Below are 57671 nucleotides of genomic sequence, written 5' to 3'. Positions count from 1 at the left end.
TGAAACTAATGCTCTCACTAAGCGAAGAAGAATCTGATTCACTAATTGCGACAGACAATGATTCTGATGCTGAAATACTTTCTGATACTGAATCACTCTCTGACAATGATAGTGAAGTGGATTCACTGAGTGATTGCGAGAGTGAAACTGATACTGACTCAGATAAAGATAAGCTTTCAGAATCACTTGTACTGTTGCTCAATGATCCAGAAACAGAGGCACTAAAGCTAGAACTATCACTTTCTGAATCTGACTCAGAAACACTAGCTGATATGGATAACGATTCTGATGCAGAAAGGCTTTCTGACATTGAATCACTATCCGACAGTGAAATAGATGTTGAAATACTTTCAGATAGGGATTCTGATAAAGATTCTGAATCACTAATCGAAATTGAAAGAGACATTGATTCACTTTCTGAGATAGAGGTCGATGACGAGCCACTCTCTGAGTCCGACACTGAAATAGATTCACTTATTGAAAGAGACGCTGATTCTGAGTCACTCAATGAAATCGAAACCGATTCTGAATCACTTAAAGAAGATGAAGTAGAGACTGATGTTGATAATGATTCAGATGTCGAATCATTCATATCAGATTCACTTTCTGAAATCGACGATGACAATGAATCACTCTCTGATTCTGATACTGAAACAGATTCACTCGTTGATGTAGACATAGATTCTGAATCACTGACAGAGATCGATTCTGATAAAGAGTCACTTTCTGAAATCGATTGAGAAAGAGAAACACTTTCTGATTCTGAAGTAGAAGTAATAATGGATTCAGATAATGATTCACTTCCCGAAACAGACTCTGAGGTAGACAATGATACTGGATCTTGCTCATAATTGACCGTGAACATCTGAGGTGAAGAATCCATTTGAGATGCTCCATTGCTAGTAGTGTCAAAAGTTTGATTGGCAGCCAAAGCTTCCGCTAATGTATTGTAGACTACTCCATCTGGTCCAGTAACCGTATAAATATATCCATTTCTCTCTAAATCTGCATCTGTTACACCAAGAGTAATACTTTCGTTTGAAACGCCAGAAGTACCATATTTTCCAACAGTGACTGTTCCCGGGATTTGCTCAAATGCTTCCCCTGTAGCCGGATCTGAGGCCGGTTGGTTATTCCCAACGACACCGACTTCTTGATAAGATGGATAGAGAGTGATCGTAATAAACTGTTGATCACTATCTGTCGTACTACCATTATTGCTAGTATTATCAAAAACAAATGTCCCTGTTTGATCTGCATAATAGCCGGTTTGAGTGAGGTAATCCGCAATTAAATCCGTATAACTTATTTCTTGTCCGGTCGTCCCATTGATGGCAACTGTGCCAGTTTGGTTCTGTAATGGACGACCATCTGAATTAACAAATGTTACGTTGACTGTTTGTGTATCTGCTACAACATAAATAGTGGTTAGACTCGCACCTGTTCCTACTGTTGTAGATCCAGGCTGGACGTTGCCATTTAATACTGCACCTGTTGCATAATAGTAACCAGGAGGTAAATTCGTCGAAGTATAGTAACTATTGGTCCAATCGATAACATTTCCATAGTTTGCAGGAATTCTATCTGTTCCTGAAGCTTCGGTACCAGCATTCATGTACTCAGAAGAGATCACTTGACCTGTCTTAACGTCAACATATTGGTACTGAACCGAATTATTGGCAACACCGTATACATAAATATTATAGGTATAATTGGTGTTTTCCATCGGAACGATCGCAACTGTCGCTTGTCCATAACTATCCCCATTATCAGCATCAGTCGTACTATCTCCACCACTTTGGCCATCATTTTTCGCAGAACTAGCGACTTGGGTACCAATCGCCCACATGTAATTATCAGGCATTAACTCATTTGCATACTCCAACGTTTGCAAATCAAGATACTCACCAATGTAATTAACGTCTGGATCAATTGGCATATCAACAGTTTTGATAATATTGCCATACTGATCAACATAGTTTACAGTTACAGTTCCTGGTGCAATAGCAACAGTCGCTAATTCACGGGTAGAGGTATCTACAATATTAGATGTAGTAACATTTCCAGCCGTATCTTTAATGGTGGTTGTCGTACCTGAAATAGTCATTTCTACGAATTTTAAATTACGGTTTCCTTCTGGAGCATCGGTTTGGCTACTGCTGCCTTGCCATGTACTAATCTGAGAATTATTCATGACGAATGTTCCTGAACCTGTAATCAATCGGCCGGCTGAAACAGCTCCTGAAGAAGTTAGACGTGCTAAGTGCAATGCTCGCGGTGAAATAAAGCGAACAGTTGCGCCTGAGTCAACGTTTACAACAGTATTAGCATTCCATTGTTGCAAATCAAGTACTGTTCCAGCGTTAAATGTAACAACTGCTCTGTTCGTAACATTTAGCGAATTGGAACCTACTGTGCGGGTAGCGGTCATTTGCAGGTTTTGTCCAAAAGTTGCAGTTCGGTCATTTGATTGACTTCCTGAATAACGAGAAAAATCAAGGAGCATTTGGAAGCCGTCTTGTTTCCAGGTTACGTCATCTCCAACAGTGATTGAGTTAAATCCATAATAGACAAGGGGATAGTTGTTACTATTATAGGTACTAAGTTCGTTACCAATAATTGTCGCACCATCACCTACTTTAAAGGTATGGTTGAATCCTGTATCACTCGCATTGTTCCCTCGGATCGCCATATAGTAAAACATTGAATAACCAGTGGTACCAGCTGTTCGGTTCAACTCTACATGGGACCCATTAGCGATAGCTACTTCCCCAATTTGCATCAATTCTTGTTTTACATTGGCAACAATTTTGCCAGATAAAGTCACTTGACTATCCTCAGCATCCAGTAGTCGTCGTGGTTGATAAGCAGTATCTGTTCCGCTAACACCATCTCGTCCTTCGAGAGTGACATTATCGATATTGAAGTACCAGTATCCATAACCACCTGTTGCCGACCTTGAATCAATCACTGCGTCCGCTGTACCTGTCCCACTGTCTCCTGAGTTGGTGCCTGACTGCCAATGAATCAAGTTAATATTTGTGATCGTAAAAATAGAACCGCGAACCGTAGAACTTGCCCCTACATTAAACGCTGCTCCTGCCATATTGACTGTAAAACCATTCCCGTCAATAATCACACTCGTTTCGCGCCAACCTAAATCACGAGTAGCCACATTGGTAGCTGCTGTAATATTGGCGGTGACCTCGATATAGGTAATCGAAGAATTTCCATACGCTGCTTTTAAGGTAGCCCAGTCATTAACTGCCGCATACGTGCCATTAGCAATAGCGGTTTGTTTGTATAAATCTTTATTCTTCACTTGATCAGGCACATCAACTGTTACTCCAGAAGGTGAATTGGTTTTATTTCCATCATTGATTGCCTGTTCAAATTCTTCTCGACCCATATCCGGATCTGCAGAAACGTTGATTTTAATGATCTGCCCTGATTGAGTGGTGATTGCAAAACTTGCAATCAAGTTATTGGCACTAGCATATTGCTGCGCTGCCCGTATCAAAGATGTACTTGGTGAATTGCCATCTTTGACTACTATTTCTAATGAATTCGTTGTAGTGTCAACCGAAGCTTGTACTTTCTTAGGCACTAATTGATCAAAGAGCTCTTGTGCTTTTTGTGATTCTACTTTATTTTTTTCGGTGACTGTTTGTTTTGGTGGGTTCTTTTGACTTACTGACGTTGAATGAGAAACACTTGTAGATCGTGACATTGATAAACTGGTCGATTCTGATGCACTTGACGACAACGAACCACTTTCTGAAATCGAAGTACTTTCTGAGATACTCAAACTTTCTGATTCGGACACACTCTCCTCCTCAGAAAGACTCATTGATTCAGAAACACTTTGGGATTCTTCAATACTGGTAACATTGTTTTCAATTTCTGAATCACTCACACTCTGTGATTCTGTTAAACTAGTTGACTCTGTCGCACTTTGTGACTGCGTATTACTTTCGGATTCAGAAAAACTTTCCGATGGCTGCGTACTTTCAGAGAGTGAAGTAGCTTCACTTTCTTGTGTCGATGAAGCCGGTATTTTGGTAGTCGTTTTATTTGCCAAGACATTCTCGGCATTTGCTTCTTTACTTGCATCTAATGGCGGTGTGATTTCTGAAGCATGCGCCACGATTGGCGTGATACTCAATCCAGCAATGCCAGTAAAAGAAGTGATCGTTGCATACACCCAATGTTTTCCGCTTTTATACATCTTGTAGCGTTCACTTTTATTGGATCGTAACAACTTTCGATAATTATTCTTTTTACTCATTACGTTTATTTTTCTCCCCTTTCGTAAAAATATTTTTACAAGCTTCCCCAAGTCCTATTTCTTTATGAGATAGGACAACTAATTATTTCATAGCTAGTAAAAAAGTTACGTTTTGTCCCAGAATCGGGACAAAAAAAAGCAACCTCTCCAATAAAAGAGGTTACTCTGCTGGAAATTCATATTGAACAAGCTTCAAAGCAGCTGCGATCGTATCGTCCATATCATAATAGCGATAGTTGGCTAGGCGCCCACCAAATAAACATTTTTTTTGCTGTTGCGCCAATTTCTCATACTTGCGATACAGTGCATTATTGCTTTGATCGTTGATTGGGTAGTAAGGAATATCTCCTTTCTTCCACTCTTTCGGGTATTCTTTAGTGATAACTGTTTTTTTTGTCACCACTGGACAAAAATGTTTATGCTCAATGATTCGCGTATAGGGCGTTTGACTGTCTGTAAAGTTCATGACTGCTGTTCCTTGGTAATTATCCGTGTCATAGACTTTAGTCTCAAAATGTAAAGACCGATAGGCCAACTCACCATAACAATAATCGAAATATTGGTCAATCATTCCAGTATAAACAATGTTCTTAGAAGAGGCTTCATGACGTGTGCGATCTGCAAAAAAATCAGTCTCCAAAGAAATATCAATCAGTGGATGAGTAAGCATTTTTTGAATCATTTGTGTATAGCCCAATTTGGGTATTCCTTGAAAAATATCCGTAAAATAATTGTTATTAAAGGTATACCGAATTGGCAGCCTTTTGATAATAAAAGAAGGAAGAAGATCACATTCTCGTCCCCACTGTTTTTCAGTGTAGCCTTTGATCAGTTTGTGATAGATGTCTGTCCCGACTAAAGAAAGAGCTTGTTCTTCTAAATTTCGTGGTCTTTTTATTCCTGTCTTTTCAATTTGGGTCGATATTTTGATTCGAGCTTCAGCAGGATTTTTGGTTCCCCACAGTTGGTAAAATGTGTTCATATTAAAAGGAAGATTATATAACTCACCTTGATAGTTTGCAATTGGTGCATGAATATAGGGATAGAATTCAGTAAACTGATTGATATAATCCCAAATTTTTTTACTCGATGTATGAAAAATGTGCGCACCATATTTATGTACGTCGATTCCTGCTTGTTTTTCTGTATAGCAATTGCCGCCAATATGTGTCCGTTTTTCTAACATTTTCACTGTATGTCCCCGTTTCGCTGCTTCATGAGCAAAAACTGAGCCAAAAAGACCTGTACCAACGATCAAATAATCATAAGCCATTTTTTTCTCCTAACCTTTTTTCTTTTATTTTAGAATTTTGATAAGCCAGAACTATAATTTCTTTTTTCTGAAAAAGAAAATAAAGAAGAAATGAGTACTTTCAGTTATCTTAGATGAATGGTCATTGTCTTCAATGAATGAATCGAGACAACAAAAAAGCTCTGAAATCGCAGCGGCTGACTGTTAAATCAACCGCTACTCTTTCAGAGCAAAGCAATAATCGAGAGATTATTTATTTTTTAAGTTGTAGAAAGCTTGCAAGCCTTTGTATTCAGCAACTTCACCAAGTTGGTCTTCGATACGTAGTAATTGGTTGTATTTTGCAATACGGTCAGTACGTGAAAGAGAACCAGTTTTGATTTGGCCAGCGTTTGTTGCAACTGCGATATCAGAGATTGTTGAATCTTCTGTTTCACCTGAACGGTGAGAAACTACTGCAGTGTAACCAGCTTCTTTCGCCATTTCGATTGCATTGAAAGTTTCAGTCAATGTACCGATTTGGTTAACTTTGATAAGGATTGAGTTACCGATACCGTTTTTGATCCCTTTTTCAAGGATTTCAGTATTTGTAACGAACAAGTCATCCCCTACTAATTGAACTTTGTCGCCTAAGCGTTCAGTTAATAGTTTCCAACCATCCCAGTCATTTTCATCCATACCGTCTTCGATAGTGATGATTGGGTATTTGTTAACTAATTCTTCTAAGTAGTCAACTTGTTCAGCAGCAGTACGTTTTACGCCGTTTTCGCCTTCAAATTTAGAGTAGTCGTAAACACCGTTTTCGTAGAATTCTGATGATGCACAGTCAAATCCTAGGTATACATCTTTACCTGGTTCTAAACCAGCAGCTTTGATTGCTTCTAAGATTGTTTCAACACCGTCTTCAGTTCCTTCAAAACGAGGAGCGAAACCACCTTCGTCACCTACTGAAGTTTCTAAACCACGTTTAGACAAGATTGATTTCAAAGCGTGGAATACTTCAGTACCCCAACGTAAGCCTTCTTTGAATGTAGGTGCGCCTACAGGCAAGATCATGAATTCTTGGAAAGCGATTGGTGCGTCAGAGTGAGAACCACCGTTGACGATGTTCATCATAGGAGTTGGCAATACTTTTGTATTGAATCCGCCTAAGTAGTGGTATAAAGGTACTTCTAGGTAATCAGCAGCTGCACGAGCAACAGCGATAGAAACACCAAGAATCGCGTTTGCGCCTAATTTGCCTTTGTTAGGAGTTCCGTCTAAAGCGATCATTGCTTTATCGATAGCCATTTGGTCACGGACATCGTAGCCGATGATAGCTTCTGCAATGATGTTATTTACATTGTCAACTGCTTTCGTTACACCTTTACCGCCATAACGAGCTTTGTCGCCATCACGTAATTCAACTGCTTCGTGTTCACCTGTTGAAGCTCCTGAAGGAACCATTCCGCGGCCGAAAGCACCTGATTCTGTGTAGACTTCTACTTCGATAGTTGGGTTACCACGTGAGTCTAAGACCTCGCGTGCGTAAACATCAGTAATAATTGACATGTTTTGTCTCTCCTTTGAGTTTGTTTTATCTTAAGGGGAAAGCCCCTTGCGAACAACTTAATTGTAGTGAAAAAATCACGATTCTGCAAATGTTATTTTCATGAAAATGAAATTATTTTACAGCATCTAATAATGCTAGGAATGAATCAGCTTGCAAGCTTGCGCCGCCAACTAATGCTCCGTCAACATTTTCTTTTGCCATGTATTCAGCAATGTTTTCAGGTTTTACAGAACCGCCGTATTGGATACGCACGCTATCTGAAACTTCTTTGCCGTATAATTTTTCAACGGTTTTGCGGACAACGCCACAAATTTCGTCTGCGATGTTTGCATCCGCTGATTTACCAGTACCGATTGCCCAGATTGGTTCGTAAGCAATCACAAGATTACTTACTTGACCGTCTGTTAAACCGTCTAAGCCAGCAGTGATTTGTCCTTCGATCCACTCAGCTGTTTTGCCAGCTTCATAGGTTTCTAAAGATTCACCACAGCATAGGATTGGAATCATGCCGTTTGCAAAGATTGCTTTGGCTTTTTTGTTGATGTCTTCATCTGTCTCATGGAAGTATTCACGACGTTCTGAATGGCCGATGATGACATAGTCAACACCTAGATCTGCTAAAGCTGCTGGTGAAGTTTCGCCAGTAAAGGCACCTTCATTTTCCCAGTAGCTGTTTTGAGCAGCAATTTTTAATTCTGTTCCTTCAGCAGCATTCACTAATGTTTCTAAGAATAAAGCTGGCGAACCGATCACAGAGTCAACTGTCTCGTTGCTAGGAATTTTTGTTTTGACTGCTTCAGCAAATTCTTTTGCTTCTTTCGCAGTTTTGTTCATTTTCCAGTTTCCGGCAATAATTGGTTTGCGCATGTTCTGGCACTCCTTTTCGTTATCAAGCGTGCAAAGAAAGTTCTTTGCACGGCTTGTCATTGATTATTTATCGTTGATCGCAGCTAGGCCAGGAAGTGTTTTTCCTTCTAGCAATTCAAGGCTGGCACCGCCACCTGTTGAGATGTGGGTAAACTTGTCAGCAAACCCTAATTGTTCTGCTGCAGCTGCAGAGTCACCGCCACCGATGATCGTTGTTGCATCTTCAAGGTTAGCAATTGCTTCACAAACACCGATCGTACCGTTTGCGAAGTTAGACATTTCAAACACACCCATAGGTCCGTTCCAAACGACTGTTTTTGCGCCTTTTAATGTTTCAGCAAACAAAGCGATGGTTTCAGGTCCGATATCTAAGCCCATTTGTCCTTCAGGAACATCACCAGTATGTTCTTCTGTTGGGACATCATTTGAAAATTCAGCAGCAGTGATTGAATCAACTGGTAATACTAATTTATCGCCAGCTTTTTCGATCAATTCTTTTGCTAATTCTACTTTATCTGCTTCCACAAGAGAATTACCGATTTCCATGCCTTTTGCTTTGTAGAACGTATACGTCATTCCGCCGCCGATCAAGATTTTGTCTGCTTTAGGAATCAAGTTTTCGATTACGCCGATTTTGTCAGATACTTTTGCTCCACCAAGAATCGCGATCATTGGACGTTTTGGTTCTTCGACTGCTTCCCCGATGAATTTGATTTCTTTTTCCATTAAGAAACCAGCAACTGTTGGGATACCTGTTGAAGCGATCCCTACGTTTGAAGCGTGTGCGCGGTGTGCGGTACCAAAGGCATCATTTACAAAAACATCGCCTAAAGAAGCCCAGTATTTGCCTAGTTCAGGATCGTTTTTGCTTTCTTTTTTGCCATCGATGTCTTCGAAACGAGTGTTTTCAAAAACAACGACATCGCCATCTTGCATGTTGTTGATCGCTGTTTCTAATTTTTCGCCGCGGGTTTCATCCACGAAAGTTACTTCTTTGCCTAATAATTCGCCAAGACGTTTCGCAACTGGCGCTAAAGATTTTCCAGCTTTATCTGCTTCTTCTTTCACACGACCTAAGTGTGAGAAAAGAATTGCTTTTCCGCCGTTTTCGATCACATAATTGATTGTTGGTAATGCTGCTTTGATCCGTGTATCGTCTCCGATCACTCCATCTTTCAATGGAACGTTGAAGTCCACACGTACAAGAACTTTTTTATCTTTTAAATCGATATCTTGAACTGTCATTTTAGCCATGAACAGATTCCTCCTAGCATAATTGTTAAAAAAAGCGGAGAAGCGCGATGCTTCCCCGCTTTCTCTTGCGATGGTTTAAATTAAAGTCGTTCGCAACTCTTATAGGTTAGCGAAGTATTCTAAAGTACGTACTAATTGTGCAGTGTATGACATTTCATTGTCGTACCAAGCAACAGTTTTAACTAATTGTTTGTCGCCAACAGTCATAACTTTTGTTTGAGTTGCATCAAATAATGAACCGTAAGTCATACCAACGATATCAGAAGAAACGATTTCGTCTGTGTTGTAACCGTAAGATTCGTTTGAAGCTTCTTTCATTGCTGCATTGATTTCATCAACAGTTACTTCTTTGTCAAGAACAGTAACTAATTCAGTTAATGAACCAGTTGCAACAGGAACACGTTGAGCAGCACCATCTAATTTGCCGTTCAATTCTGGGATTACTAAGCCGATCGCTTTAGCAGCACCAGTTGAGTTAGGCACGATGTTTGCAGCAGCAGCACGGGCACGGCGGAAGTCACCTTTAGGGTGTGGTCCGTCTAGAGTCATTTGGTCACCTGTGTAAGCGTGGATTGTAGTCATTAATCCTTCAATCACACCAAATTTGTCGTTCAATGTTTTCGCCATAGGAGCTAAACAGTTTGTTGTACATGAAGCGCCAGAGATAACTGTTTCTTCACCTGTTAAAGTTTCATGGTTTGTGTTGTAAACGATTGTTGGAACATCGTTTCCACCAGGAGCTGAGATAACTACACGTTTTGCACCAGCTGTTAAATGTTTTTCAGCAGCTGCTTTAGAAGTGAAGAATCCAGTACATTCTAACACGATTTCAACACCTAGTTCGCCCCAAGGCAATTCTTCAGGGTTGCGGTTAGCTAAAACTTTGATTTCGTTTCCGTTCACATTGAATGAACCTTCGTGAACTTCCACTGTACCGTTGAAACGTCCTTGTGTTGTATCATATTTTAACAAGTGAGCTAACATTTTAGCGTCTGTTAAATCATTGATAGCCACAACTTCGATTCCTTCTACTTCTTGGATACGACGAAATGCTAAGCGTCCGATACGTCCAAATCCATTAATACCTACTTTAACTGTCATTTAAGATTTCCTCCTTATGAAAATCATAAAAATATTTATTTTAAAGGGTTGCCCCTTTTAAAATCTCATTTGCGCAAGCTTCATCAGTGATGAGCCAGGTTTGTTTTGGTGCATTTTTCATGTATGCATTGACCGCTTTGGCTTTTGACTGTCCACCAGCGACCGCAAAAATGATTGGGACTTTTTGCAAATCTTTTAATTGAAGGCCAATTCGAGGAACTTTGTAAACGACCTCGCCTGCTTCATTAAAGAAATACCCAAAGGATTCTGCAACTGCATTTTTTTGTTTCAACATCAGAATTTCTTGTTCTGACATTTTTCGTCGAGCCGCCATATGCAACGCCCGTCCAATACTATGAATAACACAATTTGCTTGACTTATCAAGTTTAAGACATCAACGATGGCGGGTTCTTTCAAGAGAAACTCGTAGGTGTTCATGCTTAATTGTTCTGGTACAAACAAGGAGCGATAATCGCCATTTGTCTGCATCGCCATCACTGAGCTGACTGAGTTTGCTTGGACGTTGACTGATTCTCCAATACCGCCACGGGCTGGTACAAACAAGTTATGACGTTTGGCGGTTTCTAAATTGCCTAATTCCTCAGCAACTTTCGCCATTGTCGTCCCTCCCATCACTGCGATGGTGTTTTTGCCTTCTGGCAATAAGAGATCCAACGATTCATTCAGCAACTGGCCAAATTCAGCAATAACTTTCGGTTGTCGATCACCATCGCCGCTCGCAATCAAACAACGTTCGATGCCAAAGGTCTCTGATAATCGTTTCTCGATTTGGTGCATTCCGAACAGCTGATCCATCAGTGCACCGATCTTCGTGTACACTTCTTCTCCGTAGGCGGTCAATTGCATGCCGCTTTTTGAAGAGTCGATCAGTTTCAGCTTTTTAAGGATATCTGTTTCCGTCCTCAACACGCGTTCCGTCATTGATAAACTTTCCGAAAGTGTCCGGCGGCCAACGGGCTGCATCCAATAAATATTTCTTAAGATACGGTAACGTTCCTGAAGTACAGCGAGAATATCCGGGGTGATTGCCTCAATCAATTTTAATTCATCGAGCATTTTATATCCTCCCGTTGGACAATTTTCGTCCTACAATGACTTAAAATGACCCATCGATTGCAAAAAAAATTTAAATCTGTTTCCTACACCAATAATAGTAGCACTTATCGCCTTGATACGCAACTATTTCAGTCACAAAATCTTGCTTTTCATAAAATCGTCATAAATTAAAAAATTGGAAGTGATCGATAAAAAAAGGAAAGGCTTTGCTGCCTTCCCTACTCGTCGTTAGTAGTAAGCTTTTGCTTTACTCGAATCGTTTCCGCTTGGAGGAACCAGGGATATTCATGGCTTCGCGATACTTTGCCACCGTTCGTCTGGAAATATCGATGCCTTGGGCTTTGAGGGCATCTGTCAACTTTTGATCTGACAATGGTTTATTTTTATTTTCTTCATCGATCAGTGCTTTTAGCTGCTGTTTGATCGATGCAGTCGTCAGGTCATCACCGCTTTCTTGCGTCGAAACTTTCTGTCCAAAAAATTGTTTCAATTCAAACACCCCAAAGGAGGTTTCCAAATATTTCCCGTTGACTGCCCGGCTGACCGTTGATTCATGAATGCCTAACTCTTCGGCAACTTCTCTTAAAACCAATGGCTTTAATGGTCGATCCGGTTGGGTGAAAAACTCCTTTTGCCGAGAAACGATCTGCACGCCGACACGATAGATGGTATCCCCTCGTTGTTGCAAGGTCTTCTTTAGCCACTCGAACTCTTGGGCTTTATTGTCTAAATAACTTAGGACCTCCGGATCACCGCTTTGCTTTAATTGGTCAAAGTACTGTTGCTGAAAGCGAACTTCTGGTAAGGCGCGTTTGTTTGATTTCACGATTGGTTGTCCTTTTTCAACCGTTACTCGCAAATCAGGTACAATGTAGAGCCCATCCGTTGACCCAAACGCCGCCCCCGGTGTCGGGGTCAACGTTTGAACATAGTCAAAGACCTTTTGGATCTCGTTTAAAGGGATCTGCAACGCTTTACTGATTTTGTCCCACTTGCGCTCTGCCATTTCCGTAAAGAATTCTTCTAAAATGAGATAGGCCATTGGCGGCGCATAGTCATCTCTTTCCGTTTGCAGCATCAAGCACTCTCTTAGATCACGAGCACCGACTCCTGCCGGATCCAGCTGCTGGATCAAGGTTAGAGCATCGAGCATTTGGATTGGGGTCCCACCAACAAGCTTTCCAGCTTCTTCCAAGTCAATCGTCAAAAAGCCGTTTAAATCAATGTACTCGACTAAAAATAAAACGATCGTCCGCAAAAAGGTGTCGCGGTAATTTAAATGGACTTGATCAATGAGGTGTTCAAACAACGATGTATGCTGGTCAGGAATCTGACTTAGATAATCCATTATTTGTTCTGACGAGCCGCTGCTCTTGCTTGGTGTGATAGGCGAATCATATTCCCCCAGATCAATTAACGGATTTTCTAATGCCTGGTTATCTATGAATGACAATAATTCGTCTGCGGAAAATTGCAGCACTTGGATCGATTGCTGCAATTTCTGCGTCATAGCAAGCTTTTGCGTCTGTTTTTGTTGTTGTGAAAATTGCTGTTGAAATTTCATCATTCTACCTCTTGTTTTTTTCACTGAAATTGGTTAAACTAATATTTGTGCTTCGCGCCTTTAGTGTAGTGGATATCACGTAAGATTCCGGTTCTTGAGACGGGGGTTCGATTCCCTCAAGGCGCGTTTTTTCTTTTCGTTACAAGTATACTCGATTCAAATCAATAATTCAAAAGCACTTAGGGACCGCTGACGCGGTTCTTTTTTTTTATTTGTATCTATGTAAGAAGACGAAATCGTCCTTCACCGATTATAAGTTGCTTGCAACCAAAAGGCGAAAAAAAGAAGAGGATTACTCCTCTTCTTCCTCTTCATCCGCAAAATCATCTTCATCATCGTCATCGATAATGGTGAGATCTTCCTCAATGCTGTCAGGTAATTCTTCTTCATCATCGGTGCTGTTGTCGGCGCCGATTTCTTGCAAGTCTGAATTGTATGCCGAGATTTCTTCATCCTCGTCATCATCATCATCAAAGAGATCATCTTCTTCGTCATCTGACAAATCAGTATCCTCAGGATCATCATCGTTATAATCGATTGCGTCTTCATCATCGTTGATAAAGGCATTGACTTTTTTACGTTTGCGACGACGTGGTGTATCTTCATCCTCGTCTTCGATGCCATGGTTGACTTCTTCATCGATCGAATCAATGGCATACCATGAACGTAAGCCCCAACGATTGTCGCCTAAAGAAATAAAACTACCGTCGATATTCAAGTCTGTATAAAACTGCGCCAATGAATCACGAATCTCGCTGTCTGATGTTTCAAGATAATTTTGGATTTGGTTGACCAAATCAGAAAAATCCATCACGTCACCGCGCTGCTCTAAAATCGCATGGGCAACTTCAATCATCGACAATTCGTTTTTATTTACACCTTCAAATACATTAATTTCCAAACAGGACACGTCCTTTCACAGTCTACTCCTAATCATACAAAATTACGGATCAAATTGCAATTTTTTCTTTCAATTTCCCTTTGATCAAGCGGTAAATTCTAAAGATAGTTTGTATTCGCCGACTTTGTCAGCAGCCATGAACAAGTCATAATCGATATCGATCTTTCCCGAGTATGGACGGTCTTTCAAACTAACGTGCAAGTGATTGGTGAAGGTGTGGAACATCATCAAGCCATACGGGGTTTGATAGCTCGTCTCTAAACGTTCCTTATAAGAAAATTTCAAGCGCATGCGCATTTCCCCTGAGCGAATCAATTGAATCAATCCGTCTGGCATGATTTTCATCGTAACAGGAACGTCGGTGCCATCTGGCTGGATCTCTTTGTAACGGATATATAAGGTATCACCGATCTTGACTGCTTGTCCTTGCAGATCAAACAGAAAGTTCTCTGTTTCCCCTGCTTGACGTACATTGGTTGTTAAATGAATCGAGATTGGGATTCCTTTTGATAATTCTTGCATGTACGTGTGCCTCCTTTGAAGATTTCAGTTTCATTCTTGCTTTTTTTTATGCGTTTGTCAATCATTTCAGTTGATTCTCCTTAGTCTATTTCTTCATTGAAAATAAAAAACGAAAACAAAAGCAAGTTTTCATTCTTTTCTCCAAGTAATTTTCCAAGAATCGTATATAATAAGGATAACAGCTATTTTTAAAGGAGTTTAACCGATTTGACTATCTATGTAATGGATCAAACCTTACCACGTATCCACAATCCTTATGAGCCGTTTGCCTTCACCGATGTTGCCACCGAAGCTGCTGGCAAACAGGAACAAGTTTATTGTCATTTTTGGCAGTTGTCCGATACGATGATTTTAGGCATGAAAGATACCCGGTTGCCGTTTTTGACAGACGGTCTGCAGGTTTTAAAAGAAGCTGGCTATGCCTCGATCATCCGCAACTCAGGCGGGCTTGGCGTAATCAATGATGCCGGTATTTTAAATGTCTCCCTCATTTTCCCTAAACACTTGGCTGTCACCACGGATGCAGCCTATGAAATGATGGCAGCATTGTTGCAAACAGCCTTTCCTGAGCAGACAATTTTGGCTTATGAAATTGCTGACTCGTATTGCCCAGGCACCTATGACCTGAGTATTGATGGAAAAAAAATTGCTGGTACAGCACAACGACGGATCAAAGATGGCGTGGCTGTCATGATGTATCTGAGCATCAATGGCGACCAACCAGCCCGCGGTTCTCTCGTTCGTCGTTTTTACCAAGCAGGTTTGAAAGAGCGCTTTGGTACGAATGGCTATCCAGCCGTCAATCCTGCGAGTATGACCACTTTAGAAGCAGCCCTCGGCCGTAAGTTTACCACACGAGAGGTGATTGACCGCTTGCAAAAAGCCCTGCTTTCCTTGATCTCTGACCAATCCCTATATCCGCTTGAATCACTGGATCAATGGCTGACAGAAAATAACCTTAGCGAACAAATGCAGCAACGCTTAGCTGGCATGGAAAAGCGAAACCAACCAATAAAGGAGTTTAGCGATGAGTCTACCTTATAAATATCAAACCTTAGCGATAGAAAAAGTATTTCGTGACCCCGTTCATAACTATGTCCATGTACAGCACCAAGTAATTTTAGATTTGATCAATTCCAAAGAAGTACAGCGTTTACGACGCATCAAACAGCTGGGAACTGCTTCTTTTACCTTTCACGGAGCAGAACACAGCCGCTTTTCCCATTCCTTGGGCGTTTATGAAATCAGCCGCCGCATTTGCGATATTTTCCAACGCAATTATCCCATTGAAAAAGTCGGGCCAAACGGCTGGGATGACAAAGAGCGTTTAGTGACCTTGTGTGCAGCATTGCTTCATGATGTGGGCCACGGACCCTACTCCCACACCTTTGAGCATATTTTTCATACGGATCATGAAGCGATCACAGTGGCGATCATCACTTCTCCTGAGACGGAAGTTCATCAGATATTGAATCGTGTGGAAGCTGGATTTCCTGAGAAGGTGGCAAGTGTTATCACTAAAACCTATCCCAATCCCCAAGTCGTTCAAATGATTTCCAGTCAAATCGATGCTGATCGGATGGACTACTTGCTGCGCGATGCTTATTTTACCGGCACTGAATACGGCACCTTTGATCTGACTCGCATTCTACGAGTGATTCGTCCTTATGAAGGCGGTATTGCTTTTTCTATGAATGGCATGCACGCTGTGGAGGACTACATCGTCAGTCGTTACCAAATGTATGTGCAAGTTTATTTTCATGCTAGTTCTCGAGGGATGGAAGTGATCTTAGCCCATTTGCTGGATCGAGCTGCAGAACTGTATCAAGTGGATTCAGAATTGTTTCAAGGCCATTCGCAGCTGCTTCTCCCATTTTTAAAACAAGAATTCACTTTAGATGAGTATTTGAAACTCGACGATGGCGTATTAAATACCTACTTTACCCAATGGACAGAAGAAAATGATCCGATCCTCAGCGATTTAGCCAAACGGTTCTTAAATCGTAAACCGTTGAAATCCGCCCGCTTTGACGATGAGACGCAGTTGCCGATGATCGAAGAAATGCAGGTACTGGTGGAAAAAGTCGGCTTCAATCCCCGCTATTATACTGCCATCAATTCAAGCTTCGATCTGCCTTATGATTTTTATCGGCCGACTTCAGGCAAACATCGGACACAGATCGAATTACAGGAAAAAGATGGTTCCCTTGTGGAATTATCCCAAGCCAGTCAGCTTGTTGCAGCCTTAGCAGGACAAACCCAAGGTGACCAGCGCTTTTATTTTCCAAAAGAAATGATTGACCCCAACATCCAAAATCACTATGATTTATTTGGAGAGACGTATCAAGAGTTTGCCAAGCACATTCGCAATGGTGCTTTGATCAAACCAAGCCACTAGGAGGAACTTATGAGTATCAAATTGATCGCCATCGATATCGATGGCACCCTGTTGAACAACGACCGCAAGATCACCCCAGCCGTTTACAAGGCATTGAAAGACGCTGAAAAGCAAGGTGTACGCATCGTTTTGTGTACGGGACGCCCTTTAACTGGTGTCCAAGATTTATTAAAGGAACTAGACTTATTTACGGACAATGATTTCGTGATTACTTATAATGGCTCTTTGGTTCAAAAAACCAAAAACCAAGAGATCATCTCTGAATTTGGTTTGTCCCAAGACGACTATCTCTTTGTTGAGATGACTGCGAGAAAATTAGGGGTTCATCTTCATGTAGAAACCGAAGATACTATGTATACCGCTAACCGCGATATCAGTCCTTATACGATTTATGAAGCTTTCTTAGTCAACATGCCATTGAAATATCGGACACCAGAAGAAATAACTGCTGACTTGAATATCATCAAAATGATGATGATCGATGATCCCGAAATACTGGATCAGATCATCCCACAATTGCCGAGCAGTTTGACGGACAACTACAATGTGGTCAAAAGTGCTCCTTACTTCTTGGAAGTCCTAAATAAACAAGCCCATAAAGGAGCTGCTGTCAAAAAATTGGCGGAGCACTTAGGCATCAAACAAGAAGAAGTCATGGCGATCGGCGATAACGAAAATGATTTAACCATGGTGGAATACGCTGGTATCGGAGTGGCGATGGCCAATGCCACTGAAAATGTGAAAAATGCCGCAGATGTCCTAACCGCTTCAAACGAAGAAGACGGTGTGGCAGAAGTAATCAACAAGTATGTTTTAGCAAATAACTAAGTGTAAAAAAAGGCAGGTTTCCTTTTTATCGGAAGCCTGCCTTTTTTATTTTGCCAACCATTGTTCAACTGCCCATTTATGACTGCCGCGTTTCAATCGTTTAATCGCTTCTTCTGGCGTATGCCATGACAACTGATTGGTTTCTTCTGTCGGTTCGCAGACTTTTTTCCATTTGGTCATTAAATAGAAATAGCCGGGGTGATGGTAAAATGTATCGCGATGGCGTGAATAGAAGTATTCAACTGCTTCTCCTAAATAGGCAGCGATCTCCCCTTCAAATCCAAGTTCTTCTATTAATTCTCTCTGGATCGCTTCTTCTTTGGTCTCATTTGGTTCAATTTCACCGCCTGGTAAAAAATAGGCGCCATTGGGTGCTTGTACCAAGATCACTTCATTTTTTTCATTTGGAAGAACGACATACGCGCCATATCTTGATTTGTATGGTTTCCCCGCTTCTTTTTCCCCAAACACAATTTCCTTTTCTGGCATGATTCCCTCCACCAACACTTTCTTTCCATTTTACCCTATGCCAATAGTCTGGACAAGCCGGAAATAACGCCCTGTTGTCTTTTATTCGTTATAAAATGAGAAAATATGTTATCATAAAACTATCAAGATCGAAAGGATGATTTACCCATGAAAATGGCTCACACTTGTGTCCGCGTCAAAGACTTAACGGCTTCTCTAGATTTTTATCAAACTGCCTTTGGTTTTGAAGAATCTCGCCGTCGTGATTTTCCTGAACATCAATTTACTTTGGTTTACTTAACATTGCCTGGTGATAACTACGAGCTAGAGTTGACATATAACTATGACCATCCTGGCTATGAGTTAGGCGACGGCTATGGCCACATCGCCATCAGTACCGATGATCTAGAAGCGCTTCATGAGAAGCACCAAGCTGCCGGATTTGATGTCACTGACCTGAAAGGACTACCAGGAACTTCTCCTTCTTACTATTTTGTGAAAGATCCTGATGGCTACAAAATCGAAGTTATTCGCGAAAAATAAAGCGAAGGTGATCGATAAAAGGACCTCGTGTCCTTTTTTCTTTTTCGATCCATTTCGATTCATTTACTAGTAGAAAGGTTTGATCAAATGAAACCCATTATCGGCATCGCTGCTAATGAACGACCAATGATTGAAGAAGCAGAGCATTGGTTGTCCTATACACCCAAAAATTTTGTCACCCATATCCAACAAGCCCAAGGCATTCCCCTATTATTACCAATGGGTGTCGTGGAAGATGCTGCAACTTATATCAGCAAAATCGATAAACTCTTGTTAGCCGGTGGTCATGATGTCTCCCCTGACCATTATGGCGAAGATCCTCATCCTTTGATTCAAGGCATTCATCCTGATCGTGATGTCTTTGAATTGGCATTGATCAAAGAAGCAGTGGCTCAAAACAAACCGATCCTTGGAATCTGCCGCGGTATGCAGTTACTAAATGTCGCATTTGGTGGGAGTTTGTACCAAGATCTCTCTTTGATCGATCACCCAACGATCAAACACGTGCAATTGCCAACGTTCTTTCAATTCCCTACACATCGGGTGGAAATCAAGGCAGACAGTCGTTTGGCTGCTCTTTTAGGCACAACCTATCACGTCAATTCTTTTCATCACCAAGCAGTCAAAACAGTTGCAGATGATTTCAACGTGACCGCCACCGCTCCTGATGGTGTTGTTGAAGCCATTGAATCCACCGCCTATGGCGCACCGATCTTAGGTATTCAGTGGCATCCTGAGCTAGCCGCTCACAAGTTGCCTTCTGAGCAATCGATCTTCGACTTTTTTGTGCAGGAATTCTAAAAGCTTGCACCTTGTTTTCTAGATTCTAGCCAATAAAAAACGCCCGATTACGAAAAGAATCGGGCGTTTTGCTTATTTCTCATTTTTCATTAACACCAGTGATTGTTTCAACGTTGCCAAGATACCATTGTCGTTATAGATCAAGACATTTGATTTGTACATTTTTGCAGAAATCAGCATCAGAACGATCGTAGTAACAGCAAGGATCCCTACTGAAATCAACGCTCCGCCAATCCCCACTGTATCATTAGCAAGCCGTACTGGCATAATATACGAGGACAAGAATGGGATATAAGAGGTTACTCGTAAAACAACGTTATGCGGATCCATACCGCCTAGTACGATTCCTAGCATATACCCGCCCAATGAAAGATACGTCACTGGAATAATGGCTTTCGCCGTATCTTCTGCTTTATTCACTAACGACCCGCAAAGGGCTGACAAGACAGAATAGATCAAGATTCCTAAGAAGACGAAAACGATCGCAAACACGAGGAAAGGACCAAAAATGCCATCTGACGAAAAACTTGCCAACAAGTCTTTTACCATCGAGTTGTCCTTGATCCAGAAATAACTCCCGCCAAAAATCGCAACATACGCAACTAGCTGGGTTGCTGCAACCATGATTACCCCAGTCAATTTGGCGTAGTAATGGGTTTGTGCTCGCGTACTAGACAAAATGACTTCCATAATGCGTGTGCCTTTTTCAGAAGCAATTTCTTGCGCAATGATTTGTGCGTAAGTGATGATAAAGAAAAAGAGAACGATTGTTGCGATGGTACTAACCGCTGCTTGCATCGCGGTATTATCTTCTCCATAGGTCATTTCGCCATCTTCACTGAAGGAAACTTTTTGCCGGTCAAGCGGTGCAACTTCACTAAGAACTGCCACTTGCTCAGCCGTCAAACCAAGCTCGCTAGCTCTATAGGATGACTGCAGGCCCGTCAATAATTGTTGGATCGTCAGCTCTAAAGCTTGCCCCATCGAAGACTCGCTTAATAATTCCCCTTGCAGCGTATCCCCTGAAGCAGTAATAACTAGCAAGGCATCAGCATCTTTGTCTGCCAATTGTTGTTGTCCTTGTTCTTCGCTGTCAACAACTTCAAATTCATAATCATCGCTACTTTGCTCCACAAAGGTCTGCGCAATGGCTGGTTCATTCGCATAAACCGCAATTTTATCGACACTGCTCATACCATCAGCAAAATAACTAATTAGATAAAACCCGCCCATTGCAATGAATGGAACCAATATCATAATCAAAAACGAAATTGATTTGATATTTTTCTTATAAACATCTAATGCGATTACCCAAAACTTATTCATTTGTTTTTCCTGCCTTCCGCTTAAAGATTTCTTCTAACGTTGGCGGTTGTTGATTGAACATAGGGATATAACCATCCGCCGTCGCTAAATCAAATAAGGTTTTTCCTACTGCAGGATCAGCAATCGTAATATCATAGCTGCCGTCTTCTCTAGCAATGACTTGCTCGACACCTGCCACTGCCAAAAGCTGTTCTTTCGTCAAATTAGACTCTAAATAAACTTTCGTTCGTCCAAAGGATTCACGAATTTCATGGACCTTTCCGTTTAAGACCGTTTGACCATCTCGTAGCATAATCAAGTGATCGCAGATTTTTTCTACATTATCCATATTATGGCTGGAGAAAATGACGCAAGAGCCTTTTTCTTTCAATTCAATGATCCCGTTTTTCAACAGTTCCGCGTTGACTGGGTCTAAGCCACTAAACGGTTCATCTAAAATCACTAATTTTGGTTCATGGATCAATGTTGAGATTAGCTGAACTTTTTGCTGATTTCCTTTTGATAAAGATTTGACTTTATCAGTTTTCTTGCCCTTGACTTTAAATTTGTCCATCCAATAGTCAATTTTAGGTACGATGTCTTCTTTCTTTTTGCCTCGTAAACGCGCGAAGTAGATCAATTGATCTTCAATCGTGACTTTTGGAAACAAGCCGCGTTCTTCTGGCAGATAGCCGATAATATTGTATTCTTTTTCACTAATTTTGTGACCATCCCATAATACTTCTCCTTGATCGGCTTTCAAGAAATCCAAAATCAATCGGAATGTCGTTGTTTTTCCTGCTCCGTTTTGACCAATTAAGCCCATGATCTGTCCATCATTGATGGTAAAGGATAAATGATCAACTGCTGTATAATCCCCAAATGTTTTTACTAATTGTTTTGCTTCTAACACATGCTCACCTTCCCTGTCTAATAAAATACATCACTAAAGAAAAAGCCGATAACGGCACCAATGATTGCTCCGACAAACATCAAAATGACTGTGTCACGAATTACCCGTTGTCGCTTCGCCAGTTTCTCTGGTTCATTGTAATAACTTGCTCGATTTTTATATAAGAATTTCATAATGATCGTGGTTACCCCGATACCAATCGGAATAAACACAAGACCAGTGAGTACTCCTAGTCCGAAAGATTTAAACGGATTTGTACGAATATTGAAATAACTAGCAATAAAATATATTGCTGCTAGTATTGCGAGACTGATTACCGAAAACAGAATCGATTTTTTCATCAAATAACGTGTCTCGTTATCAATCCGTTCTTGATAGCTTTCTTGATCACTGAAAATCGCCGGTGTATCTAGTGACGCTTTAAAATAAAAATACCGATCTTTATAATTGCTAATGTAGGTCCAGCCCCCAGCTTGGTACATCGCTAAGTAGTCAACGATCTCAGATGGTTCCCCTTCGAAAAAGTCCACTGCATATTTGGTCGCTTCTGGTTTTCCTTTGATAAACTTCAAAAAACCTAAACGATTCATCTTCACAAAATGCCAGCCTAGTGACGCTTGTTTTTGCAGACGAACCATTTCCTTTTCTGGATAGTAGGCGACTCCAAGAGAAAGAAGATATTTCTTATTGATGCCCATCTTGATCCCCTCCTAACGCTTCGAAGACTTGTTCTCCGATTTGATAAAATAATTTGCGTCGCTGAATATCTTTTTCCAGAATTTGTCTTCCTTCTAATGTAATTTGATAGATTTTTTTTCGATCAACGCTTTCTTCTAAATCAATCCACCCCTTTTTCGTAAGCTTTTTCAAAATCGTATACATCGTTGCGGGACCAATCTCAAACGTACCTTGGCTTAGGTCATCAATCTGTTTCATGATGAGATACCCATGTTTTGGCTTTAAAAGCGCTAATAAAATCAAATAGGTCGAATCTGTCAATGCCTCATCCATTAGATTCCTCCATCCATCACCTATATCACTTAATGATATATTATCGAATGATATAGCCAGCGTCAATCTTTTTTTTGGAAAATAAAAGCCGTCTCCGTTGACGGAAACGACTTTTAATCATTAATTAGCAATTTTGACAGGTGTATTATAAGGCATGTTATAGTAAAACCATTTGGCATCCGGCACTGCTAAACGAATACAGCCATGAGAAGCACGGGTACCTAGTTTTCGTCCTTCAACAGAACTAAAAGCATTGGTGGACCAAGCGATACTCGTTGGAATCGTATGGAATAAATAGACCCCATGGTCTTTAAAGGAGCGGTAGTAGGCGGCTCCTGAAAAAGCTAAGCCTTTTTCTGCTTGAATGCGGAAATTCCCTAAAGGTGTTGGTGTATTAAAGGCACCGGTCGAGCAAAGCATCGTATAAATCACTTTATTTCCTGATTTGATATAAACCCGCTGTTTGCTGATGGATACTTCAATGTTTAAGTTTTGAACGTTTAATGAAGGATATTTCCCTCCTGTAGTATACATCCAAAAATTGCTATTTACATTTGTGGTTTGATTTTCCTTGACCCAACCGATTCGACCAGCTGGCGAAACGAGATACAAGTAATTGCCATCACTTGTTTTTGCTAGTTTGGTCGCTTGTGCCATATAGCCTTTGTAGGCACTCTTTTTCCCAAGTTTCGTACTATTTGGATCGGCTTTTTCAAAGAAATTGCCATCTCCATTCTTGACGACCACATAGCGGCTAATGTTGCTTTGAGAAGTGATCGTATGGGCATTGGTCACTCCACTTGCATTGATGTAGCCCAGCCATTTGTTGTTGAGATAGAGTGAGTAGTAGGTGGAGCCGTTGAAATGTTGATATTTCCCAGTAACTTGAATATTCTTATTCATGTAATTTGCGCTACTGCCTTTTTTCTTCGTAAAAGCTAAATCTTGCCATAAGGTATAATTCTTGCTTTTAAGGCGGACTGTGCGTTTTTCGCTTTGCCAAGTACCTCCTTGATTGTTGGCGACCGTTGCTGCATCGGCATTTAAGTAGCCAATCCATTTTCCGTTAGCATCATAAAGGGACAAGTAGACACCGCCATTGACGTGGTTATATCTTCCTTTTGCAAGATAGGTTTTTCCCGCTAATTTCGTGGTAGTATTTTTCTTACTCGACCAACGGAAATTTCCCCAAATCGTGTAATTTTTCTTGGTCAATGTCACATATTTTCCGTAGGATTGATAGGCGCCTTGTGCATCCGTCGTTAACTTAACACCCGAGGCATTGATATAGCCCAACCATTTATTGTTATTTGTATAAAGGGAATAGTACGTCGACCCATTCAAGTGACGATATTTCCCAGTAACTTTGACTGTTTTGCCATTTAAAGCGGCTGTCGTTCCTTTCTTCGCTGTCCAATTAAAATTTTGCCATAGCGTATAATTTCCGCTGATGATTGTGGCATATTTTGATTCAGATTGCCATGCACCCCCGGGTGAAGTCGCTAGCTTAACACCGGCGGCTTTTATCCAACCGATGAGAACATTTTTATTTGAATACAATGCGTAATAGGCCACTTTATTATTCGTCGTGAATACTTCTTTGATTTCAAAGGTTTGACCATTAATGCTTGAAGAGGTGCTCGTTTTTTTATCTAAAAACACATCTTGCCAAAGCGGTTCTTTCGCACTTGTGATGGTTGCATATTTCTTCTCGGTTTTTAAGGTTCCGCTGGCAACTTTCACTGCTGCTTCTGCTACGACACCGACAACCTTTTGATCGTCGCGAATTTCAAGATAGGTCTGCTTGTCGGTACCTTGATACTGTTTGACACTACGGTATACCTTGCCAGCTAATTCATCGATCGTTCCTTGTTCGATCAATTGACCATTTTCTAATCGGTAAAGGATTTTTTGTGTTTCTGGATCTGTTGCGGCGATCGGCTTGATTTTTACATATTGGTTTTTATCTGCAACTGGTTCAACATCAATGTTCCCAAGTTCAGGTTCTTCAGAAGATTCTTCCGTCGATTGAGTAGATGAATCTTGCGTGGTCTCGGTCTGACTGCTCTCAGTCGTAGCCGTGCTAGTACTTGACGTTGTTTCTGATGAAGAGGTAGACGTTGATGAGGACTCTGTTGCCGTACTTGACTCTACACTCTCAGTGCTGGCCTCTTGAGATGATGCTGCGCTTTCTTCTGAGAAACTTTCTGACGTCGTCTCTTGCGCAGCGAAAGAAGCTGTTGTCGAATCCCCTTCATTTGCTGCATAAACTTGTGTGATCGTTCCTACAATGGGTGCGACCAGTACCCCAACAATCGCAACGCCTTGAAATAACCCGCGTTTTAACTTTTTCATTTTTATTCCCCCTTTAATCCTATTTTGGTATCACTTTCTTACTATATGAACGAGATATTTTTTAGTGCCACTCCCCACTTTAAGTATACCACTGCCTAAAAGAAAATTTGAAAAAAACGTCCCCAAAATAAAAAAAGCAATAGCCACTTTCGGCTATTGCTTAAAAAACATTTCTTCTATTACATATGTTCTGCAACTAAAGCTTTCAATTGATCTTTTGTATGAACCCCAATTGCTTTATCAACCACTTGTCCGTCTTTTTTCAACAACAAAGTTGGGATAGACATGATTCCGAATGAAGCAGGTGTTTCAGGATTTTCATCCACATCCATTTTCACGATCTTCAATTCGTCTTCCTCATATTCATTCGCTAATTGTTCCAAGATCGGTGCTTGCATACGACAAGGGCCACACCAAGTTGCCCAAAAATCAATAAGGACTAAGCCTTTATCGGTTTCTTCTGAAAAAGTTTTATCGGTAATTTCTTTTGCCATCGTACTTCCCCTCCATTTTTAAAACTAAAAAAAGTATACCACGTATCGGAAGTTTTTTAAAATCGTCTGCTTACAAAAGGTAAGGGTTCTTAACGTTTAGTTAAACTTCACAATGGTCGCTCCATTGCCTCCTTGATTTGCTGGGGCAAATTCAAAACTTTTCACCGAGCGATGGTTTTTTAGGTAGTCAGTGATCCCTTGACGCAATGCGCCGGTTCCTTTACCGTGAACAATCGTCACCTGCGGATAACCTGCCAAAATTGCTGCATCCAAATACTGATCCACTTCATTGAGGGCTTCTTCGTACCGCTTGCCGCGTAAATCCAACTGATTGACCACTGGACTGCTGTCAGCAGAACGAATCGTATTAACGATACGCTGTGTAGGCTCCTTCACTGGCGCTGCTGGTTGGAGATCTGTTTCTGGCAAATTCATTTTCAGAATGCCGATTTGGACTTGCCACTGATTTTTACCGGCTTTTTTCAACAGTACCCCGCGCTGCCCATAAGAAGTTACGAGTACCTCGTCTCCTTCTTTCAGCGTCTTGGCTGCTTTGGCTTTTTGCAGAACCTTGTTTTTTTGCAGATGTTCTTCTTGCTGCAGTCCTGATAGCTTGGTGCGCGCATCGATCAGTTCGTGTTCTTTGACCTTCGTTTGACCGCCAGCTAACTGCATTTTACGAATATCGGCAATGATTTTTTCTGATTCCTCTTTAGCCTCTTCTACGATTTGATTGGCTTTTTGACGGGCTTTTGCCAATTCTTTTTCGCGTTCTTCAAAGAAATAACTGTAAGCTGCTTCCAATTCTTGGTGCAAGCGGGCTGCTTCTTTTACATGATGACGAACTTCCAGATACTCCGTTTCCGTCATTTTGCGTCGATTTTCCAAATCAGCGATCATTTCATTCAGATCTTGACTTTCTCCATCCATGATCTCTTTGGCTTGGTCAATGATGGTATCTGGTAAGCCAAGTCTTTTTGAAATCTCAAACGCATTGCTTCGTCCTGGAACCCCGATCAACAAGCGATAGGTTGGACTTAAGGTATCAACATCAAATTCCATAGAGGCGTTGATCGTATTGGATCGGTTATAGCCATAAACTTTCAATTCTGGATAATGGGTCGTCGCCATGACATAAGCCGACTTAGCCCCAAGTTCGTCCAAAATCGCAATTGCTAGTGCCGCCCCTTCTTGAGGATCGGTCCCAGCACCTAGTTCATCAAAAAGCACCAGACTTGTTTCGTCGACTTTTTTCAATACATCAACGATCGTTGTCATATGTGAAGAAAAGGTCGATAGGCTTTGCTCAATGGATTGTTCATCACCAATGTCCGCAAAAATTTCATTGAAGACCCCCATTTGGCTTTCTTCTTCTGCCAGAATTGGTAAGCCGGCTTGGCCCATGATCTGCAACAGCCCTAATGTTTTTAAGGTGATGGTTTTCCCACCGGTATTCGGCCCAGTAATGACAACAGCTTGATAGTCTTTTCCAATCGTAATATCGTTAGGAACGACTTTTTCTTGATCGATCAATGGGTGACGTGCTTGTTTAAAAAAGACATGGTTGTCTTGATTGATCGCTGGTACGATTGCCTTCATCTCTTTCCCAAAACGAGCCTTGGCATTCATGAAATCCATGATTCCGATCACATATGCATTATGGAGGATCTCTCTTTGGTACGGAGCTAACTCTGCTGATAATTCCGCCAAAATACGAGTGATTTCGTCCCGTTCCGCAATTTGATGCTGACGCAAGCGGTTATTTTGTTCCACTACTTGTTTCGGTTCGATAAACAAGGTTTGACCAGAGGAACTTTGGTCGTGAACCACGCCGCCGAAAACACCTCGGTATTCTTGTTTGACTGGAATCACATAACGCTCATTTCGCATGGTTACGATCGTATCACTTAGATACTTTGCATTGCCACCTCGGACGATGCCATCCAATGTTTCGCGAATCGTCCGTTCTGCTCGTCGGATCGATTGGCGAATTCCCCGTAGTGCTGGAGAGGCATCGTCTGTGACTCGGCCATCCTCATCGATAGCTTCTTTCAAGCGACGATTCAAGGTTGGCAAAGACACCAACTGTTCTTCCCAGTGATACAAGCGGGAAAATTCAATCTCACTTTCAGACAAATCAGCAAAAAAGCGTTTCAATTCCTGCGTGGTTGATAAGACGCGGGCAACTTGTGCCAATTCAACGCCGTTTAAATCTGCGCCGATTTCGATCCGTTTCATTTGGGGACGAATATTCTCAATTTTTGGTACAGGGATTCCGCCTCTTAAACGCTGGATCTTGATCGCGTCTTCTGTTTCTGCTAGCCAAGAGGAAATGACTTGCTCATCACTTGATGGCACAAGCTTTGCTAAGGCTTCTTTTCCTTGGGCTGTTACGATATACTGACCGATTTGACTCTTTACTTGTTCAAATCCTAAAACATCAAGGATCTTAGTATTCATTCTTTTCTCACCTGCTTTGTTTTAACTTTTTGTTCCTAAGAAAAAGGCAGAATGGCTCTGCAACCATCTGCCTGCTTTTTACCCAATCACATCTGTGATCCACAATCGATAGAAGTAATCTGAGAGAATCGGTGACCGATCAACGATGAAATTCGCAGTTCCGCTCGTTTCAAACAGATTTTGAATCGTGGCAAACGGGATCATTGAGAGAATCATGAAAAACATATACAAATTGATATACATCAAGATGACATTCAAAACACCCGCAACTGCCCAGTCATAGCCGCCTAAAAAACGTAGGCGTTTGTAACGCAAACTGTCTGCAAAAATCACTAATAGTTTGGTGATCAGCCAACCAGCAAAGAGCACCATCACAAAAGCGATGGCCGCATAATAGGCTTTGTCTAAATCTAAAGCCAGTTCCATATCGTAGTATTTTAACTTTGAATCCGCCGTTACTGACATATAAGGAACATAGAGCTCAATTTTTTTCGCAATTTCTTGGTAATTCGCAACTGCAAAGAAAAAAGAGATCAAATAGCCCAAAACTGAGACCAATTGTAAACTGGTTCCGCGCCGCGCGCCGCCATAAAAAGCTGCCAACAACAAAACCAAGACAAATAATCCAATCATTTAGGAATCCTTTCTACGCCGCACTACCCATGGGCTGTCTTTTCTTGAATTTTTCGTTTCCTTTGTTCATTTAAGATCTGTTGTGCTTCCACATGATTATGGATCTCCACATCACTGCGACCTGTCTCATCGAGAACTTTCCGTGCTTCGGATTCAATCGCTTCGATCCGCTTGATACGATTCTCAAGCTCCGTTGCTTTAATGGCTTGTCCCCGCAATTCGTCCACTTTTTTTTTGTAGGACCAACAGCTGTTCTTGTTTTTTCAGCTGGTCGGAAACAGCGTTGATCGCTAATAAGATCGACGCTTGTTCTTGATCGGTTTGTGGCGACAATTGCATGATCTCAAGCAGTTGGTCATTGACCAATCTTGTCACCATATCCATGTGTTCTTTGCTTTCGCGTCCAATAATCGTGTAACTTTGATTCGCGATAACTGCTTTATAGCGTTTCTTTTGCTCCGTCATAGGAATATTTCCTCCCATTGCTTACATTCTGCTCTATTCTATCACTTATTGAACATGTGTCGCAAACTCTTAACTATTATACGTGATTTTCTTATGAATTTCCATGCCAATCGTTTGTTTGCTGATCGTCTTAGTAAAAAAGAATAAGAAGTATGGTAAAATCTTAAAGTATCCTTTTGTCTACCTAAAAAAAGACAAAAAATCAGGAGGAATCAAATGAGTACGATCGTTATCAAAGTACCAACTTCAACTATCCAAAAAATGCAGCAATTTTATCAACGAGAATTGCTGGCGAAGAAAGTTCCTTATACAGTGTTTGTCGCCAAAAAAGGACCAACGACGATCACTGCTTATACGTCTGGAAAAGTCATGTTTCAAGGAGCGACTGCTAAAAAAGAAGCTTCCTTATGGGACGATACGGCTAGTGCTGTACCGGATAAGAAAAAAGCGACTGTTTCAACCACTGCGTTGCCAGCAGGATTTAGCGAAAAAAGCGTCGTCGGCAGTGACGAGGTCGGCAACGGCAGTTATTTCGGTCCTTTGGTGGTCTGTGCCGTCTATGCCAAAAAAGAGCAATTACCACAGCTGAAAGCCTTAGGTGTCAAGGACTCAAAAATGCTGACAGATCCAGAGATCCGTAAGATGGCGCCGAAAATCAAAGAATTGGTTCCTTACCAATTGCTCACTGTCACGCCCAGCAAATACAACGAGATCCAACCAAAATACAACACAGTCCGAATGAAAGTTGCTTTACATAATCAAGCCATTCGTTTGCTTTTGCAAAAAATTGCTCCTGAGACACCAGATGCCATTTTGATCGATCAGTTCACAAGCGAAAAAAATTATCGCACCTATTTAAAGTCGGAACAAGCAGCGGTCACCGAAAAGCTCTATTTTGCAACGAAAGGTGAACAATATCATCTAGCAGTAGCGGCAGCCTCTATTTTATGCCGTACAGTCTTTTTGGATGAATTAGAGGCAGCCTCCAAAGAAGTCGGTATGCGTTTGCCTTCTGGCGCCCACGCAGCTGCTGACCAAGTTGCCGCAAAATTACTACAACAAGGTGGCATAGCACTATTGAGCAAATATGCCAAACTGCATTTTGCGAATACCGAAAAAGCACAGAAACTTGCTAAGCTGTGAGTTCTCGTATTTTCAAAAAAACTGCCACTGCTTCTGATAAAGGAAGCGGTGGCAGTTTTTGTCCTAAGTCCCAGGTGAATGCTGCGAATCAAAGCCCTAAGCCAGCTGCTTCGATTCCCATCGTAATCAACCCAGCCAAGTAATTTTCTGAAAACCGATCGGAAAAATGTAGTTTTGGTAAGACGCCATACTGAAACACTGCTGCCAGCTGCTTTTCCAAAAAGGAGCGCGACACGAGCGCCTGCCACTCAGAGGGCAAAAACAAAATGACTTGATGCGGGTCCGTCACTGCCACGATCGCTTGAAGTGTGGCAGTCACTTGTTCTGGGATCGCCTCTGTTGCCAACGGGTAAGAAGCCGTGTAGAGATGCGGCAAATGCTTGATTTCGCCACTTAAATGGTTGGCTCCTTTAAAGAGCTGTTGGTCGATGACCAGTCCCGCACCTGGCGGATAATTTTTCGGAAAATAAATGCCAGCCACGATTTTTTTCTCTTCTTTGAAATGAAATACCGCAGCATTCACGTCATTCTCAATAAGCGCTTTTACAGCGATCTCTTTTTCAATCAATTCCCCTAACGCCATGTCCTTAAATGCCGGAGCATCCATGATCTTCAGTCTTCCAGCAATTTCCACACCCGGAATCCCCACGACTGCCAAGCCGATTTTCGGGTATTCCTGTTTTATCTGACGAATCACTTGCAAGAACTGCGGCAATCGGCCCTCTGCTGACTGCTCATGATGCAAAATGTTCCCCACGAGATCAACAACTGAAAAACGAATCACGATCTGCTGGTCTTCTTCGATAAACTGAATGATCAACAACAGTGTCCGTTGTGCATTGTACTGGTAAGCCGCAGCTTGACGTCCCCCCGTTCGTTGCGGTTGATCCGTCGTCAAAAGTAGTTGCTTTTCAATCAATTCAGGAAGCAACTTGTTGATCGTTACCACGCTTAATTGAGAGGCATCTGCCAGTTGGCGCTTGGTCATAGGCGCTTGCTGCTGTTTTAGCAAATTCAGCAAAACTGCCTGATTATGTAATTTAATGGTCGTTGGCTGATAAGCTTTCATTTTTCTCCCCCTCAACGCTCCTATTTTAACAGATAAAAAGCTGGGAATATACCTTTATTAATTTTGTTAACAAAGGTATAATAGAAGTAACTTATTAAACAAAGTTTACTAAGTTCAAAAAGGAACGAAGAAAGAACGACGCATGTTGCTTATTAAAGGAGTTGTCGATAATGAAAATTGAACACATCGCACTATATGTCAATGATTTGGAAAAAATGAGGACATTTTATGAAACCTACTTTCAGGCGGTCAGCAACCCAAAATACCATAATCCGAAAACAGGCTTTCAGTCCTATTTTTTAACCTTTGATTCTGGAAGTCGGTTAGAATTAACGACCAAGAAATTTTTAAGCCCTCGTGTCAGTGAAAGCTTAGGCTACACTCACCTTGCGATAGCAGTTGGTGATCAAGCTGACGTCGATCGATACGCTCAACGGTTTGTTGAAGATGGCTACCCTCTTTTAAATGGTCCTCGTACAACAGGCGATGGCTATTATGAAGCAGTTGTCCAAGACCCCGAAGGCAATTTGATTGAATTAACCACCGACGATTTACCGTCTTAGAAAGGATTTTGCAATGAAAGAAGACTTTGATTATCAAGCGATGTTGGCTGGTCAATTGTATCAAGCTGCTGGCATTCTCCCTGAGAATGGTTCAGCGGAGGGAAAAAAACGTGCCCAGGAAATCAACCATTTACCAGTCGATAACCGAGAAGGAATCATCGCCAAAGAAAAAGTACTCTTTGGCAAATTTGGGCAGCATTGCTTTGTCCAGCCACCCCTTTTTGTTGATTATGGTCGCCATGTTGAGATTGGTGATCACTTTTATGCCAATATGGATTGCATTTTTTTAGATGTCAATAAGATTCTGATTGGTGATCATGTGATGGTGGGACCACGGGTCAGCTTCTATACAGCCGGCCATCCGATCGATTCTGTGATCCGCAGTCAAGATTTGGAATTTGGCCTACCGATCACCGTCGAAGATTACGTTTGGATCGGGGGTAATAGTACGATTTTACCAGGTGTCACGATCGGCAAACATGCCATCGTCGCTGCTGGATCCGTCGTCACAAAAGATGTGCCGCCGAATACGATCGTCGGCGGCAATCCAGCCCGTGTGATCCGTGAGATTCAGCCGGCTGACAAAGAACATTGGGAGACTGCCGCCCAGCTCTATCATCAAAAACGAGCAGACTGGCAGAAGCAGCAAAAATAACGAAACAAAAGGAGACGCCATGATTTTTACAGACTATCACGTTCATAGTGATTACAGCGATGATTCTTGGTATTTGATGGAAGATGTAGTCAAAGACGCCATTAAACTAGGCTTAGCAGAAATCTGCTTTACCGATCATGTTGATTATGGGGTCAAAGAAGACTGGCAAGCGACGGATACATACCTCGTCGGAGCCAATAAAGTCGTAAAAAATGTCTACTACGACTTGTATTTTAACGAACTGGCACGCTTAAAGGAAACATACAGTGACCAAATCAAGCTAAAAACTGGGCTGGAATTTGGGATGCAAATGCACACGATCCCACAATTTACCCGTCTTTATCGTTCGCATCCCTTTGATTTCATTTTACTTTCCGTTCATCAGGTAGACGATCAAGAATTTTGGACCGGAGAATTTCAAAAAGGACGCAGCCAACAGGAATGCTACGAGCGCTATTATGATGAAATGTATCAACTAGTCACGACATATAAAGAGTATTCCGTCTTAGCCCATATAGATTTGATTCGTCGTTATTTAGATAAAGAGAAGGACGCTTTTAAACAAACGAAAGAACAAATCGCAGAGATCTTGAAAGTCGTGATCAAAGATGGCAAAGGCATTGAACTGAATACCTCTTCCCACCGTTACGGAATCAATGGGTATACGCCATCGATCGAGATCCTCAAGCTTTATCGTGACTTGGGGGGAAGCGTGCTAACCATCGGCAGCGATAGTCATAAACCAGAGCAGCTCGGGTTTCAAATCAAAGAGGGACAAGATCTTTTACGATCATTAGGATTTACTGAACTCTGTACGTTTGAACAGATGCAGCCGATTTTTCATCGTTTTGCTTAACCTAAAAATCACCTGATAAAACGCATACTGAAGCAACCTCGACTCGTTAGAGTTTTGGTCTAACTGTTCGAGGTTGCTCCATGATCAGGTGATTTTTTGTTGCTCAACGAACCGAATGCTTTCGCGCAAACTCCATGACTGGCGCAAAGTTCAGTAATAATAAGATGGCAATCAGCCCTACGCCAAATAATGCCAGATAAATTGGAACCAAGGCTAACAGCAGCCAACTACTAATGATGATCATAAAACTTAACATATATCGGCTGGATTTCAAAATAAATAATTGGAGATTAAGCAAAAGAGCTTCCTTGATTGAAAGAGACGGTGCCGTTGCGACCACTAAAAAATAGTTGATCGCAAACGTCAAGGCGACGATCAGCAGAAACAGATTTAGCCATTTCAATTCAGTGAGTTGGATCGTGACCCTCAGTAACAATAAATTTGCACTACATAACCCAATAACGACTAAAACAGGAAGACACCCTAGCAGACTATGCTTAAATTTCCTGCGATAGGCCAATAAAAATACTTTTGGGGTACCATCTTTCTCCTTTGCTTCTTTCAAATAGATGAGTAACGCTGTAAAAGCTGGGGCTACTGGCAAGAAGGACAGGAGAAACAATGGTAAGGTGCTAAGTTTGATTTCCATTGTTAGCAACAAAAAAAGAAGGGGTAAATTGAACAACCAAAACAGCAGCGTCCCTAGAAAAGTATAGATAATATAATTTAAATAAGATAGATGATGAAACAGTTTGTAGCTATCTTTTTGATTGATCTCCGGTTGTCGAATATTTTTTTCCATCTGTCGCTCCTTGTAACTCTATTTTTCTATATGCGATCGTCAGTTTTTTTCATAAGCTCTTCAACTTATTTTGTCCCGCTATTGCCAATCCCCAAATTGATTTGGAACAAATATTTTTGTCCTAAGAAATAGATTACGATCTGTGGAAGTGTCAGCAGCAATGACATTACCATTAACATCGACATATTGACGGTACCCGCTGGATTGGAGGTGGCGGACATAGATTGTGCGCCTAAAGCTAAGGTCATTTTGCTCGTATCTGATACATAGATCAAAGGACCCATGATGTCGCTCCAAGCAAAGTTAAAGGTAAAAATAGCAATGGCAGCCATCGCTGGTTTGATCAAAGGTAAGACTATTTTGGTAAAGGATCTAAAAGGTCCTAAACCATCCATTTCTGCCGCTTCAAATAAGTTTCCCGGAATCGCCGTAATAAATTGGCGAGTAAAAAAGATATTATAGGCAGAGCCAAAGAATTGCGGGATGATCAGTGGCCAAAGAGTGTTATAAAGACCTAAGTTTCTAAAAATCAAAAACACAGGAATCAAGGTGATTTGACCTGGTAACATCATTGTTCCTAATACCAATAGAAACAATTTATTTTTATGTTTATACTTCATTCGGGCAAAGCCAAAAGCAACCAGTGTCGAAGAAATAATTTGTCCAACAATGCTAAGAACGACGATCAGCATCGTGTTGAAAAACCACAACAAGATTGGTCGCTCTCCTGAAAAGGAATCTATAAACAAATTGGTGAAATTGGAAAAATAGAATTCCATCGGCAGTAAAGTGAACTGTTCTTTGATATTTGACTCCGGCGAAGCTAGTGCAATCGAAATCATATAAACGAATGGAATGATCAAAATTCCCGCAAACAAAATCAAGGTCAGATAGATCAATAATTTAGATACTTTGGATAGATTTTTATCTAACACTTACTTCACTTCCTCTTCATAAAATACCCATAAGCTTGAGCTCTTCAGCACGATCAAGGATAAGACCATCACGATCATAAACAACACCCAAGCCATTGCCGAAGCATAGCCCATCCGATAAAATGAAAAGGCATTTCGATAAAGGTACGGAACAATCATTTCGCTGGCATAATCAGGCCCACCACCGGTCATCATATATACTTGAGCAAAGGTTTGAAGGGAGCCAATGACTCCGGTAATCAGGTTGAAAAATAAAATCGGCGAAATTTGGGGAATGGTTATACTAATAAACATCCTGAATCTGGATGCACCATCAAGAAGTGCCGATTCATACATTTCTTCCCCCACACTATTGATAGCAGACAACATCAAAATCATTGTTCCACCGACACCCCATAGAGAAAGGAATACGAAGCTCCAAAGCACATGGTCCTTACTCAACAGCCAAACTGGTCCGTCGATACCAAATAAGGCTAGTGCCTGGTTGACTAGTCCTTTGGAAGAAAGTAAACGGGTAAACAGCATCGTGCTCGCAACGATTGGTACAATGGAGGGTAAGTAATAGATGGTACGAAAAACACGCATCCCTTTCAAATGAAAGCTCAATAAATAAGCCATACCTAATGAAAGTAACAAATTGATTGGAACACTGATCAAGGTATATTGAAAAGTATTTGCTAAAGCTTTTAAAAAAATATCATCCTTAAAAAGACGCAGATAGTTATCAAATCCGATAAAATTAAATTCCGAAAACATATCCCAATCAGTAAAACTCATGATGATCGAAAAAATCATTGGTCCAATGGTAAAACAAACAAACCCAATGATCCAAGGTGAAACAAAGGCAAAAAACCAGCGGGACTGAGTCCGCTTACGCTTTTTTTGATTTAGTTGAAGTTGTGTCGCTGAACTATCCAATAGGAAACCCTCCTTAACTAAGGTGCTTAAGGAAGAAAATTTTCCTTCCCTAAGCTATCCTTTTTCTGAATTAATATTGTTCCATGATTTTTTCGCCAGATTCTTGCATTTTCTCAAGTGCTTCTTCTGGTGTTAAACGGCCAAGGAGCATTTCTTTTACTTGATTACTGAACTCACCGGTCAGTTCTCCGTAGTAAGGACCTTCGAAAATACCATCGATCACAACACGTTCTGTCGAGATTCCTACGACGTCCAAGCGAAGATCTTTCCCATTTACTTGTCTATTGGTAAATTCTTCAGAGTTCAATACTTTGATATTGGCAGGAGAATCCACTAAACTTTCACCAAGAATTTTTTGTGCTTCTTCGCTCGTCATATATTCAATGAATCGAAAGGCGGCATCTTGTTTGGTCGATTGCTTAGAAATCGCTAAGGCACTTCCGAAAGGCCATGTAACTTTTTCATTGAAGAAAGGCATCGGTGCAATATCAAAATTTAAATCATCCAGTTGTGTGAAGTTGCCAATATTCCAAAATCCTGTCGTCAACATACCAATTCTACCTTGTGAGAACATTGAATCCGCACCAGACTGCGCAACAGATTCATAAAATTCATATGTGCCAACATAACCGTCTTGGTATAGATTATTAAACCAAGTAAGAACTTCTAAGTTTTTGGGAGAATTGATCACAACCTCATTATTTTCCACAAGGGAACCACCATTGGACTTGATAAATACTCCCCAGTTTGGCACCCAATCCATTCCACTAGCACCATACTGAACCGTTTCGCCGTTTTCTATTTTTGTTAATTTTTCGGCAGCAGCTGTGTATTCTTCAATCGTCCAATCATTTGTCGGGTATTCGATCCCTGCTTCATCAAATAAGTCTTTATTGTAGTAAAGAATTTCCGGGCCCCCTCTATCCGGCAAACCAAATGGTTGGCCATCATAGGTATATTGGGTCATTGCATCCCCCCAATTGCTTTCTACGTCAATCGATGATTCCGCAATATATTCTGAAAGATCAATAAATAATCCCTTAGAAGCAAAGTTTTGCCCATTTTCTGCCACTTGGACAACGTCAGGTGCTTCATTTCCGGCATACATTGTTTGCAGTTTGGTGTCATAATCACTTGGCACTTGAACGAAGTCTACTTTTATGTCAGGATTCGCTTCCTCAAAGGCTTTGATGCGTGGCTCATAGATGGGAAGGTCACCTTCACCTCCCCACGTATAAAACTGGATCGTCGTGATTTCTCCATCCGAATCATTATTGTTGTTTTCTTGCCCACAAGCAGCAAATAAGACTACTGAAGACGCCAATAAAGATGTTTTAGCAATTTTCCCAAAGTTCATAGCCATTTCCCCTTTTCTTATTCATTCGTTGTAACGCTCTTCAAGGTAACGATCGATTGCCGAGGGATTGTCAGTTCCTGAGAAGTGATGCTCTGCTCTTCTAAATCAGACTCACTATCTGTCGTATAGCTGATGATTTCACCAAATCCGACTCCTTGAAGATCAATCTCTTTTTCCTGAAAACTGTTATTGATAAGCACTGTAATAAGTTCTTCTTCGTTTGCTTCATTTTTTCCCAAAAAGCTTACGACATTCACCTCTTTGTCGTCGCTGATTGCGGAAACTCTCGTGTACCCTGGTCGAATAAACTTGCTGAAATTCCCCATTCCCCAAAGTCTTTTTGTCGGAATAATTTCTTTTGAACCTAAGTTGACATAGATCAGACCATCTCGATAATCGTAACTACTGACTGCGATCCAATATTGCCAAGCAACCACATCAAGGATCGTTAAATCATCGTGTATCTCGTTGGCTAAATTTAGGGCAGAATCCATAGTGTAGTCGCGACCATTGATCATTTCTGTCCACTCAGACATTTTTAAGGTAACATCGATTTCCTGTTCGTCTAACCACTCTTTAAAATTCATTTTCTCGACGTAAGTTGTCCAATATGAATGGACTTCCCACGTGTCAAAGTAATTCATCAATGTATCACTTTCGATAATTGCTTCGAAATATTCCTTGCTGGTGTTTGCCCATTCTCCTAATTCGGGCATCGATAGCGCTATTTGTTTCAACTCTGGTCTTTTTTGTTTTTCTTCAATAAATACCTCTAAGAGTGCGACTACTTCAGCTGGATCGTAGTAGGTGCCCTCCTGACCACCAGTCCAATCCCATTGCGGTTCATTGATTGGCGATACATGCGTGACGGGAATGTCTTCTTTTAAGAAGTGTTCCGTCACATCATAGACGTAATTGGCAAATGCCTGATAATTCTCAGGGGCTAGGTTACTGCGTTTTTCTTCCAGCTGATCACCATACGCAGAGCCATTTTTCGTTAGCCTCGTCAATGGGCTATTGACGAATAAATAGATATCATCAATTCCATAATTACCCGCTGTTTTCAGCATCCATCGTGCATTTTCATCCTTCGACCAATCATAGACTTCGGGTCCTTCTTCAAAGTTTTCTGCTCGTCGCCAGGGATCTTCAATGCGAGGACTATTTTGTAACGTACTTCCGGCGCCTAAGTTGTAGCGATAAGACGTCAAGCCAATCCCTTCAAGCGGATCAAATAATAATTCTGCGATATATTCTCGCTTCGAAAGTTCTGCTGTTTCTTCTTCGATCCAGCCACCAACATCTTGACTCCACCAAGCACCACTTGCGCCAAAGCTTTCAATTGTCTGGTAGGTTTCTGCCGTATTTAAGGTGATCATCGCCGTATCAATGACTTCATCTGTCTCTGGCTCTTTTTCTTTCTGTGTATTTTCCTCGACCGTTCCACACGCTGTCAGTATACTCAATAAGACCAAAGGAATAAGGAGTGTCCGCTTTTTTATCATGTACTTCCCTCTCTATTCTCTAGAATCAATCGTGTATCTGGTAGTCCGGGTGAGCGCAGCGTCACAACTGTCTCTTTCTTGCGCTCTCCTGCTACAAAGCAAAGCAACTTTCCTTGCATCGTTCTACGGAATGACTCTGTATAAGCGGTAGTATCTGCTAGATCACCATTCTCTAAACCTAGTAATGTCCCATTTTCGACTTCTAAATAGACCATTACTTCTGCTGCTATCGGATTTTCGGCATAATCTAAGACTTGGCATTCGATTTGATGAAGGTTCTTATTTAGTGTTAAATCGGTTGCAGCCAATTTCTCCCGCCATCTTTGAGGAATTTCATAGTTCATAGCTACCAAAGCAGTTGGCGCTGCTTCGGGTCTTATTTCGTCATACAGAATCGTTTCTTCAAATACCGCTTCCACCGACAAGGTTTTTGGCTGATAGTTGATCCGTGCAACATAATAACCAAAGGTATCATCATAACGAACATCGGGTACTTCCAAGTTGCCAACCTTCAATCGAATCTCTTTTGCATTTGTATAACACCTTACTTCAATTTCTTGCTCAGCTGGGTAAGACCATTTTCGATAGGTGGGTTCCCATTCTGCTCTTCGTTTGTTTTTCTCGTAAGGAATCGTTGTCAAATAAACAGTCGGTTCTTGACTCCACCAGCTCTTTCTCTTGTAATAACTAGGCTTTTCAATACCAGCCAATGTCAATAAGCCTGCCCCAGATCCGTGAATAGGCCATCCATGGGCTTCCCCTAAATAATCAATGCCCGTCCATAAAAATTGTCCAGCGATATACGGAAGAGTGTTTGCCGTTTGCCATTCTTTAAACCCGTGACTGTTCTCACTCCCAATAAAAGGTTTATCTGGGAATTTGCGATGATCTTCTTCGTATAGATGTTCTTTGTAGTTATAGCCAACGACATCCAAGTGATCGATCAAGCCAATTTTCGTAGATAATTCTGGAAAAGCTGCTGCCAAGGTAACTGGTCGAGTCGGATCGAGTGTTTTGCTCAAATGGACCAGCTTTTCGGCTATCGTGCGTAACCTTCTCATATCAGGGCGATGTGGATTATAGATGCGCTCAGCTTCTGGTTTGCTATTGTCATTATTCCCTGTCATTTCAGCAAACAATGGACTAGCATATGGATCATTGGGATAATCAATCTCATTGCCAATGCTCCAAGCAATGATCGATGGATGGTTTCGATTGCGTAAAATCATATTTTCCAAATCTTTTTCATACCAAGTTGGAAAATGTTCTGCTGCTCCTTCTAACTTGGGTGGATACACATTATGACCTTGCCACCATTTATTTTTAGGATTTTCCCATTCATCAAATGCTTCATCAAAGACTAAAAATCCCATGGTGTCGCACAAACGATACAAAGCAAACGAATGAGGATTGTGTGCCATTCGTATAGCATTTGCCCCCATCTCTTTTAACTTTATTAAACGCCGTACCCATACCTCGCTCGGAACAGATGTACCGAAAGAGCCCGCATCTTCGTGCAAGCAAACACCTTTGATTTTCAGCTGTTGCCCATTTAAAGAAAAGCCCTCATTGGCGTCAAAATGAAAGGATCTGATCCCGATATACTCGTTGTATACGCTCTCAATTCTATTTAAGGACGCATCTTGAAAACTCACCTTTGTTCGTAGCTGATAAAGATTCGGCGCTTCAGGTGACCATAGCTCTGGCTTTTCAATTTTTGCTTTCAATGTGACCGTGCGGCGTTCCCCTGCGTTAAGTTGGATTTCCTCACTTATGTTCATCACTTTTTCCGTTTGTAAACTTTCCAGCACTTGTTCGATCCTAACAACACGGTCTTGTTTTAAAGTATTTACTAGCCGATGTTCGATCATGATCTCCGCTTGCCCCTCTGTAACACTTGGCGTTGAAAAACTCGTTCCGTATTCGTCGATATAAATAGAATCATGAATTTCAAGAGAAACAGGACGTGTGAGTCCATTTCCGTTATACCATCTTGAATCTGCCAAATCTGTGTGCTCGACACGGACACTAATAAGCAAGCTATCATCCGAATTGTAAGTTAAAATCTCTGTCAAATCATAATAAAATGAAGCATATCCTGAAGGTCTAATCCCCATATGATAGCCATTGATCCAAACCCGTGCATTTTTATAAACACCTTCAAAATGAATTTTTACGACTTTATTCGTAAGGTCACCCAACTCTTGCAGCGGCTGTTTGGTTCGATACCAACCTATTCCTCCGGATAGATACCCTGTTCCGCTTGAAAAATGTTTTTCAAAGGGATAAGAGACACCCCAATCATGAGGAATCGTTACCTTTTCCCAAATAGAATCATCAAAATCTTTTTTCCATGCTTCTTTTTCTTCTTGTTTTGAGAATCGCCATTCATTCAAAAAACGTTTTTCCATTTAACCCCTAACCTCCCTTTTACCAACACTCACATAAAGAAATCGCTTTCTTTCACTTAATTTTACTAAAATATTTAATGAAGAACATAGTCTATCCGATTCATTTTCATGTATTATATGATATGAAGAAAAAAAAGCGCCTACCTTTTCGTAGGTAATAGGAGGGAACTATGTACCACATCCATTCGAATATATTTAATCCTGAAATTATTTATGTCGTTGACTTTTGGAATAAAAAGAAAAATCTTCGGGGCTACCACCATCATGATTTCATTGAGATCAGCATCGTATTAGAAGGAACCGTTGATTACGAATTCAATGAAACCCGCACAAGGCTATATACTGGTGACACGCTCCTTTTTAACCCTGGCCTTCCCCATACCGAAATCCATCCAGCAGGGATGGAATCCCATGAACTTCATATCGGCCTTTCTAATATTCTGATCGAAGGACTTCCTTTTAATACCTTCCCTAATGAAGATCCCCTGCTCAATTTGGGGATTTATCAAGAAGCGTTCTTCAAAAAAGCATGGCAGCTGACCCATGAGTTTAACAGCCATAATATTCATCACGATTTGATGGGTAAAGGAATCATTCTCGAAATGCTAGCTTTGATTTTAAGAAGTTTGACGCCCTCCGATCCAAACAATAGCCTGTCAGTAATTTCTGAAAAAGATAAACAAAAACAAACGCTAGTAAACCATACGATTTATTATTTGGAGAATCATCATCAAGAAGACATCACTTTGGAAATGCTAGCAGACATGCTTTATATTAGTCCTGCCCAACTTTCAAAAGTTTTTCGGAAAATCACTGGTCGTAGTCCGATTAAATATTTGATCGAGATTCGTCTCAAACATGCCTATGAGCTGTTGCTTCATACCAATTTGACCGTCAAAGAAATCGCAGAAAAAGTAGGCTATCATGATCCTTTTTATTTTAGTAAACTATTTAAAAAGCATTATGATCTTGCTCCTTCTAATGTTCGTAAAAGAAACTAACTGAATTTGCAGACAAAAAAGGATGCATCGCTGCACCCTTTTTCTTATACGACTACTTGCTTCATATAGCCTGCTTTGTCAAAATCTAATGGGGAAATGCGAACCTGTCGATGAAATCCGCGGGCTTCTTCTGGATACTTACTAAGTGGAACAGCAAAGCTGTGATAAGCAATATAATATCGATCAGAATGTTCCAAAATGCTGTGATGACCAGTTCCTAAAATGCCTTTCTCAACATTTTTTTGTAAGATAGGATAATGATACTGAATCGGTCCATACAATGAAGATGAGGTACCATAATTCACATGATAGTCTTCACTGCGGGTATCTTCTCCCAACCAGGTAAAATGATACAAATCATCTTTTTTCAAAACAGTAATGGCTTCTCGAAAATCTTCCAGCCCTTGATATTCTGTTAGCGTATCAAGTTTGACAGTCCGCATGTCATCTCCCAACGCTACGATGGCAGCAGTCCCTCCCGCAGAATTGCCAAACAATAGATAATACTTTCCAGCTTCTACGTAAACAGATGGATCAATGACTTGACTCATGTTTAACCCATAGTCATCGATAAGATCAGGACTCAATAGCGGTTTCTCATCTGCAATAAAGGGACCTGTTGGATGATCCGCATAAGCGACACCGATTCCTGAGCGTCCATCCGCCATTTTTCCAGTAAAGTAAAAATAAAACATTCCTTCTTTTTCTGCTATACAGGGTGCCCACGCACCACCGATCGTCCACTTCACCTGAGCGGATGCTAGATCAAGGATCGTTCCTTTATTTGTCCACTGAGTGAGATCTTCTGATTCAAATACCGAAAAGCTTGTCCCAGACCAATCCGTAAAACCATCTGATGTTGGATATAAGTAAAATTTCCCATTAAATGAAACCAAATCAGGGTCAGCATAAAGTCCCTCTAAAACCGGGTTTTTTTGTTGATAATAGGTCAGTAGTCGTTGATACTCCTCATCTGTGATCGTGATCACCCCACCATGGCGCTTGATAGATTGACCGAAGTCGAAGGCAGAAACAGGTTCGAAAACGCCTGTTGTGAGATCATCACTTACTGCGATCCCATATCCTGTGCCTTTTTTAAAGTGATCTACGATCAGCGCCCATTTGCCATCAGGTAATTGGTACACTTGCGGTCCTTCAACCCCTTCTAATTGAGCGAGGTATTCAGAAGTTACTTCCTGATAGTCTCCTGTCAGCTGTTGACTGCGATCTAAAAAAATGCGACTATTTTCTTCGTTTTTTGTAAAACGATAATAATACCCCTGACTAAAAACAATCGTTGTATCGATCACATCCATCGTTTTTTCAATAAATAGCACAGGCTCAGTAAATGTCTGAAAATCCATAGTAGAAACAGAATAAATCTTATGTTTTCCATTAACCTTTGCAGCAAAATAGACAAAAAATGTCTCTTTTTCTGCGTCATAAATTGCCTCTGGCGCCCACAAATTCCCTGCACCTTCTGGAGCAATCGTTGCGGTCCATGGGTTTGTCCAATACACAAGATCCGTTGATGACCAGATAACCATCTGGCGGCTACCATTGGTTTGAGCATGTGCCCAGCCAAGTCCCTTTTCAATACGCAAATCTGTCGCAATGAGATAATACGTGTCCTTCCCCTTAACCAGAAAAGGATCTCTGACTCCTTTTTCCCCAAGATCACTTTTCAAAACGGGATGGCCTTGATTTAAATCTGTAAAAGTCAATCCATCCTTGCTCACACTAAAGTATACTTGTTCACCATTTTTTTGCTCGCCAGTGAAATGACAAAATAAATAAGCTGTCATTCAATCCCTCCTAATTCCTTCTCTATGCACTCGACTTCCTTCTCTCTCATTTTATAGAAGTCCCCGTGAATTTGTATAAGTTGATGAACGAACTTTTATAAGATTTTGAAACACTTGCTTTCCTATTTTCTTACACGAGCGATTCCATTGACTTGCCATTTTTTGCTATCTCTTGTCAAAAATCGTCGGCCATTATTCTTTCATTTTCTTTATACCTGAAGTTTGTGCAGCAAATAAACGATCAAAAAAAGCACACATCCGAAAGTGGATGTGTGCTAACTCAACATTAAAATCGATTGAAGATTTAATACACTTATTTGAAAGAAGTTAGTTCGTCCAAGCAGCAACTTCTTCAGGGTGATTGGCTACCCAATCTTTGGCTGCATCTTCGGCTGATGTTCCGTCATTGATTGCTAACATGACTTCTTCCATATCTTCCTGTGTCCAGTTGAAACGATCAAGTACTTCGTAAACTTCTGGCATGTCATCTGCTAATCCTTGGCGTACAACAGTATTGATGCTTTCTGCTTCACCCATTGTTCCTTCTGGATCATCCAGATATTTCAGATCATATTTCGCAAACATCCAATGTGGAGACCAACCAGTAATAACGATCTCATCTTGGTTCTTGATGGCTTGGCCCAATGCCACTGTCATCGCTCCTGAAGAAGAGGTAGCGACATTCCAATCTGAAAGGTTGTCATACGTCGCAACCGTATTTTCCGCTGCATTTACGACACCAGCGCCTGGTTCGATACCAGTGATGGTTTTGCCAGCTTCGTCAGAAAGGTCTGCGATGGAATCTACATCCATATAGCTTGGTACAACGATCCCCAGTTTTGCCCCTTCTAAGTTAGGACCCAAGTTCTCGACTTGGTCTTGGTACTGTTCATACTGGGATTGATGCGTAGATGGCAGCCAAGCAGCAACCATCCCGTCAACTTCCCCTTTTGCCACAGATTCCCACATGATGGCATTATCCAATGGCGTCGTATTGACTTCGTAGCCCATTTGCGACAAGACTTCTGCCACCACATGGGTAGATGCAACTTCCGTATCCCATTCGACATACGCCAAGTTCACCGTGCCTTTGCTGTCAGAAACATTTCCAAAAGCAAACGATGCGCCAATCAAAGCAACGACTGCCGCTGCAGCAATCCCGCCAAAAAGACGTTTTTGTTTGCGACTCGTCTTGCTCGCTGCTTTTTGATGTGCCGAACGGTTCAAATTCTGGGTAAAGCGATCCATAATGATCGCCAAAATAACTAAGGATACCCCACTGACAAATCCGTTACCGACTTGTGCTCGTTGTAAGGCGGATAAGACGCCGCGCCCTAACCCAGGAGCACCGATCATTGACGCGATCACGACCATTGATAATGCCAGCATCGTCGTTTGGTTGACCCCAGCCAAAATAGTACTTTTGGCTAGTGGCAATTCTAATTTGATCAGTTTTTGCCAGCCAGTCCCACCGAAGGAATCAGAGGCTTCTACCAATTCACGAGAAATTTGGCGAATCCCTAAGTTCGTCATCCGAACGGTTGGTGGTAGAGCAAAGATCACTGAGGCGAAGACCCCAGGAACCATGCCGATCCCAAAGAAAGCAACCGCAGGAATCAAATAAACGAAACCAGGCATCGTTTGCATAAAGTCTAAGATTGGCGTCACGATGCTTTGCGCTTTTTCGCTTTTCGCCATTAAGATCCCTAGTGGAATCCCAATGATGATCGAAACCAAACTTGACAACAAGACCAACGTCACGGTGTTCATCAAGTCTGTCCATAACCCTTGATTATAGATGAACAGCAACCCAACAAAAGTAAAGGCTGGCAAGCCGAATTTTTTGCGTGAAACGAAAAAGGCAGCAGCCGTCAATAAGACGATCATTAACAACGGTGGTACAAACAATAATACATTTGTAATAGCGTCCATGATAAATTGTCCGAAAGACTGTAAGGCTGAAAACAATCCACTGAAAGTTCCTGTTAGCCAATCAGTAAAGTTTTCGACCCAATCAGCTACCGGAATCGTATGTTGTAAGAAATTATCCATTTGTCACTACCCCTTCCTCTGCTTGAGCGGCTGAATCGGTCTCAGCCAACGCTTCAATCACGCTTCCGCGGATCACGACTCCGATCAAACGATCATTTTCTACCACAGCTAAAGGTGTAGGCGAATCATAGATCAAATTGAAGATATCCGTTACCAGCATATCTTTATCAATCTTTTTAACATTTTTATCAATAACTTCCTTCAAGGTCAGATTGTTTTTCCGTGCCTCACGAGCAGACTCGGCTGTCAAACTTCCTTTTAGGTGACGACGTTTGTCAACGGCTAACAACATGCTGACTTCTTCTTTCCGCATCCGGTTCAATGCTACGCTTGGTCCATCGATCTCGATGTTCGTCGTCAATGCTGGAACCATGATGTTTTGCGCAGTCAAGACTTTGGAACGATCGACATCTTCCACGAAATCACGCACGTATTGGTTGGCAGGATTCGTCAAAATATCTTCTCCTGTACCGATCTGCATGATCTGACCATCTTTCATTAAAGCGATCCGGTCACCGATCCGCAAGGCCTCGTTCAAATCATGGGTGATAAAGATGATCGTTTTTTGAACATTGGCTTGTAGTTCTAAAAGTTCATCTTGCATTTCACGGCGAATCAGCGGATCGAGTGCTGAAAAGGCTTCGTCCATCAAGAGGATCTCTGGATCATTGGCTAACGCACGGGCAAGTCCCACACGCTGTTGCATCCCTCCAGACAGCTGGTCAGGATATTGGTCTTTAAATGAAAGCAACCCTGAGTTTTCTAACGCTTTTTCCGCTTTCGCTGTTCGTTCTTCTTTCGAGACCCCACGGACTTCTAGTCCGTATTCTGTGTTCTCTAAAATCGTCCGATGAGGGAAAAGGCCAAAGCTTTGGAAAACCATGTTGATTTTGTGACGGCGAACTTCTCGCAGTTCTTCTTTACTCATTTTAGCAACATCCACGCCATCTATGTAAATATCTCCGCCAGACGGCTCGATCAATCGATTCAAGAGGCGAATCAATGTTGACTTCCCGCTTCCAGAAAGGCCCATGATGACGAAAATCTCGCCTTCGTTGACTTCGAAGTTCACATCATAGACCCCGACGGTGGCACCCGTTTTTTCTAAAATCTCGTTTTTGCTACGTTGTTCTTTGACCATGGCAAGAGCTTGCTGCTTTTTCTTACCGAAGATTTTGGTTAAGTGTTCCACTTTAACTTTACTCAAATGATTAATACTCCTTTTTCTGAAAAATTTCACGAAAGTGACCATACTATCTTAACAAGATGTGGTCACTTTGTCAAAAAAAATTTCCCAATGCTTTTTCTTTTGCAAAAAAAGCATGGGAATCAGGAAAAAGAATTACGCTGAATGGTCCGTTGGATAGAAGAAATTGGTCATGCGCTGCAACGCCAGTTCATTTCCGACAAAATAAATCGTATTGCCTGCACTAAATTTCGCATAAGGTCCTGGTGACAACAACAATTCTTCGGTTGTTTGGATTGCGATGATCGTCGCCCCTGTGGCTTGCCAAATATTCAATTCATTGATACTTTTTTCCAAATGCTGCGCTTGTTCCGTCAACTGAAGTTCAAAGGGCACAAACGGACTCATGTGGTGTACCTTTTTGGTCTGCTGCACTAACGTGTTCAACAAGTCAGAAAAATTATCCAGCTCTTGCTGCTGCCGCTCCACACTGTCTAAAATGTCTTGTCTGATTTCTTGGATCGACTGCACATCTTGGTATTGTTCCACAAAGGCCTGTGCTTTTTCCTTTGAAGCAATATAGGCGCCGCTGCCATGACGGACATCCATGATTTCTAAATCAACTAATACATTGATCGCTTTACGGGCTGTTTCAGGAGAGACATTGAAATTGCTGGCTAACGTTGAGCGTGCATGGATCTTTTGCCCAACTTGGTAGCGATTTTCAACGATTCGTTCCGCGATCGCCACGGCAATCTGCTGATAACGAGGCAAAGCGACCTTCTTTTTATCTTGAAACTTATTCGTCATGATGAACTTCCTTTACTTTTTTTTCATCATAACAAGAAACATTGTTGGTGGCAACTATTCACTGATTCGCGGATTTTTGATCAAACGTACACGAATGATTGCCCCTGCCTGCTGCATCTGTTTTTGCAGATCTTGCAGCAGCGTTTCATTTGTCTCATCAAGATCGATCAAGGTATAGGCGACTCCGGCTTTTCTTTCACTTGTCAAATTATCGATATCTACACCTGCTTCAGAAATGATCCGCAATAATGGGGCAAAAGCACCAGGCTTGTCGTGATAAAACAGCGCCAAGCGATACGGTGCCAAAAAAGGCAACTCTGCATGAGGAAAGTTGACCGATTCTTGAATCGTCCCAGCGCGCAAATAGGCATGCATGCGATCAAAAACTACGTGATCCCCTTTTTCCAAGGCATTGGTAGTACTACCGCCAATATGCGGATAGCACAATACTTTCGGTTGGCCGATCAAGCCCGCACTAGGAAAATCAGTGATGTATTGTTTGAGCTGATTTTTGGCTAATGCTTCTAAGACGGCTGTTTCTTCCACGATCTCCCCACGACCAAAATTCATCAGCACTGCATTTTTTTTCATCTGCTGAATCGTTCGTCGATTCAGCAAGCCGTGGGTCTCTTGACTCAAAGGAAGCAACACCACCACAAAATCTGATTCGGCCAACAGTACGTGCAAGTCACTGACTTGTTCGTAATCGTGGGCCGCTTTTTTCGTACGGGCATAGCCGAGGACTTCCATTCCTAACTGGTGACAGGCTTTTGCCACCCGTTCACCGATCTCTCCTAAGCCTAAAATACCGATGGTTTTTCCAGCTAATTCTTCGCCGATCACTTCTTTTCGCCGTTCTTCAGCTACCTTCAACACATCTTCTGCTTCAATTTGACCTGACGTTAGCTCTTCTTGCAAATCGGCTACCGTCTGGATGGCTTTGAATAAGGGGCGAACGCTGAGAAACAAATTGGAGAGCACCAATTCTTTGACTGCATTGGCATTGACACCGGGACTATTGAAGACTACTGTGCCATTTTGAGTACACCGTGCCAAATCGATCGTATTGGTGCCTGTTCCTGAGCGAGCGATCACCGCTAATTTGGGTGTGATCAATTCGTTAGGAACCGTTGAACTGCGTACAAACAGCGCCTCTGGGGCCGCTTGATTTTTTAACGTGTATCCTTTTTTGATTGCTCGCTTACCTATCGTTTCGGTCATCTTATCTAACTGATAAATCGTCTCCATAACGCAGACCTCCTTTTGTCTTTAGTGCGTATTAGTCAAATAGTACAAAAAAGTGCGGTAAAATGATAGCAATACGCAAGAGAGGATGATTACTATGCACCTATCGATCACAAATTTTCCAGATAAACAGCCGATCGTCGGCAAAGACTCGCAGCTTCAAGACACAACTTTAGGAGACTATGTCGAAATTGGCGAAGCCAATCACATTGATCATTCTTCCATCGGCAATTATACCTATACGGGGCAATATTGCTTTATTCAGAACAGTCAATTAGGACGTTTTATCAGTATCGCAGCGATGGTCCGCATCGGCCCCACCAATCATCCCTATGAACGCCCTAGTCAGCATCTTTTTGCCTATAATGGCGAAGGCTATGGATTTTCGCCAAAGGACGAGTCCTTCTTAGAAAAACGCAAAGCAAAAACGACCGTCATTGGCAATGATGTCTGGATCGGCCACGGTGCCGTGATCCAATCTGGTTTGACCGTCGGTGATGGTGCCGTGATCGCCTCAAACGCAGTCGTAACCAAAGATGTGCCGCCTTATGCGATCGTCGGCGGGGTTCCAGCAAAAGTGATCAAATACCGCTTTGATCCAGAAACGATCACTGCTTTACAAGAAATCGCTTGGTGGAATTGGAGTCGTGCAGAATTAGAAGCACGCTATCTGGATTTCCGGCTCCCAATCGAAGATTTTATAGTAAAATACACCCGTTGATTATGCGCTTTTTCCGCTTAGTACGAGGAATGAATGATAACACATCACAGTCATTCATTCTTCGAAAGTCTTTGAGGGAAGGATTTTTTAGAAATAAATAAAAAACACTGAAAATCTATTGTATCGAGAAATTCCTGTGCTAAAATGGAGAAATCAAATGAAGTTTTTCACGAACTTTTAAAGGAGTGTTCTATTTGACCATTTTAGACTATCGTCCATTAAATCTTTACACCAATTACCGCGAAGCTGCCGAGGCATTTCCTGACACAACCATCATCCACGATGAAGTGCTGCCAGCATTTCCTGAACTTGGCTATCGTAGTACTTACCGTTCGAGCCATGAAATGATTTTAAAACGTGCTTACCAACTTGCTGCACTAGGCGTGCAAGCCGGCGATAAAATCATTCTTTACAAATCTTCAAAATTCGATACCTATTTATTAGCAACGGCTGCTTCTTACCTTGGTGCCGTTCCTGCCATGATCTCCTATCATTTTCCTGCTGAAACCATCGAAGTGTTTGTGGATCGCTTAGAAGATCCATTCATCTTATTTGATGAAGAAACCGAAGGCCGCGTCGCACAAGTGAAAAATAGCAGTACTGACAAACAGATTGCTGTTCGTCATCTGCTGCAACAACCAGCGGAACCAGTGGCCCAAACTGAGTTACCGGTGGATCAAATTTCTTATATGACCCACACTTCTGGAACAACGGGTATTCCAAAATTGATTTGTCATTCGGCAAACTCCATGGGCTGGCGGACAAAATGGCAAAAAACGATCTTCACCAAGATTGATCGCACCAAAGCAGACTCTGATTTAATTGCGTTCCATATCTCACCGGTGCACTCCCGCTTCAATATTGGCATCTCATCCTTGATGGCGATGGGCTTTCCGATGATGCCATTAGCCAATGCCAACGGCGCTCATGTCGTAAGCATGCTAAAAGAATACCCACCAATCGCTTTGGAAACTCATCCAAACAATTTTGTCCAATGGAGCTTTGTGGCAAAAGAACAACCAGATGCTTTCGCCAATATTCGCTATTACCATTCAACTTTTGATGCCATCAACAACCAAACAATGGCCACTTTTTTAAATACTTCAGCAACAAAAGAAGCAATCTTTTTGCAAGTCTATGGTCAAAGTGAATGCGGGCCAATGATCCTAAAAGCACATACCTTAGAAAGCATCGCTACCAACGATGCCCGTGATATGGGTGTGGGTCTCGAGGACTTAACGAGAGCACGGATCGCCGATGCAGAGGGCAACGAGCTACCAGCCAATACCGATGGGCACATCCATTTCCTCTCAAAAGGACGCGCGTTGACCTATTATAAAGAAGATCAGCGTTTTGCTGACAATGTCTATGGCGCTTGGTGGGACAGTGGTGACTACGGCATGATGGATGATCAGGGCCATCTTTACTTAAAAGACCGACAAGTGGACTTGATCAAAAATATTGAAAGCAATCTTGCCTTGGAAGACCTTTTGCTGGATCATTTAGACTTCCTTGCCGAAGTTGTGATTGTTCGCGACAAAGAAAACTCACCACAACCAATCATTGCTTTAGCGCCAAATCGTGAAATGGATTGGGATGCTTGGTGGAAAATGGTGGAAGATCTCCCTCACCTCAATCAACCAATTTTACGCGACTACGAAGATATCCCACGAACAGCAACCATGAAAGTTCAACGACTACAAATTGAAAAAGAATTCAAAAACGCAGACTAAAACAAAAGAAACGGCCAGCAGATTTCTCTGCTCGCCGTTTCTTTTGCTTTCGCTGTGTTTTCTTTCGCTGCGGTTATTCTTTCGCTGACCGTTTTCTTGAGTAGATACGTTCTTTAGATTGCCCATATTGACTTAGCTTTGTTTCAGCTAATGTGATACCAAAGCCCTTTCCATCAGGTACCAGCAGCTTTCCTTCATGCAAAGTTGCAGGCTGTGTAATGACATCATCATAAAAGTAACGGTCAGAAGCGGAAAGGTCCCCGGGAAAATGGAAAATATCTTGACTCGCAAATTGCAAATTCATGGCTCGTCCCACACCAGACTCAAACATGCCGCCTAACCAAACAAGTAGTCCATGGGTTTGACATCGATCAAGGATCCGCAAGGCTTCGGTGATCCCACCAACACGAGGGATTTTCAGGTTGATCGCACGGCAGCTGTCCAGTGCTGCGACTGTATCGACGTCTTCTGCCGTTCGAATATCTTCATCCAAACATAGAGGCGTCTTCATCTGTCGCTGTAGCTGACTGTGCCCCACCAGATCTCGTACCTTAAGGGGTTGCTCGATCATCACCAAGCCTAAGTCATCAAGTGCCAAAATGCGTTCAGGCTCACTTTGATAGGCCCCGTTCGCATCTGCCATCAAAAGCAATTCTGGAAAGGCTTGTCGAATCGCTCGCAAGGGTGCCACATCTTGCCCCGGCTTGATTTTTAACTTGATTCGTTGATACCCTTGGGCGACATAAGCGGCAACAAGAGCCATTAGTTTTTCGACAGAGTCTTGTATGCCGATACTAACGCCAACCGCGACACTCGGTCGGGTCGCGGTATACAGCTCTTTCACACTTTGATGCGTTTGCTTGCCATATAGATCCCAAATTGCTGTTTCCAAAGCCGATTTTGCCATGTAGTTTCCTTGGACCGTTTGAAACAATTGCCAAACTTCTTGCGGATGCTCGATCTCTTGGTCAATCAATAATGGGATCAGTGCTGTTTCAATCACTTGTCGAGCAGAAAAGAGGGTTTCTTCAATGTAATCTGGCTGCTCAAAAGCGACCAATTCACCAATGCCAACCGTTCCATCCTCTGCAGTCACCAAATAAAGATCAAAGGCTTTTTCTGTTAATTGTCCGTAACTTGTCACAAAGGGTTGTTTGAGGGGCAAGCGACAGGCGATGCGTTCAATTTTCTCAATCTTCATTGCGTTCTCTCCTTGTCAATCAGCTGACTGTGGCCCCGATCCTTTTACAAACCATTGATCGATTTCATGACGAACCTGTGTCGGCTGTTCTAAATGGATACAATGTCCAGCATTAGCAACGACTTTGATGGTCATCTCTGGTTGCAGCTGCTTCATTTGGTGGGCGATTTTACGAAACTTTAAATCTTTTTCCCCCGCTAAACAAAGAATTTCACAAGCTAGCTGCGGAAGTGCCGACCAACAGCTTGGCTGTTTGCCAGTACCACCGTAAACCAAGCTTACTGCCAAGCCAAATTTATTTTGCTGCAAGCGACCTTGCCGTACAGCAGCTTGCTGCACTAAGGGTAGCTCCTTTTGACTAGCAAACAACGGCAGTTCTTGCCAGTAATCGACAAAATCGACCAGAGGTTCCCTTAGTAAGCGCAACGCTAACCGACGATCGTGTCGCTGACGAGCGAGTCGTTCCGCTGGATCAGCTAACCCGGGGGAACCACTCTCAAGCAATAGATGGGTCACTGCAGCTGGTTCCATGACCGCCCAAAAAAGTGCGATTCGTGCCCCCATCGAGTAGCCATAAAGGCCATAACGTTCAATCCCTAGCTTCGCTAAAAGCTGTGCAAGATCCTCTACCAGTAAAGGAAGTTCATAACGCATGGGATGGACATAAATCGATGACCGTCCATGTCCAATCAAGTCGACTGCCAATACATTGTAAGAACCTTCCTCTACAAAAACCGGTCGAAAACTTTCCGAAGAACCCGTGAATCCATGCAATGCCACAAGGGTTGGTAAGGCTGGTCGGTACGGTTGCAACCACTGATAAAAATAACTGACGCCATTTATCGTGTCCCTCATTGCTGTGCTCCCGCCTCGCTAAACTGCTGTTGCAGTGCTTGCCATGTATTGACCGGATCTTTTTGCTCACCTTTCACTTCGATTATTTGAAAGCACGGCCGTTGGCTTGTTTCCGTTAAAATCGTTTGAAACTCTAGCAAAGAGGTCGGTGTGTGCCAATCTGCCTCATATAAGGCCGCCACTTTTTGAAAATCAAGGTCTAACGGCGTGCCAAAGAGTGGGACAAAGTCGTTTGGTTCTAAGGTGTTTTGTGACAAAAAGGAAAAGATCCCACCACCGTTATTATTCAGTAAAATGATCGTTACTGGCAATTGATACTGACGCAGTAGTTGTAGGCCGTTCATATCATGGTATAACGCTAAATCACCAATCAACAAGTAGGTAGGCCTTTGACTGGCGGAAGCAATCCCAGCTACGGTCGAGACAAGGCCGTCGATCCCATTGACGCCCCGATTTCCATACACTCGATAAGTGGAGGTAGTTTTGCTGCCGTAGCGATCAAAGAAACGGATCGCATTGCTGTTTGCCAAAAGGATCTGCGCATCTTCGGGCAAACATTGTTGGAGCATGCGCACAGCGCTGCTCTCATCCCATTGTTGCAACTGCGGACATGCAGCAATCACCTGATCTGCCCGTGCTTGAAGTGCTTGCCATTGTTGTTGCCACGCCATATTTTTGACGATCGGCAACTGGGTGATGGCCGCCACGAAAGTGCTGATCGCTGCTTCGATCAAATAGTTTGCCCGATGCAACTGGTCTTGCCACTGTCCCGATGGATCAACAAAGAGCCACGTCGTCGTATCCGCTGCTTTGTTCAACCATGATAGGACATTTTTAGTGACTGGTAAGCGACCAAAACGCACGACCACTTCTGGTTGGAAGGCAGAAGTCAATTGCGGGAAAACAAGATCGGCTTGACTGATAAATGTTCCTACTTTGGTACCGGCTGTCGCCAAATTGGTCAATGGATCGCCGACAATCGGCCAGCCTAATTTCTCTGAAAAAGCCAGCAACTGCTGCGCTTCTTCGATCGTAAGGCTTTCTCCAGCAATCAGGATACCTTTTTTACCAAAGTAAGGGGCTAGCTGGGTGATCATCTCTGCTGACAGCTCTTGTTGTGGTGCCAGATAGCTCACGTCTTGCTGTATACTGCATTGGCGACTAAAGTCAGGCAACAGCGGCTCCCGTAATGGAAAGTTGATTTGGACAGGGCCTCTCGGCTGCTTTTGCGCTTCGATCGTGCAAGTTGCAGCTTGCCAAAAACTATAACGCAACAAAGCTGGATCGTTTTCTGGCACCGTCATCTCTACCATCTTTTTGACATGAGAGGCATACAAATTCTGTTGATCCATTGCTTGTGGCGCCCCAACGCCCCGCAGTTCTGGCGGGCGATCAGCCGTTAAGACGATCAATGGCAAGTTGGTGGCCTCTGCTTCACATATTGCTGGATAATAATTGGCTGCTGCAGTTCCAGAAGTACACAGTAAGATTGTTGGCTGGAGATCAACTTTGGACATCCCTAAAGCAAAAAAAGCAGCCGAACGTTCATCGACAGCCACCGTACAGGTGATCTCAGGATCACGATGCAATAGTAGCGCCAATGGCGTTGATCGTGAACCGGGACTAATAACCGCTCGCTTCGCACCCGCTGCTTTTAGTCCCTGGATTGCCGCTAATAAATAGTCTGTCATGACTGTCTGATTATTCATCTCCTAAGATCCCTCTCCTCATCGGTTGAAATTTTAACCGTGTTTCTTGACGTTCGGATTCCGCATCTGAATCGGCAACGATCCCACAGCCTGCATACAGCGTTGCTTGATTGCCGCTAAAGAATCCTGAGCGAATCGCCACAGCAAACTCGCCAACATCTTCTTGAATACCCAACCAACCGATCGGTCCACCGTACATCCCTCTGCTGGCTGGTTCATGGGTACGAATCCATGAGACGGCTGCTTCTTTCGGTTCTCCCCCCAATGCTGGGGTCGGGTGTAGTTTTTGCACGGCGCTCAGAAAATTGACTCCTGCTTTTCTTTGCCCTGCTAAAGGAACAAACAAATGCTGAATGTCACGATTCTTGATGACGGAGCGGGCTTCTGATTGAAAACCGTCAGCTAACAAAGTAGCCAATGCCGTTTCTAAGCGATCGACAACTACTTGATGTTCATGGGTATTTTTTGCGTCCGCTAAGAGGGCTTGTGCCAGTGCCTCATCTTCTTCTTTTGTTTGGCCTCTTGGTGCGGAACCTGCGATACTTACCGTTTCAAATTGATCGACAGTCGCTTTTAGCAAGCGTTCTGGCGTCGCACCAGCAAAAACATGGCCCCCATGTTCGATGGCAAAAAGATAGGTATTCGGCTGCTGTTGCGCCAACCGTTGCAACACCCCAGCACTAATGATCGACTGCTTCGTTTCTATCTTCATTCTCCTGGCCAGAACCACTTTTTTCAACGGTGTTTCATTCGAGCGAATGGCTGCCACTGTCTCTTCGACCGTTTGCAGCCATTGGGGCACCTCTAGTTCCTCTTGTGCCTGAAAAGCAGGCGTTTCTGCTACAAGACTCTTGTCCGGGTTGGCATTCAACCAGCTTGCGACTTTTTCCTGTAAGGCAGCGACTTTTTGTTGTCGTTGTTCCTCGGAAGAAGCGGCTACTGTATAAACGACGCCACACTGATCGCCAGTTTTGCGGACCAGTATTTCTGGCAACGCAAAGAGACCGGCACCTAGCTCAGCCCAATCCTGACTGACTTCTGCCTGTTCATCAAAAGCAAAGCCCCCAACCAGCTGCGCCTGAAAAGGTGCCTCTGGTTGATAATGGGCTTGCTTTAAGAGAGAGCGGACTTCTGAAAAGTCTGCAAGTTTGGGTTGCGAAAAAGTGACTAACCAACCCAACCCTACCATACTAGTCGTTTCATCAGGAGTACGCCAGAAATAGCGTTCCCCTTGATATTCTTGTGCCGCTGCATAAAGAGCCAGTAAGTCACACCTTTCTAAAGGCTGATACTCACTCAAATAGGTTTTCCCGGCAGCGATCGCTGCTTCATAATTACTTGTTGATTTGCTGTTCAATGTAGTTCACTCTTTCTTCACTCAGCAATAGCCGTTTTAAAAGTTTGCCGCTTGCTGTGCGCGGCATTTCTCGCACGTGATAAAAACGGCGCGGAAATTTATAATGGGCGATCTGCCCTTCTAATGTATCCAACAACGCTTGAAGTCGGACGGACTCATTTAACGTTAAATAAGCCGCGACAGATTGTCCCCACTCCTCGTCTGGTTCCCCCACCACAGCTGCCTCTTTGACCGCTGGATGCTGCAACAAGGCTTGCTCCACTTCTGCGGGATAGATATTTTCTCCACCAGATATGATCAGTTCGCTTGCACGACTGACTACATACAAAAAGCCCTCTTGATCAAGATAACCTAGATCTCCTGTGGCAAACCAGCCCTCTTGGTCCCACTGCTGTGGACTGCGATCGTTCAAGTAACGAGTCGTGATCGCAGGTCCTTGCAGTTGGATCTCTCCGATCGGCTGGGTACTTGCAGCAGTCTGATGATCTGCCATTTTCGCATCAGCCGCAATTCGTAAATGGACACTTTGCAGGGGAACCCCTGAGGAGCCGATTTTTTCTGAAGCTTTTTCTGGTGGCAATGCCACCACTTGTGAACAAGTTTCTGTCATCCCATAGGATTGGATCACAGAAAGCTGTTTTTGCTGGCATTTTTCCAATATACTTTTGGCAATGGGCCCGCCGCCTAGCAGTACATAACGCAACGAATCAAAGCCATGTTGGGGCACCA

48 protein-coding genes, 1 tRNA gene and 1 pseudogene (2 of these 50 cut by a window edge) are annotated in these 57671 nt (G+C 42.3%); 13 read left to right on the top strand and 37 right to left on the bottom strand.

The genetic code is table 11. The features are described from left to right. The 8 genes from FJU10_RS11700 to rpoN form a co-directional block, all read right to left on the bottom strand. On the bottom strand, window positions 1–4288 hold the start of the coding sequence (locus FJU10_RS11700) for a KxYKxGKxW signal peptide domain-containing protein (RefSeq protein WP_140966002.1). It extends 6212 nt beyond the left edge of the window; only the first 4288 of its 10500 coding nucleotides appear in the window; it begins with the start codon at window positions 4286–4288; its stop codon lies off the left edge, out of view. 160 nt (window positions 4289–4448) lie between these two features. Then, window positions 4449–5561 carry a UDP-galactopyranose mutase gene (gene glf / locus FJU10_RS11695; protein WP_140966001.1) on the bottom strand — a complete coding sequence of 371 codons (1113 nt, stop codon included), beginning with the start codon at window positions 5559–5561 and terminating at the stop codon, window positions 4449–4451. 228 nt (window positions 5562–5789) lie between these two features. Beyond that, on the bottom strand, window positions 5790–7091 hold the full coding sequence (gene eno / locus FJU10_RS11690) for a surface-displayed alpha-enolase (protein WP_005228686.1): 1302 nt from the start codon (window positions 7089–7091) through the stop codon (window positions 5790–5792). 112 nt (window positions 7092–7203) lie between these two features. Next, complete coding sequence (gene tpiA / locus FJU10_RS11685) at window positions 7204–7959, bottom strand: triose-phosphate isomerase (protein ID WP_008380860.1); 756 nt, start codon at window positions 7957–7959, stop codon at window positions 7204–7206. Between the two features lie 63 nt (window positions 7960–8022). Next, window positions 8023–9213, bottom strand: a complete 1191-nt coding sequence (locus tag FJU10_RS11680) for a phosphoglycerate kinase (RefSeq protein WP_140966000.1) — start codon at window positions 9211–9213, stop codon at window positions 8023–8025. Window positions 9214–9312: 99 nt separating this feature from the next. Then, window positions 9313–10314: a type I glyceraldehyde-3-phosphate dehydrogenase gene (gene gap, locus FJU10_RS11675; RefSeq protein ID WP_008380858.1), complete on the bottom strand. Its 1002-nt coding sequence runs from the start codon at window positions 10312–10314 to the stop codon at window positions 9313–9315. A gap of 40 nt (window positions 10315–10354) precedes the next feature. Further along, on the bottom strand, window positions 10355–11392 hold the full coding sequence (locus FJU10_RS11670; protein WP_005228675.1) for a sugar-binding transcriptional regulator: 1038 nt from the start codon (window positions 11390–11392) through the stop codon (window positions 10355–10357). A gap of 247 nt (window positions 11393–11639) precedes the next feature. Next, window positions 11640–12959 carry an RNA polymerase factor sigma-54 gene (gene rpoN / locus FJU10_RS11665; RefSeq protein WP_189372314.1) on the bottom strand — a complete coding sequence of 440 codons (1320 nt, stop codon included), beginning with the start codon at window positions 12957–12959 and terminating at the stop codon, window positions 11640–11642. A gap of 51 nt (window positions 12960–13010) precedes the next feature. On the opposite strand from rpoN, the gene FJU10_RS11660 reads away from it, so the two are divergent. Further along, window positions 13011–13082: transfer RNA gene (locus tag FJU10_RS11660), tRNA-Arg, on the top strand. A gap of 166 nt (window positions 13083–13248) precedes the next feature. On the opposite strand, the gene rpoE is transcribed toward FJU10_RS11660, so the two are convergent. Further along, window positions 13249–13857 carry a DNA-directed RNA polymerase subunit delta gene (gene rpoE / locus FJU10_RS11655; RefSeq protein ID WP_005234347.1) on the bottom strand — a complete coding sequence of 203 codons (609 nt, stop codon included), beginning with the start codon at window positions 13855–13857 and terminating at the stop codon, window positions 13249–13251. An 84-nt stretch (window positions 13858–13941) separates the two neighbouring features. Continuing rightward, complete coding sequence (locus FJU10_RS11650; protein WP_005228669.1) at window positions 13942–14379, bottom strand: DUF1934 domain-containing protein; 438 nt, start codon at window positions 14377–14379, stop codon at window positions 13942–13944. Window positions 14380–14601: 222 nt separating this feature from the next. On the opposite strand from FJU10_RS11650, the gene FJU10_RS11645 reads away from it, so the two are divergent. The 3 genes from FJU10_RS11645 to yidA are packed head-to-tail and all read left to right on the top strand — an operon-like array spanning window position 14602 to window position 17605. Beyond that, window positions 14602–15423 (top strand): biotin/lipoate A/B protein ligase family protein, encoded by an 822-nt coding sequence (locus tag FJU10_RS11645; RefSeq protein ID WP_411268842.1) that lies wholly within the window; start codon window positions 14602–14604, stop codon window positions 15421–15423. Beyond that, on the top strand, window positions 15407–16777 hold the full coding sequence (locus FJU10_RS11640) for an HD domain-containing protein (RefSeq protein ID WP_081117496.1): 1371 nt from the start codon (window positions 15407–15409) through the stop codon (window positions 16775–16777). Before FJU10_RS11645 ends, FJU10_RS11640 begins: the two co-directional genes overlap by 17 nt. A 9-nt stretch (window positions 16778–16786) precedes the next feature. Beyond that, window positions 16787–17605 carry a sugar-phosphatase gene (gene yidA / locus FJU10_RS11635; RefSeq protein ID WP_081117497.1) on the top strand — a complete coding sequence of 273 codons (819 nt, stop codon included), beginning with the start codon at window positions 16787–16789 and terminating at the stop codon, window positions 17603–17605. Between the two features lie 45 nt (window positions 17606–17650). Here the strand turns inward: yidA and FJU10_RS11630 are convergent, their stop codons facing one another. After that, window positions 17651–18094 (bottom strand): NUDIX hydrolase, encoded by a 444-nt coding sequence (locus tag FJU10_RS11630; protein WP_140965997.1) that lies wholly within the window; start codon window positions 18092–18094, stop codon window positions 17651–17653. A gap of 147 nt (window positions 18095–18241) precedes the next feature. Here FJU10_RS11630 and FJU10_RS11625 point away from each other — a divergent pair, with 147 nt between their 5' ends. Continuing rightward, the gene (locus tag FJU10_RS11625) at window positions 18242–18616 is read left to right on the top strand and encodes a VOC family protein (RefSeq protein ID WP_140965996.1); all 375 of its coding nucleotides are present in this window, start codon (window positions 18242–18244) and stop codon (window positions 18614–18616) included. 87 nt (window positions 18617–18703) lie between these two features. After that, window positions 18704–19417, top strand: a complete 714-nt coding sequence (locus tag FJU10_RS11620; RefSeq protein ID WP_081117498.1) for a gamma-glutamyl-gamma-aminobutyrate hydrolase family protein — start codon at window positions 18704–18706, stop codon at window positions 19415–19417. Between the two features lie 72 nt (window positions 19418–19489). Here FJU10_RS11620 and FJU10_RS11615 read toward each other — a convergent pair whose 3' ends face one another. The 9 genes and pseudogenes from FJU10_RS11615 to zapA all read right to left on the bottom strand — a co-directional run bounded on the left by FJU10_RS11615 (window position 19490) and on the right by zapA (window position 29053). After that, complete coding sequence (locus tag FJU10_RS11615; protein WP_140965995.1) at window positions 19490–20743, bottom strand: ABC transporter permease; 1254 nt, start codon at window positions 20741–20743, stop codon at window positions 19490–19492. Continuing rightward, window positions 20736–21635 (bottom strand): ABC transporter ATP-binding protein, encoded by a 900-nt coding sequence (locus FJU10_RS11610; RefSeq protein ID WP_140965994.1) that lies wholly within the window; start codon window positions 21633–21635, stop codon window positions 20736–20738. Before FJU10_RS11610 ends, FJU10_RS11615 begins: the two co-directional genes overlap by 8 nt. 17 nt (window positions 21636–21652) lie before the next feature. Beyond that, entirely contained in the window at window positions 21653–22333 is a 681-nt protein-coding gene (locus FJU10_RS11605; RefSeq protein WP_140965993.1) for a DUF2812 domain-containing protein, read from the bottom strand. Continuing rightward, window positions 22320–22646 (bottom strand): PadR family transcriptional regulator, encoded by a 327-nt coding sequence (locus tag FJU10_RS11600; RefSeq protein WP_077451805.1) that lies wholly within the window; start codon window positions 22644–22646, stop codon window positions 22320–22322. Before FJU10_RS11600 ends, FJU10_RS11605 begins: the two co-directional genes overlap by 14 nt. 120 nt (window positions 22647–22766) lie before the next feature. Next, on the bottom strand, window positions 22767–25001 hold the full coding sequence (locus tag FJU10_RS11595; protein WP_140965992.1) for a L,D-transpeptidase: 2235 nt from the start codon (window positions 24999–25001) through the stop codon (window positions 22767–22769). Between the two features lie 179 nt (window positions 25002–25180). Continuing rightward, window positions 25181–25495, bottom strand: coding sequence for a thioredoxin (trxA, locus tag FJU10_RS11590; protein WP_005228645.1), 315 nt, complete (start codon window positions 25493–25495; stop codon window positions 25181–25183). Window positions 25496–25591: 96 nt separating this feature from the next. After that, entirely contained in the window at window positions 25592–27955 is a 2364-nt protein-coding gene (locus FJU10_RS11585; protein ID WP_081117501.1) for an endonuclease MutS2, read from the bottom strand. 78 nt (window positions 27956–28033) lie between these two features. Continuing rightward, window positions 28034–28588 (bottom strand): CvpA family protein, encoded by a 555-nt coding sequence (locus FJU10_RS11580; protein ID WP_005234314.1) that lies wholly within the window; start codon window positions 28586–28588, stop codon window positions 28034–28036. Window positions 28589–28611: 23 nt separating this feature from the next. Beyond that, window positions 28612–29053: pseudogene (zapA, locus tag FJU10_RS11575) on the bottom strand (cell division protein ZapA). Between the two features lie 216 nt (window positions 29054–29269). Here zapA and rnhC point away from each other — a divergent pair. After that, window positions 29270–30196 carry a ribonuclease HIII gene (gene rnhC / locus FJU10_RS11570; RefSeq protein ID WP_140965991.1) on the top strand — a complete coding sequence of 309 codons (927 nt, stop codon included), beginning with the start codon at window positions 29270–29272 and terminating at the stop codon, window positions 30194–30196. A gap of 88 nt (window positions 30197–30284) precedes the next feature. On the opposite strand, the gene FJU10_RS11565 is transcribed toward rnhC, so the two are convergent. Next, a complete protein-coding gene (locus FJU10_RS11565) occupies window positions 30285–31265 on the bottom strand; it encodes an ROK family protein (RefSeq protein ID WP_081117502.1) in 981 nt (326 codons plus the stop codon). A 170-nt stretch (window positions 31266–31435) separates the two neighbouring features. Between FJU10_RS11565 and FJU10_RS11560 the strand changes: the two genes are divergently transcribed. From FJU10_RS11560 to FJU10_RS11550, 3 genes are read left to right on the top strand one after another with little or no spacing between them, the layout of a single operon-like run. Beyond that, a complete protein-coding gene (locus FJU10_RS11560; RefSeq protein WP_016619764.1) occupies window positions 31436–31828 on the top strand; it encodes a VOC family protein in 393 nt (130 codons plus the stop codon). 13 nt (window positions 31829–31841) lie between these two features. After that, on the top strand, window positions 31842–32483 hold the full coding sequence (locus FJU10_RS11555) for a sugar O-acetyltransferase (RefSeq protein WP_081117503.1): 642 nt from the start codon (window positions 31842–31844) through the stop codon (window positions 32481–32483). Between the two features lie 19 nt (window positions 32484–32502). After that, window positions 32503–33339, top strand: coding sequence for a histidinol-phosphatase HisJ family protein (locus tag FJU10_RS11550; RefSeq protein WP_140965990.1), 837 nt, complete (start codon window positions 32503–32505; stop codon window positions 33337–33339). Between the two features lie 103 nt (window positions 33340–33442). On the opposite strand, the gene FJU10_RS11545 is transcribed toward FJU10_RS11550, so the two are convergent. From FJU10_RS11545 to FJU10_RS11520, 6 genes are all read right to left on the bottom strand, one after another. After that, window positions 33443–34141: a DUF624 domain-containing protein gene (locus FJU10_RS11545; RefSeq protein WP_140965989.1), complete on the bottom strand. Its 699-nt coding sequence runs from the start codon at window positions 34139–34141 to the stop codon at window positions 33443–33445. Window positions 34142–34206: 65 nt separating this feature from the next. Next, on the bottom strand, window positions 34207–35076 hold the full coding sequence (locus FJU10_RS11540) for a carbohydrate ABC transporter permease (RefSeq protein WP_140965988.1): 870 nt from the start codon (window positions 35074–35076) through the stop codon (window positions 34207–34209). After that, complete coding sequence (locus FJU10_RS11535) at window positions 35077–35994, bottom strand: carbohydrate ABC transporter permease (RefSeq protein ID WP_223273042.1); 918 nt, start codon at window positions 35992–35994, stop codon at window positions 35077–35079. Window positions 35995–36064: 70 nt separating this feature from the next. Beyond that, window positions 36065–37351 (bottom strand): ABC transporter substrate-binding protein, encoded by a 1287-nt coding sequence (locus FJU10_RS11530; RefSeq protein WP_223273041.1) that lies wholly within the window; start codon window positions 37349–37351, stop codon window positions 36065–36067. A gap of 17 nt (window positions 37352–37368) precedes the next feature. Next, window positions 37369–38856, bottom strand: a complete 1488-nt coding sequence (locus FJU10_RS11525; RefSeq protein WP_140965986.1) for a glycoside hydrolase family 30 protein — start codon at window positions 38854–38856, stop codon at window positions 37369–37371. Further along, window positions 38853–41267: a glycoside hydrolase family 2 TIM barrel-domain containing protein gene (locus FJU10_RS11520; RefSeq protein ID WP_140965985.1), complete on the bottom strand. Its 2415-nt coding sequence runs from the start codon at window positions 41265–41267 to the stop codon at window positions 38853–38855. The genes FJU10_RS11525 and FJU10_RS11520 overlap by 4 nt, the downstream gene beginning before the upstream one ends. A gap of 170 nt (window positions 41268–41437) precedes the next feature. On the opposite strand from FJU10_RS11520, the gene FJU10_RS11515 reads away from it, so the two are divergent. Continuing rightward, on the top strand, window positions 41438–42268 hold the full coding sequence (locus tag FJU10_RS11515; protein ID WP_016612664.1) for a helix-turn-helix transcriptional regulator: 831 nt from the start codon (window positions 41438–41440) through the stop codon (window positions 42266–42268). 44 nt (window positions 42269–42312) lie between these two features. Here FJU10_RS11515 and FJU10_RS11510 read toward each other — a convergent pair whose 3' ends face one another. The 5 genes from FJU10_RS11510 to FJU10_RS11490 all read right to left on the bottom strand — a co-directional run bounded on the left by FJU10_RS11510 (window position 42313) and on the right by FJU10_RS11490 (window position 49369). Then, complete coding sequence (locus FJU10_RS11510; RefSeq protein ID WP_140965984.1) at window positions 42313–44073, bottom strand: family 43 glycosylhydrolase; 1761 nt, start codon at window positions 44071–44073, stop codon at window positions 42313–42315. Window positions 44074–44400: 327 nt separating this feature from the next. Further along, window positions 44401–46125, bottom strand: a complete 1725-nt coding sequence (locus tag FJU10_RS11505; RefSeq protein WP_005228611.1) for an ABC transporter permease/substrate binding protein — start codon at window positions 46123–46125, stop codon at window positions 44401–44403. Then, window positions 46118–47332, bottom strand: a complete 1215-nt coding sequence (locus FJU10_RS11500; protein ID WP_005228609.1) for a quaternary amine ABC transporter ATP-binding protein — start codon at window positions 47330–47332, stop codon at window positions 46118–46120. The genes FJU10_RS11505 and FJU10_RS11500 overlap by 8 nt, the downstream gene beginning before the upstream one ends. 135 nt (window positions 47333–47467) lie before the next feature. Then, a complete protein-coding gene (locus tag FJU10_RS11495) occupies window positions 47468–48121 on the bottom strand; it encodes a GntR family transcriptional regulator (RefSeq protein ID WP_005234303.1) in 654 nt (217 codons plus the stop codon). Window positions 48122–48175: 54 nt separating this feature from the next. Further along, window positions 48176–49369, bottom strand: coding sequence for an NAD(P)-dependent oxidoreductase (locus FJU10_RS11490; protein ID WP_140965983.1), 1194 nt, complete (start codon window positions 49367–49369; stop codon window positions 48176–48178). 94 nt (window positions 49370–49463) lie between these two features. Here FJU10_RS11490 and FJU10_RS11485 point away from each other — a divergent pair, with 94 nt between their 5' ends. Both FJU10_RS11485 and FJU10_RS11480 read left to right on the top strand, forming a co-directional pair. Then, entirely contained in the window at window positions 49464–50087 is a 624-nt protein-coding gene (locus FJU10_RS11485; RefSeq protein WP_140965982.1) for a DapH/DapD/GlmU-related protein, read from the top strand. 194 nt (window positions 50088–50281) lie between these two features. Further along, window positions 50282–51820, top strand: coding sequence for an AMP-binding protein (locus FJU10_RS11480; protein ID WP_140965981.1), 1539 nt, complete (start codon window positions 50282–50284; stop codon window positions 51818–51820). A 73-nt stretch (window positions 51821–51893) separates the two neighbouring features. Here FJU10_RS11480 and menC read toward each other — a convergent pair whose 3' ends face one another. The 5 genes in view from menC to menE are tightly spaced (at most 15 nt apart) and all read right to left on the bottom strand, a layout consistent with a single transcriptional unit that may run on beyond the window. Beyond that, window positions 51894–53021 carry an o-succinylbenzoate synthase gene (gene menC, locus FJU10_RS11475; RefSeq protein WP_140965980.1) on the bottom strand — a complete coding sequence of 376 codons (1128 nt, stop codon included), beginning with the start codon at window positions 53019–53021 and terminating at the stop codon, window positions 51894–51896. A gap of 15 nt (window positions 53022–53036) precedes the next feature. Further along, window positions 53037–53876 carry a 2-succinyl-6-hydroxy-2,4-cyclohexadiene-1-carboxylate synthase gene (gene menH, locus FJU10_RS11470; protein WP_140965979.1) on the bottom strand — a complete coding sequence of 280 codons (840 nt, stop codon included), beginning with the start codon at window positions 53874–53876 and terminating at the stop codon, window positions 53037–53039. Next, window positions 53873–55585, bottom strand: coding sequence for a 2-succinyl-5-enolpyruvyl-6-hydroxy-3-cyclohexene-1-carboxylic-acid synthase (gene menD, locus FJU10_RS11465; protein ID WP_140965978.1), 1713 nt, complete (start codon window positions 55583–55585; stop codon window positions 53873–53875). The genes menH and menD overlap by 4 nt, the downstream gene beginning before the upstream one ends. After that, entirely contained in the window at window positions 55578–56942 is a 1365-nt protein-coding gene (locus FJU10_RS11460) for an isochorismate synthase (protein WP_140965977.1), read from the bottom strand. Before FJU10_RS11460 ends, menD begins: the two co-directional genes overlap by 8 nt. Next, window positions 56920–57671 carry the 3' portion of an o-succinylbenzoate--CoA ligase gene (menE, locus tag FJU10_RS11455; protein ID WP_077451832.1) on the bottom strand. Its footprint extends 748 nt past the window's final position, so only the last 752 of its 1500 coding nucleotides appear in the window; the start codon falls outside the window, past its right edge; its stop codon occupies window positions 56920–56922. The genes FJU10_RS11460 and menE overlap by 23 nt, the downstream gene beginning before the upstream one ends.

The organism is Enterococcus sp. OL5, assembly GCF_006491895.1.
Lineage (GTDB): Bacteria > Bacillota > Bacilli > Lactobacillales > Enterococcaceae > Enterococcus_D > Enterococcus_D innesii.
Note: the sequence above shows the minus strand (reverse complement) of the source record. Positions and strands in the feature narration are given on the sequence as shown.

What these genes read in the sequence shown, in the direction of transcription:
- FJU10_RS11545 (WP_140965989.1), bottom strand. Translation starts at nt 34,141, where the DNA reads ATGGAAAAAAATATTCGACAACCGGAGATCAATCAAAAAGATAGCTAC.
- tpiA (WP_008380860.1), bottom strand. Translation starts at nt 7,959, where the DNA reads ATGCGCAAACCAATTATTGCCGGAAACTGGAAAATGAACAAAACTGCG.
- FJU10_RS11645 (WP_411268842.1), top strand. Translation starts at nt 14,602, where the DNA reads ATGGATCAAACCTTACCACGTATCCACAATCCTTATGAGCCGTTTGCC.
- trxA (WP_005228645.1), bottom strand. Translation starts at nt 25,495, where the DNA reads ATGGCAAAAGAAATTACCGATAAAACTTTTTCAGAAGAAACCGATAAA.
- FJU10_RS11525 (WP_140965986.1), bottom strand. Translation starts at nt 38,856, where the DNA reads ATGATAAAAAAGCGGACACTCCTTATTCCTTTGGTCTTATTGAGTATA.
- FJU10_RS11550 (WP_140965990.1), top strand. Translation starts at nt 32,503, where the DNA reads ATGATTTTTACAGACTATCACGTTCATAGTGATTACAGCGATGATTCT.
- FJU10_RS11625 (WP_140965996.1), top strand. Translation starts at nt 18,242, where the DNA reads ATGAAAATGGCTCACACTTGTGTCCGCGTCAAAGACTTAACGGCTTCT.
- FJU10_RS11495 (WP_005234303.1), bottom strand. Translation starts at nt 48,121, where the DNA reads ATGACGAATAAGTTTCAAGATAAAAAGAAGGTCGCTTTGCCTCGTTAT.
- menC (WP_140965980.1), bottom strand. Translation starts at nt 53,021, where the DNA reads ATGAAGATTGAGAAAATTGAACGCATCGCCTGTCGCTTGCCCCTCAAA.
- FJU10_RS11505 (WP_005228611.1), bottom strand. Translation starts at nt 46,125, where the DNA reads ATGGATAATTTCTTACAACATACGATTCCGGTAGCTGATTGGGTCGAA.
- menD (WP_140965978.1), bottom strand. Translation starts at nt 55,585, where the DNA reads ATGAATAATCAGACAGTCATGACAGACTATTTATTAGCGGCAATCCAG.
- FJU10_RS11555 (WP_081117503.1), top strand. Translation starts at nt 31,842, where the DNA reads ATGAAAGAAGACTTTGATTATCAAGCGATGTTGGCTGGTCAATTGTAT.
- FJU10_RS11605 (WP_140965993.1), bottom strand. Translation starts at nt 22,333, where the DNA reads ATGGGCATCAATAAGAAATATCTTCTTTCTCTTGGAGTCGCCTACTAT.
- FJU10_RS11560 (WP_016619764.1), top strand. Translation starts at nt 31,436, where the DNA reads ATGAAAATTGAACACATCGCACTATATGTCAATGATTTGGAAAAAATG.
- FJU10_RS11650 (WP_005228669.1), bottom strand. Translation starts at nt 14,379, where the DNA reads ATGCAAGAATTATCAAAAGGAATCCCAATCTCGATTCATTTAACAACC.
- FJU10_RS11585 (WP_081117501.1), bottom strand. Translation starts at nt 27,955, where the DNA reads ATGAATACTAAGATCCTTGATGTTTTAGGATTTGAACAAGTAAAGAGT.
- menH (WP_140965979.1), bottom strand. Translation starts at nt 53,876, where the DNA reads ATGAGGGACACGATAAATGGCGTCAGTTATTTTTATCAGTGGTTGCAA.
- rpoN (WP_189372314.1), bottom strand. Translation starts at nt 12,959, where the DNA reads ATGATGAAATTTCAACAGCAATTTTCACAACAACAAAAACAGACGCAA.
- FJU10_RS11615 (WP_140965995.1), bottom strand. Translation starts at nt 20,743, where the DNA reads ATGAATAAGTTTTGGGTAATCGCATTAGATGTTTATAAGAAAAATATC.
- FJU10_RS11485 (WP_140965982.1), top strand. Translation starts at nt 49,464, where the DNA reads ATGCACCTATCGATCACAAATTTTCCAGATAAACAGCCGATCGTCGGC.
- eno (WP_005228686.1), bottom strand. Translation starts at nt 7,091, where the DNA reads ATGTCAATTATTACTGATGTTTACGCACGCGAGGTCTTAGACTCACGT.
- FJU10_RS11630 (WP_140965997.1), bottom strand. Translation starts at nt 18,094, where the DNA reads ATGCCAGAAAAGGAAATTGTGTTTGGGGAAAAAGAAGCGGGGAAACCA.
- FJU10_RS11600 (WP_077451805.1), bottom strand. Translation starts at nt 22,646, where the DNA reads ATGGATGAGGCATTGACAGATTCGACCTATTTGATTTTATTAGCGCTT.
- glf (WP_140966001.1), bottom strand. Translation starts at nt 5,561, where the DNA reads ATGGCTTATGATTATTTGATCGTTGGTACAGGTCTTTTTGGCTCAGTT.
- FJU10_RS11680 (WP_140966000.1), bottom strand. Translation starts at nt 9,213, where the DNA reads ATGGCTAAAATGACAGTTCAAGATATCGATTTAAAAGATAAAAAAGTT.
- FJU10_RS11510 (WP_140965984.1), bottom strand. Translation starts at nt 44,073, where the DNA reads ATGACAGCTTATTTATTTTGTCATTTCACTGGCGAGCAAAAAAATGGT.
- FJU10_RS11490 (WP_140965983.1), bottom strand. Translation starts at nt 49,369, where the DNA reads ATGGAGACGATTTATCAGTTAGATAAGATGACCGAAACGATAGGTAAG.
- FJU10_RS11595 (WP_140965992.1), bottom strand. Translation starts at nt 25,001, where the DNA reads ATGAAAAAGTTAAAACGCGGGTTATTTCAAGGCGTTGCGATTGTTGGG.
- FJU10_RS11530 (WP_223273041.1), bottom strand. Translation starts at nt 37,351, where the DNA reads ATGAACTTTGGGAAAATTGCTAAAACATCTTTATTGGCGTCTTCAGTA.
- FJU10_RS11670 (WP_005228675.1), bottom strand. Translation starts at nt 11,392, where the DNA reads ATGCTCGATGAATTAAAATTGATTGAGGCAATCACCCCGGATATTCTC.
- FJU10_RS11515 (WP_016612664.1), top strand. Translation starts at nt 41,438, where the DNA reads ATGTACCACATCCATTCGAATATATTTAATCCTGAAATTATTTATGTC.
- FJU10_RS11580 (WP_005234314.1), bottom strand. Translation starts at nt 28,588, where the DNA reads ATGATTGGATTATTTGTCTTGGTTTTGTTGTTGGCAGCTTTTTATGGC.
- rnhC (WP_140965991.1), top strand. Translation starts at nt 29,270, where the DNA reads ATGAGTACGATCGTTATCAAAGTACCAACTTCAACTATCCAAAAAATG.
- gap (WP_008380858.1), bottom strand. Translation starts at nt 10,314, where the DNA reads ATGACAGTTAAAGTAGGTATTAATGGATTTGGACGTATCGGACGCTTA.
- FJU10_RS11520 (WP_140965985.1), bottom strand. Translation starts at nt 41,267, where the DNA reads ATGGAAAAACGTTTTTTGAATGAATGGCGATTCTCAAAACAAGAAGAA.
- yidA (WP_081117497.1), top strand. Translation starts at nt 16,787, where the DNA reads ATGAGTATCAAATTGATCGCCATCGATATCGATGGCACCCTGTTGAAC.
- FJU10_RS11640 (WP_081117496.1), top strand. Translation starts at nt 15,407, where the DNA reads ATGAGTCTACCTTATAAATATCAAACCTTAGCGATAGAAAAAGTATTT.
- FJU10_RS11565 (WP_081117502.1), bottom strand. Translation starts at nt 31,265, where the DNA reads ATGAAAGCTTATCAGCCAACGACCATTAAATTACATAATCAGGCAGTT.
- FJU10_RS11620 (WP_081117498.1), top strand. Translation starts at nt 18,704, where the DNA reads ATGAAACCCATTATCGGCATCGCTGCTAATGAACGACCAATGATTGAA.